Origin of the sequence: Pseudotabrizicola sp. (assembly GCF_030656345.1) — a bacterium.
GTDB lineage: Bacteria > Pseudomonadota > Alphaproteobacteria > Rhodobacterales > Rhodobacteraceae > Pseudotabrizicola.
Genome location: NZ_JAUSNR010000006.1, coordinates 1 through 57,671 on the forward strand (window position 1 = coordinate 1; position 57,671 = coordinate 57,671).

Here is a 57,671-nt window from a genome sequence, read left to right on the forward strand (position 1 = left end):
GTTTGCGTGAAAGCCCACTGGTCAGCGCGATCCGCACCGCATCCTTGCGAAATTCTTCCGTCCTGACTGTGCCCATGGTTCATCTCCTTTGCTGCACATTACGCTATCAAAGGAGCGGCACCAAACCGCGACAAGACCAAACAGGCCGCCTTGGAGCATCCAGCAGGGCATACAGGATCGGTTGGTCGATATGTTATACGCTCAAAGAATGGGGGCCGCATTGAGATACTGTTTGATACGTATGGTAAAGGGCGGGCGAAGCTCTGGATCGCACAACAATATGCCGGCCCGCTGCTCAATGCAGGTATAGAAGTTCACGCCTATCCGGCGTCGCACATTTACAAAACGACAGATGAAGGCACCCGGCTTAGCTATGGACGTCATAGTGCGCTGAAATCGATGCGTGATCTCGCGAATGCTGATCTTGTCCGGTTCACCATTATTAGAGTTGACCAGTTGGAGGTTATTTTAGATCAACTGCTTGATGAAGTGTGACTAGATTTGGAACAGCACTGTAGCACATAGAGGACCGGCGGCTTCGGTCGAGCACCGTAGCCTTTAGAAGGTTTCAGCACCCATTGCTTTTTCGAAACACAAACTCAGGCAAAACGGTCTCCCATTCACTGCGTTTTATATAGGTCTGAAAGGCCTCGTCACTGTCTGCCTTGCGCCATCGGACGATGGCTCCAACCTTGCCGGAAACGAGGTATGTGCCTTCGGGCGGTGCCCAGTTTCCTGCCATGCGGCCAAGCACACGGCCTTGCGCGTCGAGGAGCATCCATTTTCTCTCGCGCCGTTCCAGGTTGATCTTGTCGTCAATCTCGGCGTTGTTGATGGCGGCGAGGGTTTCGCTCGTGTCGGTGACACGCCCGGCATAGGAGAGATCGACCGAACCCATATCTGGCAGTTGGTAAAGGTCAGGCTCGGGCAGGTCGGAAGGTCGGGGGGCCTCGACCTGGCGTAGCAGCTCGCTGTCGCTGTCGGCGTGGACGAACGCGTGGGCACCGCGGGTCACCACAGAAAGGCTGCGGCGCGCGCGGGTCATTGCGACGTAGAAGAGCCGCCGTGGAGCCTCGCCGTCCTCCCCCTTGGAAAGCGCTTGCCAGCCGCCGTTCAGGATCACCACATGGTCGAACTCCAACCCCTTGGACCGATGGGCCGTGAGCAGCAAAAGGCCGCGCTGCGTTCCCCTGACGTCCTGCGCCCATTCGGCAAGCCATTCCAGCGCGTCGGGAACCGGGATGGTCTTGGGTCCGAGCTCGCGTGCCAAATCCGCGACGCCTTCCGCTATCAGGTCGACCCAGCGCGTATGCCGCTGCTGATTGAGGACATCGAGGATGTCCTGGATCGTGAGCATCGCCGCGGGTTTCTGCCGCAAACCCGCCGCCAGCTTTTGCATCTCACGCAGCCGCCAGACGCTTGGGAGCTTTTCGTTTGCCATCTCGACCTGAAGACCCAGCTTTTCGGCATAGGCCCGCACCGGACCCAGCCGCCGCCAGTCACGCGAGATGATCGCCGTGCGCGACCAAGCAAAATCCGGGTCCAATCGGGAAAGCCGCACCAACTCGTCCACCGCGGCGACCCCTTGGGCAACGTCATCGCCGGCCACGTCAAGAAACTGCACACGTCCCCGTCCCACCGGGTCGTAAGTCGCCATCACTCCCCCGCCGGGGTGGAGGCCGCGCAGCTTGTCTACCGTGATCGGGTGGCCGGCCTTCATCCGCCCCCGGGCAGACTCGATCACCTGGTTTGCGGCGTCGATGATGTAGCGGGTCGAGCGGTAGTTCTCGGTCAGGAACTTAGGCTTGGCGCGATAATCCTCCTCGAAGCGGCGGATGAAGGAGACAGAAGCCCCAGTGAAGGCGTAAATGTTTTGATCATCGTCGCCGACTGCAAAGAGGCTGAGGCGTTGGTCGGGATCATCCAGAGAGCGTCCGGCCACGGCTGCAATCAGTGCATATTCTTCAGGGCCGATGTCCTGATATTCGTCGACCAGAATCCAACGATACCCTTGGATCAAGGCCTCGCGCTGCGCCTCGGCCTCGGCGCGGCTGAGCCCTTCACCGGTGATCAGCCGCACAGCATCCCGCAGGAGGGCGTCGAAGTCTCGGGTCTCGGTGGGCCCGCCCGCAAAGCTTGCGCCCACCAGTCGCATGGCGAGGGCATGACAGGTCGAAACGGTGACCCAAGCAGCATCCTCGCCGACAAGATGGCGCAGGCGCGCACGGATTTCGGCCGCGGCATGCCGGTTATAGGTCAGGACCAGAATGCCCTGTGGGTTTTCGCGCCGGACGCGCAGCAAATAGGCGATCCGGTGCACCAGCACCCTTGTTTTGCCCGATCCAGGTCCGGCCAGCACAAGGACGTTGGTCTCCTCGCGATCATCTGCCACGATGTCTTGCTGGGTCGGGTTGCCAAGATCATCGACGATCTGCTTCCAGGCCCGTCCTGTGGTTTGTCGACGGATCTCGACGCCGCGCCCGGGCATCCAGCGGCGCAGGAAACGATCTTGGTCCAGGGTAAAATAATCCCGAGCGAGCGCCTGCGCCTCATCGATCCGGTCCAGCCCCTTTTCGGCGTAGGCTCCCATGACATGGGTTTGCAGCGTCTGCTCGCGGTAATGCTCTTGCAGAGGCAAGAAATCCTTGGCCGAAAATGAGGCCCTGTCGGGTTTCAGATGTATCGTCATCGCCGAGCGGAAGACCGTCAGCCCCTTGCCAAGCGTCAGCACCTGCTGTTCATGCAGCCACAGAAGCGCGCGCTCCATCAGCTTGGTCATGTCCCTGACGCCTGACGTCTTGATGACCGCGTCCCCGTTCAGTTCGGCGATAAGATGTCCAAGTGTCGTCTCGACCTGAATGTCCTTGCCCCTTGTGCCCGTTGGCACCTTGGCGATCAGAAATTCGAGCAGTCGCTCAGCTGCTGTCCATCGCAGAGCCGCCGTCTGATCAACAGCCCGCCATGACCGCTGCAACACAACCTCAAGCGTTTTGGCAGAGAGTTTTCTCAGCCGGATGTTGCCTTGGCCGCCGTCTTCGTCGCGCCCGTCTCTCTCAATACTGCGCAGCAGGCGTTCAAGAATATGGGGTCCAGCACCCGCATTTCCCATCTCTCTCAGCTTCTGACTGGCAACGGTAAGGTCAAGCTGGCCGCCGCCACCCGTATCGGCGTCAGGGGCCATCTCTCGCATTGTGCCGATCAATGCGCCTTCCAGGGACCGCGCCGCCGCGAAACGCTGGCGAGAGGCGTTCTCAATCCCGACATGTATCTGGACTGTGATGGCAATAGCATTCCTAGCCAGTCCCAGCGTTTCGAGGTCTGCCATGGCCTTTGCAAGCGCACGATGCGTAAGACCTGCGACCTCGGTCAATTCATCGGTCGAAACGCCTTGATCCGGGGCGGTGTTCATCAGGTGGCACACGATATCGAGAAGTTGCTTGCGACGCGCGTTGGTGATCTGCGCTTGTTCGAGCCGCGCCGCCGCCTCCTCCAACGTGCGCACCATCAAGGACGACGCGAAGACCTGCACGCGGTTCTCTTCACGCGACACCAAGGTTGCCTCTTCCAGCCAGGAGACCGCCGTTTTGACCCGCGTGTCATCCGTTGCGCTGTCGCGAAGAAATTCGCGATCTTTCTCTTCGCGCACAATTTCGCCAGCAGTTGCGACCACTTTGCCGCCATTTCGGCCGTTCTCGTCGATTCGGCGCAGCGCCTTGTGGATCGCGCCAATCTCGTGCCGTTCAAGCCGCGAACGGGCGGTCAGGGTAAACTGCCGCTCGACGTCATCGGTGTGATACAAGAGCACGCAATCAGCAGGCATCCTGTCTCGACCGGCCCGTCCCGCCTCTTGCAGGTAGTTCTCCAGAGAGCCCGGGATATCGGCATGGACGACCAAACGGATGTCAGGCTTGTCGATCCCCATGCCAAAAGCGTTCGTGGCTGCAATCACACGCAAGTCGCCCACACGTAAAGCCTCCTGCACGAACCGCTTATCATCGACCGTCAGGCCAGCGTGGAAATGTGCCGCCGCCAGGCCCTGGGCCTTGAGAAACGTCGCCACCCGCTCAGTCTCCTTCCGGGTGGCACAATAAACGACCGCGCCAGAGCGCCCCTCAGGAAGGCGCTCCTGGATAGCCGCCAGAATATCCCCAAGCTTGCTCTCTTTGCCTGTCGCCAGCACTGAAAACGACAAGTTGGTCCGCGACGTGCCGCCATCGAAGAGGGCCAGTTCGACGCCGAGTTTCTGTTGGAAATGATCGATTATGTCGCGCACAACCTCGGGCTTGGCGGTGGCAGTCAGACAGAGGATCGGGGCTGGTGGCGTGTCACCCGAGAATTCGCGGATAAAGCGACCGATGTAGCGATAATCGGGACGGAAATCGTGACCCCACTTTGAGACGCAATGCGCCTCGTCCAGCACCCAGAACCCTACCTCGCGCTGCTGAAGAACCGAACGCACAGAGACCGAGCGCAATTGTTCGGGCGATATCAAGAGGATTGCCGCCTGACCAAGCCGGACGCGGTCGAGGGCCTCTTGCCGTTCGGGCATCGACAGCATGCCATTGATCGTCACCGCCGAAGAGATGCCCGACCGTTCCATCCCCTGGACTTGATCGGCCATCAGGGCGACGAGAGGCGAGATGACCACGGTAAGCGCGCCAGTCTTGTCGTAAAGGCTTAGGGCAGGGACTTGGTAGCAGACTGACTTGCCGGTTCCAGTGGGCAGGATGCCAAGGACATGGGAATGGCCCATCGCCTTTTCGACGATGACCTCTTGCAGCGGTCGGCCCTTGGCATCGGCAGGCTCGGGGCGGAAGGCGGGGAAGCCGAACCACTTCTGCAGCGCTCCCTTGGGGTCGTTCATCGCCGCGCACCAGCTACAGGAGGGCTTGCCACAGTTGGTGTCACGCAACTGGCGAACGATCAGTGCCGCCTGTGGAAAGGATGCCCGCACCCAAGGCGGCATGACGGATTCCCCGCCCGAGACCGAGATCCACGCCAAGGCATAGGCCATTGGCCAGGCCATCTGCGCATCCTTCAGCGTATCCAGCGCAGGACCGACCTGTGCGCCACAGGCCTGACCTTCCAGGATCTTGCGGATCGCAGCCAGAGCTGCCTGCCGGTCAGGCGCGCTTGCGGCGCGAATTTCCTGAAAAACCGCATCGAAGCCATCGGAGCGATCCGTCCGCGTTACAAGGTGGTGCCAAGCCAGAAGCATATCGGGCGGCTGCCCTTTAAGTGCCGCAATCTGGTTGGTCAGCACCCCAAATACCAAGCGGGCGTCCAATTCGGGGTCATTCACATGTCCGGCCTGCAAGCGCCCATCGTGATGATGCTTTACGAGATGATGATAAGGATTGCGCGGGAAGGCCAAGGGGTTAAGCCAAAGCGTGTCGATGGGTGCCATCATCTTGCTACGGAGCCTCGGTCGTGAGGCCAGTAACTGCTCTATGTCATGGCGCAGGATATTGTGACCTATGATATAGCTTGTTTTCTCAAGGGCCAATTCCAGCCTGTCCAGCGATTGCTGGAGCCTTCCTTTGCCCGCAACGACTGCCGGGCCAGAACCATAGCGAACCGCGGCCAGATCAAAGATCTTTGCCGACTTCGGATCGACCTCCAGATCAACTGACAGGCACCGCTCCAGCAGGAGCGGTCTGGTCTCGGTTTTGGGACGCAGGAAGCTGAGAAAAGCCATGTAGTCCAGTTACATAATTGACGGTTAACACTTTGGTAAGGCACACGTTAACACACGGCAACACAATTGCCCTCTGCACGTCACAAGAATGCAGATAGCCATCGGACAACTTTTTCATGTCAGGATTGTGGTTGACACTTTAGGTGCGACCAAGAACGGCATGGTCTTACATTGCAGTGTGTGTTTGCACCAACTCGCTAATCAGGCCGGCGGCGTGTCGTTATGGTCGATTAATCCAGGGTTATTTGCGCTGAGATTAAACTCTGGCAGCGCATCAATGACCTTCAGCTTTGCCGCAATCGTGACATCGCCGTAGCCGTCGCTCGCTGCCTTTCCAGGGTGTCACTGGATTGCATCCAGCACCCTGACTGAAGCACCCAGTTCAAGACCCTGCGTCTTGAAACGGTGGCGCATCCCATACGAGGGTTGAACACCATCCGGAACGAGATCCAACTCGTTTAGCCATTGCGACAACTTCCCCGCGGTGCCTCGGGCTCCGGCAAGGTATCGGCCGGGTGCTTCGGCACCGTAAACAAAGGTCCGCCTTTCGCTGACCGCGCGAAGTCAGTGAATCCAGTTACGATGACCTGGCGATGCAGGGGCACATCGCGGTATTGACCAGTTTTTTTACTGAACCCGCTTCGGGAGCTATGCACAATATTATCGTCCACCTTCTTCGCACACGTCCTTTTTTCCAAGCTGAGTTATTTCTGTGACTCAAGAGCCTGTGAAGGCGCATAGCAGGGGAACCCAATGCCTCACCGCTGTTCTGTGAGCACTTTCTCGGCTGGATGGGTTTGAAGGTTCTAAAGGCATGTGGCTGATGCAGGCGCGCAGTGCACTCGAGACTAGAAGGCGGGGCCTCGGCTTCACCCCTTGTCACTTGCTTTAACGCCACGTCATGCTGCACATTTTGGGGGGCGTCACAATGTTACAAAACCATCCATAACTAATTGATTTTATTAAATATACTAGCGGTTCAAATCCGTTATCGCCCACCATCATTGCCGCTTTGCGAAAAGGCGATCCCTGCCGGGATCGCCTTTTTCAATGCTGGCACGCCGCGCGGCCCCAGGCCCATTCCCGCAAGATCACTGCTCAAATCAGGCTTGAAAGCCGCGCGCCAAGGCGTTAGACGGGCGCACAGCGGGTGATTAGCTCAGTTGGTAGAGCGCTTCGTTTACACCGAAGATGTCGGCGGTTCGAGCCCGTCATTACCCACCATCCTCCCCTTCAAGCGTCTCGCTGTGCGATCCAGTCGTGGTCAGGGTGGTTCTGGAACCGCCATTTGCGCAGCGGGCCGGCCATGACGTTCAGGTAATACATCTCATAGCCATAGGGCGCGCCGCAGGGGTGATGGCCCTTTGGCACCAGCACCACATCGCCGTCGGCGACTGCCATTGTCTCGTCCAGCGTGCCGTCCTCGGTGAACACCCGCTGGATGCCGAACCCCTGTGCCGGGTTCAGGCGGTGGTAATAGGTTTCCTCCAGATAGGTCATGTGGGGGAAGCTGTCCTCATCATGCCGGTGCGGCGGATAGCTGGACCAGTGGCCTGCCGGGGTGAACACTTCTGTCACCAGCAGGCTGTCGGCCACGTCGCGCTCTTCCATGGCAATCGCGTTGATGTGGCGGGTGTTGGTGCCTTTGCCGCGGGTCAGCTGCGGCACCTCATCCGGCCCGATGGCGGCTGCGGCGTGGCCGCCCGCGCCGGGGGCGGTGCAAACGGCCAGTGTCAGCCGGGTGGTGGCGGTCACGGCCCAGTCGGACCCGTTGGGCAGGTAAAGGCAATGCGGCGGGGTTTTTTCAAACACATCCATCCGGTCGCCACGCACGCCCCAGTCACGGCCGCCGCCGGAAAACTGGCCCTTGCCTTCGACAAAGACAAAGATCGCCTCGCGGTCGCCAAGCGATCCGCTGGCGGTCTCTCCCGCTTCCAGCCGATACAGCTGGAAGCCGACATAGCCCCAGCCCGCACTGTCGGGGGTGATGTCATGCACCTTGCCGGTTGTGCCCTGCGGCTTGATCAACAGCTTGCTCATATTGCACCTTTCCAAAATACTCCGGGGGGGCCGCAGGCGGGGGCGGAGCCCCCTCCACCGCCGCCTCAGATCAGCCCGGCCTGCTTTGACAGCCGTTTCAGCGTCGCCAGACCCAGCGTCTGATACAGCAGCGGGTTGCGCAGCACCGGGTCCTGCTCGGCCTCGATCACGATCCAGCCATCATAGCCCACATCGGCCAGAACCTGCAAAAGCGGGGCGAAATCCACGCCGCCTTCCTGATCGCCGGGCACGGTGAAGGCCCCGGCCAGCACGCCTTGCAGGAAGGACATCCCCTTGGCCCGCACCTGCGCAGTGATGGCGGGGCGGATGTTCTTGGCGTGGAAATGGCGCACGCGACCGGCGTGGCGGGTTAGCACCGCCACCGGATCACCGCCGCCAAAGGTGCAATGGCCCGCGTCGAACAGCAGGTGCGTGTGCGGGCCGGTGGCGGCCATCAGCGCATCGATGTCCTCGGGCGACTCAACAACAGTGCCCATGTGGTGGTGGTAGACCAGCGTGATCCCTTCACCCGCCAGATAGGCGGCAAACGCCTCCAGCTTTGCCCCGAACGCCACCATGTCATCAGTGCTCAGGCGCGGGCGGTCGTTGACCGGCACGTCCGCGCCATGGACCGCGTTCGAGGTTTCGCAGACGATCATCACGCGGCAACCGTTGTGCAAAAGTTTGGCCAGATGCGCCTGACAGGCCGCAATCTCATCCTCGACCGGCTGCACCAGCAGGTTGGTGGAATACCAGCCCGAGATGAAGGTCAGCCCGTAGTCGGCCAGCAGCACGCGCAAAGCCTCCGGGTCATCCGGCCAGCGGTGGCCGTTTTCGATCCCGTCAAAGCCGATCTGACGACCGGCCTCGTCCAGAATGCGGGCGGTGGGAATGTCGGCCCCGATGCTTTGGTCGTCATCATTGGCCCAGGCGATAGGGTTGGTTCCAAAGCGGATCATGCTTGGTCTTTCCGTTGGGTTTCATACTGTTGGCGGGCGTTGTTCACTTGCGTGCGCGCGCTCACCTCGGGCACCGCCACCTCCCACCAATGGCCGCCATGCGGGGTGCTGGGATAGGGGTCAGTGTCGATGACGATCACATAGGGGCCGGAAATCTGATCGCGCCGGGCGAGGGCCGTTTCAAGCTCGGCAATGCTGGCAACCTTGACCGAGGTGGCCCCCATCGCGCCTGCATGGGCAGCGAAGTCGATGCGCGGCGGGTTGGTGATGTTGGCATGGGCATACAGGTTGTTGAACTCGGCACCGCCGGTGCCCATCTGCAGCCGGTTGATGCAGCCATAGCCCCGGTTGTCGGTGATGACGGTGGTGAAGGAAATGCCCATCATCGCGGCGGTGGCCATTTCGGAATTCATCATCATATAGCTGCCGTCGCCGACCATGCAGATCACGTCGCGGTCGGGCTGGGCCATCTTGATGCCGATGGCCCCGGCAATTTCATAACCCATGGTCGAAAAGCCGTATTCCATGTGATAGGCGCCCGGCTTCGGGGCTTTCCACAGCTTGTGCAGCTCACCCGGCATGGTGCCTGCGGCGCACATCACCACGGTTTCCAGATGGCCCGCGCGCTGCACCGCACCAATGACCTGCTGGTCGGTCGGCAGGGCATTGGCATCTCCGGGCGCATCGGTCAGCGGGTCGACAGCGGCGAACCACGCGGGTTTGAGGTCGCCACGCGGCGCAGGGCAGCGGTGGTCTCCAAGGGCGGCCTGCAATTGCCCAAGCGCCACAAGCGCATCGGCGCACAGCGGTTCGGCCCCGTGTTTCATCGCGTCATAGGCGGCGACGTTGATTGACACCAGCCTGCGGTCCTTGTTCTTGAACAAGGCCCATGATCCGGTGGTGAAGTCCTGAAATCGTGTGCCGACGCCAAGAATCAGGTCGGCGGTTTCACAGACCGTATTGGCAGAACTGGCCCCGGTCACGCCGACCGGGCCGAAGTTCAGCGGGTGATCCCACGGCAAAGCCGATTTCCCGGCCTGCGTCTCGACCACCGGAATGTCAAAGCGCTGCGCGAATGCGGCAAGGGCGGCATCTGCGCCCGCGAAATGCACGCCGCCGCCTGCGATGATCACCGGGCGTTTGGCCGCGCGGATCAGGGCGGTCACGCTTTCCAGCTCCACCGGGTCCGGGTGCGGGCGGCGGATGCGCCACACCTTCGGCGTGAAGAACGCTTCGGGCCAGTCATAGGCTTCGGCCTGCACGTCCTGACAGAAGGACAGCGTGACCGGACCGCATTCTGCCGGGTCGGTCATCGTGCGCATCGCGCGGGGCAGGGCGGTCAGCAACTGTTCGGGCCGGGTGATCCGGTCGAAATAACGGCTGACCGGGCGGAAGCAATCGTTGACCGACAGGCTGCCATCGCTGGGGGTTTCCAGCTGTTGAAGCACCGGGTCGGGACCACGGCCCGCAAACACATCACCGGGGATCAGCAGCACCGGCAGGCGGTTGACATGCGCCAAGGCCGCCGCTGTCACCATGTTCAGCGCCCCCGGCCCGATCGAGGATGTCACCACCATCGCCCGGGTGCGGCGCATCTGCTTGGCATAGGCGATGGCGGAATGGGCCATCGACTGTTCGTTCTGGCCGCGCCATGTGGGCCATGTGTCCTTGATGCCGTGCAGCGCCTCACCGATGCCCGCCACGTTGCCGTGGCCAAAGATCGCCCAGCATCCGGCCAGATAGGTCTCACCGTCTTCATTCTGTTGCACGGACAAATAGCGCATCATCGCCTGTGCGGCGGTCAGTCGGATCGTGGCCATCGGCTATCCTCTCAATGCGCGCTGTGCATCCCACAGGGTGCACAGCCGGGTGTAGGTTGCGGCCATCATCGCGACCGCCTTGTCTGCGGGGATGGTGCCCGCCATGAAGCCCTCGGCGGCCTCGGCAAAGATCGTGCGGCCAACGGCAAAGCCTTTGACCAGATCAAACCTGGCGGCTGCGGCGAAGCTGGCGGCAAGGGCGTCTTCCGACTCGCCCAAGCCCAGCACCACAATACCGCGCGTGTGCGCATCGTTTCGGGTGATGGCGTCAACGGTGGCCTGCCATGCGGCTTGCGTCTGCATCGGTTCCAGCTTCCACCAGTCGGGGAAGATGCCGATGTCATAGAACCGCTGAATGACCTGCGCGGTGGTATCATCGCTGACCGGCCCGGCTTTCGACGGGATCACCTCCAGCAGAAACTCCAGCCGGTTGCGGCGGGCGGCGTGGAACAGGCGGGTGACGGTGGCCTCTTGCTCGGCCTTCATCCCGGCGGTGTCGTCGGGGTGATAAAAGCACAGGACCTTGACCACATGGGCCAGTGGCCATTCAGACAAGCCACCGAAATCGGGGCCAAGCTCGGGTTCCAACGTCAGCGGGCGCGACCCCGGCCATTCCACCGGGCGGCCGATCCACAGCCCGGATTCGGCCGCGGCGTGCAGCTGATCGCGGCCCAGTCGGTTGTCGCACAGGATGCCGTAACCGGGGCGGCCCTGTTGAACCTTTGTCGCAGCTTTGAGGCACAACTGCTTGAACACGCCGATCTTTTTCGCGTCCGCGCCGGGCAGGGATTCCAGCTGCATCCGGTGGTCAAAGGCAAACACCCGCATATCCGGCCAGTCGCCGTTGCGGTTGGTGGACCAGTGGATCTGCTCCAGCGGCTGGTCGTGGCGCAGGGCCGGGTTGACGACGCCGCGCTTGAAGAAGAACTGCAATTCCTCCCAACTTGGATAGGCCGGGGCGCAGCCATGGCGCGACACGGCAAAGGCCCCGCAGGCATTGGCGTATTTCAGCGCGACCGGCCAGGCCTCACCATCCAGCCAGCCCTTCAGCAGGCCCGACATGAAGCCATCGCCCGCGCCCAGCACATTGAACACCTCGATCGGGAAGCCGGGACCGGCCTCGCCTTCGTCCAGCGTGTCGGGCACCGCACCCGTGAAGGCCACCGCGCCCATCGGGCCGCGTTTGCAGATCAGCGTGGCACCGCTCACCGCGCGCACGGCGCGCAAGGCGGTGATGGTGTCGGTGCTGCCACCGGCGATGTGGAACTCTTCTTCGGTGCCGACGATCAGGTCGAACAGGTGCAGGGTGGCCTGCAGCTTGGCGGTCACGGCAGCGGATTCGATGAAGCGGCTTTCGCCATCGCCATGCCCGGCCAGCCCCCAGAGGTTGGGGCGGTAGTCGATATCCAGCGCGGTCTGCGCGCCATTCGCGCGGGCCAGTTGCAGCGCCTTCAGCACCGCCGCAGCGGTGCGCGGGTGCGACAGGTGGGTGCCGGTGGCCACCACAGCGCGCGCGCGGGCGATGAAGGCGGGGTCGACATCATCTTCACACAGCGCCATGTCGGCGCAGTTTTCGCGGTAGAAGATCAGCGGAAAGCGATGCTCATCCCGGATGCCCAGCAGGACCAGAGCGGTCAGCCGCTCGGGGTCGGTTTTCACCCCATCCACACAGACGCCTTCGCGCGCCAGCTGTTCGCGGATGAAACGGCCCATGTGTTCATCGCCGACCCGGGTCAGCAGCGCCGATTTCAGCCCCAGACGCGCGGTGCCCACCGACATGTTGGTGGGGCTGCCGCCGACGTATTTCTGGAAGCTGGCCATATCCTCCAGCCGCCCGCCGACCTGCGCGCCGTAGAGGTCAACCGAAGACCGGCCGATGGTGATCATGTCAAGATCGCGCATCACAACACCTCTGACACCTTGACCATGCGCCCCTCGGCGATGGATTTCAGCGCCGCCTCGGCAAGCGCAAGTGCCATCAGCCCGTCGTGGCCTGTGGTGGGGGTTGGTGCGCCATCCGCAACCGCTGCCACAAAGGCCGCGATTTCATTGGCATAGGCGGCGGTGTAGCGCGACATGAAGAAGTTCAGCAGCGGTGCGGAGTGGAAGCCGCTCTTGTCGGCGAGAGTGATGCGGTTCTCGCCGTGGTTTTCGGCGGCGGCCATGCCCTCCGACCCCAGCACCTCGATCCGCTGGTCGTAGCCATAGGCAGCGCGGCGGGTGTTGGTGATGATGGCCTGCGTGCCAGACGCGGTGCGCAGGATGACGTTGGCGGAATCGAAATCTCCCAGCTCGCCAATGCGCTTGTCCACAAGCACCGAAGCCGAGGCGAAAACCTCCGTCACTTCCTCGCCCAGCAACCAGCGGGCGATGTCGAAATCATGGATCGTCATGTCGCGGAACATGCCGCCCGACCGGGTGATATAGTCTGGCGGCGGTGCGCCGGGGTCGCGGCTGGTAATGGTGACCATCTCGACCTTGCCGACGCGGCCCGCATCAATTGCGGCCTTTACCGCCATGAAATCAGGGTCAAAGCGGCGGTTGAAGCCGACCATCAGGGTGCCCTTGGAAGCCTCAACTGTGGCGATGCAATCCTTGACGCGGGCCAGCGACAGATCGACCGGCTTTTCGCAGAACACGGCCTTTCCCGCGCGCACAAAACGCTCGATCAGGTCGGCGTGGGTGTCAGTGGGGGTGCAGATCACCACGGCGTCGACATCAGCGGAGCCTTCAATCGCATCAATGCTGCGGATGTCGCAGCCGTAAGCATCCTTGATGGCCTGCGCCGCCGCAGGCACCGGGTCGGCGATGGCAACCAGCGTGGCACCGGGGACTGAGGCGACGGCACCTGCGTGTACCTTGCCGATGCGGCCTGCGCCCAGAATTGCGAATCTGACGGTCATGATGGTCCTTTCTACTCGGGCGATGCGCCAGAGACGTTCTGATCAAAATCGACGATGGAGCCCGTCATCACACCGGACTGGGGCCCAAGCATATAGGCGGCAAGCCCGGCCACATGGGCGGGTTTGACCAACATGCCAAAGGGTTGCGCGGCCTCGGCCTTCTCCAGCCAGCCGTCGGTTGATCCGTGATGGCTGCGCTGGATCGCGTCTTCGCCGGGCGTGTCCATCCAGCCGCAATTGATGCCATTGGCGCGGATTCGGTCATGGCGCAGGGCATTGGCGGTGTTTTTGGTGATGTTGGACAAGGCGGCCTTTGACGCGGAATAGGGGGTCAGGAACGATTGCCCGACATGGGCCGACATTGACAGGATGGTGACGATGCTGGCCGGGTGCCCTGCCGCCTTTGCCAGCTGCGCCACACGCTGGATGGCAAAGAACGGCCCCTTGGTGTTGATCGCGAACATGCGGTCGAAGTCTTCGGGCGAGGTATCAAGGATAGAGCCCCGGTCGGTCGAGGCGGCGGACAGGCACAGCGCGTTGATGGCGCCCATCAGGCTGGCGGCCTGATCGACGCAGGCAATGACCGATGCGGCATCGGCCAGATCGCAGCGCAGGAAATGCGCGCCCAAGCGGGCCGCTGCTTCAGCGCCCTTTACGGGGTCGCGGGCGGCCAGCACCATGCGGGTGCAGCCCTCGGCGCGCAGGCGTTCTGCGATGGCAAGGCCAAGGCCCTGCGTGCCGCCGAAGATCAGCGCTGTGGTATCGGTATGTGGGGTCATGTCACGCGCGGCCTCCCTGCTGCGGGTTGCGCGGACCTTGGGTCAGACCGGCCGTCCGGTCAACGGGGCAGGCGGTGCTATGCGTCATTCCTGACGAAAAATGACAGGGTGATCTGACGAAAACCCATCATTTGTGCCAGACCCGCAGGCGTGTGGTCAGGCGGGCACCACCGGCACCCGCCTGCAGTCAAACCCGGGCAGCCATCGCGGCCTTTGCGCCCATCTCCAGCAGATCGGCATAGGCCGCGCGCACAGGCTCGGCCAGCCGGGCCGCCAGATCCTTGGGGAACACTTCGCGCAGCGCCAGCAACGCGCCCACCGGATCATCGCTGGTGGCCGCCGCGCGCAGGCGGGGGGCGAGGGGGTCTTTCACCTCGATCGGCTGACCGGCCAGATCGGTGCCGCGGACATAGATCATCCAGGCGGCGACGGCGAGCATCAGGCCGGGGCAGGGGCGGCCTGCGGCAAGGTTGGTCTCCAGCGTGCCTAGGATGCGCTGCGGCAGCTTCTGGCTGCCATCCATCGCGATCTGCCAGGTGCGGTGGCGGATGCCGGGGTTGGCATAGCGCGCCCGCAAAGCCGCCGCATAGTCGGGCAGGCTGACGCCTTCGGGCGGGGTCAGGGCGGGGATGATCTCCTTTGCCCACAGGTGTTGCACGAACTGGTCCAGCACCGGGTCGGCCATGCAATCGGCAATCGTTTCATGCCCCGACAGATAGCCCAGATAGGCCAGCGACGAATGGGTGCCGTTGAGCATGCGCAGCTTCATATGCTCGAATTCAGTCACATCGCGCACCAGTTGCACCCCGGCGGCACCCAGGTCGGGGCGCAGGCCGCCCACGAAATCATCCTCAACCACCCATTGCCGGAAGGGTTCGTGCATCACCGGGGCCGCGTCATGCGCGCCGGTCAGCGCCTCTACCCGCGCGATATCCTCGGGCTTCGTCGCGGGCACGATGCGGTCGACCATGGTGGAGGGGAATTTGCCCTCGGCCTCGATCCATGCCGCAAGCGCCGGATCAATCGCGCGGGCCAGATCCAGCACCACGCCGCGCACGACATGGCCGTTGTTGGGCAGGTTGTCACAGGTCAGCACGGTAAAGGGCGGCAGGCCACGCTGTTGCCGCAGAGCAAGCGCGCGCACCAGAAAACCGGGGGCCGAGACGGGCAAAGGTGCATCAAGGTCATGCACGATATCGGGGTGTGCTGTGTTCAGCCGCCCCGTAGACGGCTCATGGCAATAGCCCTTTTCCGTCACCGTCAGGCTGACGATCTTTACCCCCGGATCGGCCATAGCCTCCAGCACAGCGCTTGCGTCCTCACGCGCCACCAGCACGCCCTGCACCGATTGCACATGGCGCAGGGTCTCGCCCTGCGGCCCCAGCTCCAGCGCCATATAGGTGCCGCCCTGCGGCGACAGCTGGTCGCGCATGGTGCTCGATTGCAAGGACACGCCAAGGATGCCCCAGTCACCGCCCGAGGCGGACATCGCCTCTTCGATATAAACAGCACCATGGGCACGGAAAAACGCGCCGAGGCCCAGATGGACAATACCGACAGGAACAGCCGCGGCGCTTCGGGTCAGGCGATCAGCGGGCAAGCCAGCCTCCATCAACATTCAGGACTGCGCCGTGGATATAACCGGCAGCGCGAGAGGACAAGAACACCGCCGCCTCGCCGATATCATCGGCGCGGCCCCAGCGACCGGCGGGGATGCGGGCCAGAATGGCGGCGTTGCGGTCGGGGTCGGCGCGCAGGGCTTCGGTATTGTTGGTCTCGATATAGCCGGGTGCGATGGCATTCACGTTGATGCCCTTGGCCGCCCATTCATTGGCCAGCAGCTTGGTGATCCCCGCCACACCATGTTTTGAGGCGGTATAGGACGGCACCCGGATGCCGCCCTGAAACGACAGGAGCGACGCGATGTTGACGATCTTGCCGCCGCCATGTGCAAGGGCCGTCTTGGCAAACGCCTGACAGGTGAAGAACACCGCCTTCAGGTTCACATCCATCACCGCATCCCAGTCCTCCTCGGTGAAGTCGACCGAATCCGCCCGGCGGATGATCCCGGCGTTGTTGACCAGAATGTCGATCCGGCGGCCCGAGAACACATCGCGCGCCGCCATCGGATCGGCGAAATCCAGCGTCAGCTCTTCGCCCCCCGTCATCGCCACAGTCTCGGCGCAAGACGACCGCCCCGCCGCAATCACATGCGCCCCTGCGCGCGCCATCGCGGCAGCAATCGCCTGACCAATGCCGGTATTGGCCCCGGTGACCAGCGCCGTCTGGCCCGATAGTGAAAACGCGCTCACCGCAGATCCTCCATCTTCACCATTTCCACATCGCGGTAATCGACGTTGTCACCCGCCATCGCCCAGATGAAGGTATAGCTGGCCGTGCCCGCGCCGCAGTGGATCGACCATGGCGGCGAAAGCGCCGCCTCTTCATTGGCGATCACCAGATGCCGGGTTTCGGCCGGGTCGCCCATGAAGTGGAACACCCGCTGGCCTTCGGGAATGTCGAAATACAGATAAGCCTCCATCCGGCGGTCGTGCAGGTGGGCGGGCATCGTGTTCCAGACCGAGCCACCATGAAACTGGGTATAGCCCAGCACCAGTTGGCAACTGGTCATCACCTCGGGGTGGATGAACTGGTTGATGGTGCGGTGGTTCACGGTTTCAGCCGCGCCCAGCGTCAGTTTCTTGGCGTCTTCCAGCTTGATCAGCCGCGCCGGATAGGCGTGATGCGCCGGGCAGGAGTTGATGTAGAACCGCCCCTGACCGGAGAACGTCACCGGCCCCGCGCCCATCGGCAGATACAGCACATCGCCCTTGGACAGGGCATAGGTTTCCCCGCCAGCCGAGACCGACCCATCGCCGCCGATGTTCACGATCCCCATTTCGCGCCTGTCCAGAATGCTGGCGGTGCCGCACTCCTTGACCTGATCCAGCACCAGATCCGCACCGCCGGGCACCGCACCACCCACGATCATCCGGTCGTAATGGGTGTAGAGCAGACGGATCTGACCCTCCTGAAACAGCCCCTCGCCATGGAAATTCGCGCGCAGCGCCGTGGTATCCATGCCCTTGGCTTCATTGGCGGAAATCGCCTGACGGGTTTCAACATACAGCATCAGATGGTCCTTTCAGAGAAAATCATCACGGCGGGGCGTAAACCCGTCGATCAACGTGCCGGGTTCAAGGCAGACACAGCCATGAACGGCGTTTGAGGGGATGACAAAGGCATCGCCCGGCCCGACCTCAAACGCGCGGTCGGCGATGGTAAAGCGAAAGCGCCCCGATTGCACAAAGGTCGATTGCACATGGCTGTGGTGGTGCAGCGCGCCCTCCGCCCCCGCGGCGGCAAAACGGAAGGCCACGGTCATCAGCTCAGGCGCGTCGGCCAGCACCTGACGGGTGACGTTTTCGCCGGTTTCAACAACAGGATAGGTCATATCACGCCTCAACGGAACAGGGCGGGCAGCCACAGGGACAGCGCCGGAATATAGGTGACAAGCATCAACGTACCAAAGGCCGCGCCATAGAACGGCCAGATCGTGCGCACCGCCTGCCAGACCGATATCTTGCCGACCGCACAGCCCACGAACAGCACCGCGCCCACCGGCGGTGTGCACAAGCCGATGCCAAGGTTCAGGATCAGGATCACCCCGAAATGCACCGGGTCCACGCCAAAGGCGGCGGCCACCGGCAGAAAGATCGGCGTGGTGATCACGATCAGCGGGCTCATGTCCATGAAGGTGCCCAGCACCAGCAGGATCACGTTGATCAGCAGAAGGATGACGATGGGGTTGTCGCTGACGCTTTGCATCAGTTTGATCATCGCGGTCGGCACCTGCAGATAGGCCAGCAGCCAGCCGAAGGATGCCGCACAGCCGATGACCAGCAGCACCATGGCGGTTGTGCGCACCGCCGCCTTGACCGCGCCGACAAAATCGTTCCAGCCCATCGAGCGATAGGCCAGCGTGGTCACCCCCAGCGCATAGATCGCCGCGATACACGACGATTCCGATGCGGTGAACACGCCCGAGCGCACGCCGCCAAAGATGATCACAATCAGCAAAAGTCCCGGAATCGCCGCGATCAGCAGATGGGCCAGCATGACCCAGCCCGGGAATGCCTCGGTCGGGTAGCCCTTCTTGCGCGCCACCCACCAGGCAGCGGCGGCAAGGCTCAGCGCCAGCAACAGGCCCGGAATGATCCCGGCGGTGAACAGATCGGCAATCGACAGCCGCCCGCCCGCCGAGATCGAGTAAATAATCATGTTGTGGCTTGGCGGCAGCATCAGCGCGATGATCGAGCTGACCACGGTGATATTCACCGCATAATCAACATCATAGCCGCGTTCCTTCATCTGCGGCACCATCAGCCCGCCAATGGCAGAGGCATCCGCCGCAGCCGAACCCGAAATCCCGCCGAACAGCACGGATGAGGCAATGTTGACCTGCCCCAGCCCGCCCCGGAAATGCCCGACAGCGGCCCCCGCCACGGCGATCAGCCGCCGGGCAATGTCGCCGCGCACCATCACCTCACCGGCAAAGATGAAAAACGGAATCGCCATCAGCGCAAACACCGACACGCCCGAATTCAGCCGCTGGAACACCACCACCGGCGGCAGCCCCAGATAGAGCACGGTGGCAATGCTGGCCACGCCAAGGCAGAACGCCACCGGAGTGCCGATCGCCAGCAGCAGCCCGAAGGTGCCGAAAAGAACCCAAAGCTCCATCACGCCACCTCTTCCAGCTCGGTTTCGCCAAAACGCGCCGTGGGCAGCCCCGCCGCCCGCCGTGCCAGCCGTTCAGCCGAAAAAATCACCATCAGCACCCCGCCCACCACCAGCGGCATGAAATCCACCGCGCCGGTGATGCCAAGCGAGGGCAGGGTGATGCCATAGGCCGAGGCCATCAGCTGCCAGCCGAACCAGACCATGCCAAAGCCAAAAGCGGCCACCACGGCATCGGAAATGGAATACAGGATCAGCTTCACCCGGTCGGGCACCAGATACAGCATCACGTCAAACGACAGGTGGTAGCCTTCCCGAATGCCGACAGCGGCCCCCAGAAAGATGAACCAGCCCATCAGGATCACCGCAGCAGGCTCGCTCCAGATGATCGAATCGTTCAACAGATAGCGGAAAAACACCTGCGCGCCGATGATGGCGGTCATCGCCACCAACCCGGCCCCGGCCACCCAAAGGGCACCCTTCGCGACATAGCCCAGCCAGACGGCCAGACGTAACAAACCCGGTTGCATCTAGGCCCCCTGCCGCACGCGGCGCTGCTTCATCTTGATGAAAATACTCCGCGGGGGTCCGGGGGCGCGAAGCCCCCGGTTCCGACGGTTCAGTCTTACTCTGTCGCTTGGATGCGGGTGACCAGATCCTGCAGCTTCGGCGTGCCTGCGTGCTTTTCATAGACCGGGACCATCGCTTCGATGAACGGGGTCTTGTCGATCTCGGAAATCACCTCCACGCCGGCGGCGCGGACCTTTTCTTCCGACTCTTTCTCACGCGCGGCCCAAAGCTCACGGTTGACCGGGATCGAATCCTTGGCCGCTTGCTTGACCAGCGCCTGATCTTCCGCGCTCAGCTTGTCATAGCTGGCTTTCGACATCACCAGAACCTCTGGCACGATCAGGTGTTCGTTCAGCGTGTAATAACCCGCAACCTCGAAATGGCCCGACGATTCAAACGATGGCCAGTTGTTTTCGGCCCCGTCGATCACGCCGGTCTGGATGCCGGAATAGACCTCGCCATAGGGCATCGGGGTGGCATTGGCCCCCAGGGCGGTCATCATATCGACGAACACGTCCGACTGCATGACGCGGATCTTCATGCCTTTCAGGTCTTCCACCGAGGTGATCGGCTTTTGCTTGTTGTAGAAAGACCGCGAGCCGCCGTCGAAATAGGCCAGACCGACAAAGCCATGCGGTTCAAACGCGGCCAGAATCTCATCACCCACAGGCCCGTCCATCACGCGGTGCATGTGGTCGGTGCCCCGGAAGATGAAGGGCAGCGAGACAACCTTGGTTTCCTCGATGATGTTGTTGAACGGTCCCATCGAGACGCGGTTGAAGTCGATCACGCCGAATTTGGTCTGCTCGATCGTGTCCTTTTCCTCGCCCAGCTGGGCCGAGTGGAACACTTCCACACAGATCCGCCCGCCGCTGCGCTCTTTCAGCAGCGTGCCCATGTGGTTGACGGCGGCCACTGTGGGGTAGCCGTCGGGGTGGGTGTCGGATGATTTCAGGGTCAGTTCGCATTCGGCAAATGCGGCCCCGGTACAGGCAACCGATGCCAGAAGGGCAGCGGCCAGTTTGTTGAATTGTTTCATTATAGTCTCCTCCCGTTGAATGGCTTCACAGCCGGTAGGCCTGCTTTGCAAGCCGGTATGCAAGGTCTTGTGCGACCTCGTATGCATCGCCCTCTGCCAGCCTGCCGGTGCGGACCAGCGTGGCAAGAAAGGCGCAATCCACCCGGCGGGCAACATCATGGCGCGCGGGGATCGAAAGGTAAGCGCGGGTGTCATCGTTGAAGCCCACGGTGTTGTAGAATCCGGCGGTTTCCGTGGTCATCTCGCGGAACCGGCGCATGCCTTCGGGGCTGTCATGGAACCACCACGCGGGGCCCAGTTTCAGTGCCGGGTAGACCCCGGCCAGCGGGGCCAGTTCGCGGGCGTAAGCCGTTTCGTCCAGCGTGAAGACAATGACCGACAGCGCCGGGTCCATCCCCACCGCGTTCAGCAGCGGGCGCAAGGCGGCCACGTAATCGGTGCGGCCGGGAATGTCGAAGCCCTTGTCGCGGCCGAACATCGCCAGCACCCCATCCGAATGGTTGCGGCGTGACCCGGGGTGGATCTGCAGCACCAACCCGTCATCCAGGCTCATCCGCGCCATCTCGGTCAGCATCTGGCCACGGAAGGCATCCGCCTCTTCCGCTGTGCAGTCCCCGCGCAAGGCGCGCTCGAACAACAGCGCGGCCTGATCCTGCGGCAGATCCATCGTGCGGGCGGTGGCGTGGCCGTGATCCGATGAGGTGCAGCCAAAGGTCTTGAAAAACGCCCGCCGGCTGCGGTGGGCGTTCAGATAGCCCGCCCATGTGGCGGTATTTTCGCCAGTGATTTCGCCCAGTTGCGCGACATTCTTCGCAAACCCGTCGAACTCCGGATCGACCACGGCGTCGGGGCGGTAGGCAGGGACAACGCGGCCTTGCCAGCCGGACTCGCGGATCTGTCGGTGCCAGCCCAGATCATCCAGCGCGCCATCGGTGGTCGAGATCACCTCGATATTGAACCGCTCATACAGCGCGCGGGGCCGAAAGGCGGGGGTGGCAAGGGCGGCGGCGATGCGGTCGTAGTAGTCATCGGCGGTGGCGGCTGACAGGGGGGTGTCAAAGCCGAACAAAGTTTCAAACGCATGGTCCAGCCACATCCGCGATGGCGTGCCCCGGAACAGGTGGTAATTCTGCGCAAACAGCTGCCAGATCTTGCGGCCATCGGTCTGCGTCGCCCCGCCATCGGCGCGTGGGACACCCAGATCGGCAAGCGCAACCCCTTGGGAACACAGCATGCGGAACACGTAGTGATCCGGCGTCACCAGCAGCTGCGCCGGGTCGGGAAAGGCGTCATCGGTGGCATACCAGCGCGGGTCGGTGTGGCCGTGCGGGCTGATGATCGGCAGGTCGCAAACCGTGTCATACAGCGCGCGGGCAAGGCCGCGTGCGCCCGGGTCGATGGGAAAAAGACGGTCTTTGTCCAGCAGTGCCACGTTTGCTTTTCCTCCCCCAAGGCTTGAACGGCAAAAGACACTGTTCAAAACGCCCTCAAACTAATATGCTAGTATGCGTAACCTGTCAACGGAGGGAAAGATGGACGTGGGCGCGCTTCTGAAATTGCCGGAACCCGTTCAGCGACCCTCGATGACGGATGCCGTGTTTGAAGAACTGCACCGGCAGATTCTGGGGTTGGATCTGCCGCCGGGCACCAAAGTATCCGAGGTGGATGTCGCGCGCAGCATGGGCGTGTCGCGCCAGCCGGTGCGTGATGCGTTCTACCGGCTGTCGACGCTGGGGTTTCTGACCATCCGCCCGCAGCGTGCCACAGTGGTGTCGCCGATATCTGAAGCCGCGGTGATGCAGGCGCGCTTCATCCGCTCCGCGATCGAGGCGGAAACCGTGCGCATGGCCTGCGAACGGCTGGGGCAGGCGGATTACGTCGCATTGGATGCGCTGCTGGATCAGCAGCGCGCGGCCGTTGTAGCCCGCGACGCGGTGGGCTTTCACGCGCTGGATGACCTGTTCCATCGTGAGATCTGCGAGCGCAGCGGCCATGGCTTTGCCTGGGACATCATCCGCGAGAACAAGGCGCATATGGACCGGGTGCGGTTTCTGTCGCTGGCCTTCGCCTCGCAGGATGCGCTCGACGATCATCTGGAGGTGATGGCGGCGCTGCGCGACCGTGACGCCCCGCGCGCCATTGCGGCGATGCATGTCCATTTGTCGCGCATCAAACTGCAGGTGCGCCGGATACGGGGTGAGAACGAGGCGTATTTCGAAGGCGCGCCGGTGCAGGACATCTGAGGGCAGGGCCGGGGCGGCAGGCGCGCCCCGGCGGTCGCCTGTTCAGTCCAGCGATTTCAGCACATCGGCCAGCGTGCCGATCAGCGTGTCGATCTGCGGTTTCGAGATCATCAGCGGCGGCGACATCGCGATGATATCGCCGGTGGTGCGGATCAGGATGTTTTTGTCATATGCCGCCAGAAACGCAGCGAACGCCCGTTTTGTAGGCTCCCCCGCAATCGGGTCCAGTTCCACCGCGCCGATCAGCCCCATGTTGCGCACGTCGGTCACGTGGCGCGAGTCGCGCAAACTGTGCAGCGCGTCTTCCCAATAGGGGGCGATGTCGGCGGCGCGCTCGAACAGCGCCTCTTCCTTGTAGGTTTCCAGCGTGGCGATCCCGGCAGCACTCGCGATGGGGTTGCCGGAATAGGTGTAGCCGTGGAACAGCTCGATCATATGCTCGGGCCCGTCCATGAAGGCATCGTGCACATCTGCCGTGGTCAGCACCGCACCCATGGGGATGACACCATTGGTCAGGCCCTTGGCGGTGGTCATCATGTCGGGCAGCACATCGAAATACTGCGAGGCAAAGGGCGCGCCAAGGCGGCCAAACCCGGTGATCACCTCGTCGAAAATCAGCAGGATGCCGTGCTTTTTGGTAATGGCGCGCAGCTTTTCCAGATAGCCCTTCGGCGGCAGGATCACGCCTGTGGACCCCGCAACCGGCTCCACAATCACTGCCGCGATGGTTTCCGCCCCGTGCAGCGCCACCAGCTTTTCCAGATCATCCGCCAGATAGGCACCATGCTCGGGCTGGCCGCGCGACCAGCGGTTTTCATCCGGCAGATGTGTATGAGGAAGATGGTCCACCCCGTTGAGAAGACTGCCAAAATGACGACGGTTGTTGACGATGCCACCCACCGAGATGCCGCCGAAGTTCACCCCGTGATAGCCGCGTTCGCGCCCGATCAGCCGGGTGCGGGTGCCTTGCCCCTTGGCGCGGTGATAGGCAATCGCCAGTTTCAGCGCCGTATCAACGCTTTCCGAGCCGGAGTTGGTGTAGAACACATGCTCGATGCCCTTGGGCGCAATTTCCACAATGCGGTTGGCCAGCTCGAACGCCACCGGGTGGCCCATCTGGAAGGCGGGGGCATAGTCCAGCTCTGCCGCCTGCTTCTGGATGGCTTCGGTGATCTTTGGCCGGCAATGGCCCGCGTTGCAGCACCACAGGCCCGCCGTGCCATCCAGCACCTGACGGCCATCAGAGGTGGTGTAATGCATGTCCTTGGCCGCCACGAACATCCGCGGGTTCTTCTTGAACTGGCGGTTGGCGGTGAAAGGCATCCAGAAGGCGTTCAGGTCATTTGGGGCTTTGCGGTCCAGCGCCATGGCATCGGGTTCCTGTTGGGGCGGCCTTGCGGCGCGCGGATGGGTTTTGACCGGGTGGTCATAAGTTGCTATCAGCATCGCACGGCCAGTCAAGTCCACGCCCGGATCGGCACGATCCCGGCACAGCCCGCCGCCGTTCTGCCAATTGCCAGAGGGCGCGTTCTGCGCCACGATGGATGTCCGGCCTCAGGATTGACGACACAATGCCCAGACCCAAGACCCGTATTCAGCTGCGCAATTCTGAAACCATTCTTGAGGCGGCGCTTGATGTGTTTTCATCGCAGGGGTTCCGGGGGGCAACGCTGGACCAGATCGCCGAGGTGGCGGGGCTGTCGAAGCCCAATCTGCTGTATTACTTCCCGTCGAAAGAGGCGATCCACCAGACCCTGCTGACCCGGCTGCTGCACACCTGGCTTGATCCCTTGCGCGAGATGGATGCAACCGGCGACCCGGTGGCTGAGGTCATGGGCTATATGCGCCGCAAGCTGGAGCTGAGCCGGAATTACCCGCGAGAAAGCCGGTTGTTCGCGATTGAAATCCTGCAAGGTGCCCCGCGTATGCGGGAGGCGATCGAGGGCGAGCTGACGGCACTGGTGGCCGAAAAGGCGGTGGTGTTGCGGCAATGGATGGATGAGGGGCGCATTGCCCGGCTGGACCCGGTGCATCTGGTGTTCTCGATCTGGGCGCTGACCCAGCATTACGCCGATTTCGACGTGCAGGTCCGCACCGTGCTGGGCGAAGGCCATGACCCCTATGCCGAGGCGGGGGCGTTTCTGGAAACGCTGTATACGCGGCTGCTGGCACCCTAGGCGCAGGGCCGGTTTTCCGGGTATGGCGCGCGTCTGGTTCAGGTATGGCGCACGTATGGCTTGGGTATGGCACCTTGTGCAGGCTTGCAGGTGAGGCGGGAGGCTGGCGCGCGGCGCGGGGGCGGGCGAATTAACAAGCGATTGTAAACTTCACTGGCGGCTGTAAAGATGGCGCTTTCCAGCCAGTGGACCGCCATGCCCAACAGTCAGCCCCCCCCCGCCAGCCTGACCGGCAGCCTGATCCGCGAACGGCGCCTCGCGCTGGGGTTGCGGCAGGGCGATGTGGCGCAGGCGGCGGGGATCTCGGCCAGCTATCTGAACCTGATCGAACACAACCGCCGCCGCGTGGGCACCGAGGTGCTGGCGCGGCTGGCGTCGGTGCTGGGCACCGAAACCGCGATCCTGTCCGAAGGGGCGGGGGGCGCGTTGATCGATGATCTGCGCGCCGCTGCCGCCACCACCCCGATGGTGCAGCCGGAACTGGACCGGATCGAGGATTTTGCCGGGCGCTTTCCCGGCTGGGCGGCGGTGCTGGCCGCACAACACCACCGGGCGGCACAGCTGGAACGCGCGGTCGGCGCGCTGAATGACCGGCTGACCCATGATCCGCATCTGTCGGCGTCGTTGCATGAGGTGCTGTCGGCGCTGGCCTCTGTCCGGTCGACCGCTGCCATTCTGGCCGATACCGATGATATCGACCCCGAATGGCGCACAAGGTTTCACCGCAACCTGCATCAGGACAGCGAACGGCTGGCCACCGGGGCCGAAGCGCTGGTGGCCTATCTCGACGGGCCGGATACGGCGGTGGATGCCGGTCTGGCCGCCCCGCAGGAAGAGGTGGAAACCTGGCTGGCCGCGCGCGGCTGGCACATGACGGAACTGGCGCAGCCTGACGGGGCGGACAGGCTGCTGGAGGAGGTGGGCGGGCTGGCGTCTGCCGCCGCGCGCTCGCTGGGGGCAGCGTTCCTGCGGCAGGCCGAGGCGGATTTCCGGCTGTTGCCGGATGCGATGTTGCAGGCGGCACTGGAGGGCGGCGAGGATGACCCCTGCCTGCTGGCGCAGCGCAGCGGCTTGCCCGTGCTGGCGGTGATGCGGCGGATGGCGCTGCTGCCGGGGTCGCAGGCGGGGCTGGTGATCTGCGATGCGTCGGGCACCTTGCTGTTCCGCAAGCCGGTGGATGGCTTTGCCCTGCCGCGCTTTGGCGCGGCCTGTCCGCTGTGGCCGCTGTTTGCCGCGCTTGCCCGCCCGATGCTGCCGCTGGCGGCGCAGGTCGAACCCGCCGGGCGCAGCCTGCGGCAGTTCCGCACCCTGTCGATCTGCGAAGCGCGGCTGCCACAGGGCTTTGCCGGGCCGGTATTGCGTGAAGCGGCGATGCTGATCCTGCCCGATGAGGCACCGCGTGCCGCTGACCCGGTGCTGGCGATTGGCAGCTCGTGCCGGATCTGCCCGCGCGCGCGCTGTCCGGCCCGGCGGGAGCCGTCGGTGATGGCAGACGCGACCGGGTGAGGGGTTGCAATAGGTCTTTGACATAGCCGCCCATTCGCCGGATAGTTTCACAGGACCCGGTTTCAGGCCGGAGGGGGGATAAAAGACCATATGACGGCGCGTGTGCTGCTCATCGAGGATGAGCCGAACATCACCGAGGCTATCCGGTTCATCCTGTCGCGCGACGGGTGTGAAGTGACGGCGCTTGCCGACGGGGTGGGCGCGGTTGCCGCCGTGCGGGCAGAGATGCCCGATCTGGTGATCCTGGATCTGATGCTGCCGGGTGTCAGCGGGCTGGAGATCCTGGCGCAACTGCGCGCCGACCCGGCCACGAAAGGACTGCCGGTGATGATGCTGACCGCCAAGGGGCAGGGCCGCGACCGCGAGGCGGCTGAACGCGCCGGGGCCAGCCATTTCATGACCAAGCCGTTTTCCAATGATGACATGCGCGCCGCCGTGCGTGCGCTGACCGGGGGCTGAGCCTGTGGCCCCGCCCCCCCGCACCCCACCGCTGTTTCTGCGCCGGGCCAGCTACCGCCAACGCAGGCGGCGCGATGCGGCGCGGCTGTTGCCGGTGATCGGCGTGTTTCTGATGCTGCTGCCGGTGCTCTGGGCCCCGCAGGACACGTTCCGGCGCGACACCGCGCCGGACGGGATTTATCTGTTCGTGGTCTGGGCGGTGCTGATCGCGCTTGCGATGCTGATCTCGCGCAGCCTGAACACCGCTGATGACGGCGATGATCTGGGCGCGTCTGATGATCCGGTGCCGGGTCCGGGCCGGTAGGGGCGCACCGCAATGCCCTTCAACATTCTGGTCCTGTCCTGTCTGGCCTATGTGATCTTTCTGTTTGGCGTCGCCTGGGCGGCGGAGCGGCGGGCAGACCGGGGGCGTTTGGGCTGGCTGCAATCGCCGCTGATCTACACGCTGTCGCTGTCGATCTACTGCACGGCCTGGACGTTTTACGGGGCTGTCGGCTATGCGGCGCGGTCGGGACTGGAGTTCCTGACCATCTATCTGGGGCCGACGATTGTGTTCATCGGCTGGTGGTGGGTCTTGCGCAAGCTGGTGCGGATCGGGCGGCAGCAGCGGGTGACCTCGATTGCCGACCTTATCTCCAGCCGGTTTGGCAAGTCGAACCTGCTGGGCGTGATCGTGACGGTGATCGCGGTGGTGGCGGCCACGCCCTATATCGCGCTGCAATTGCAATCGGTCACCCTGTCGTTCAGCGTCTTTGCCAGCCCTACGGATGACGGCTTTGCCCCACCGGGAACCGAGGCGACGGCGGTCTGGGTGGCGGCGGGGCTGGCGCTGTTCACCATTCTGTTCGGCACCCGCAATCTGGATGCGAAAGAGCAGCACCACGGCATCGTCACCGCCATCGCGGTCGAGGCGGTGGTCAAGCTGATCGCCCTGATCGCGGTGGGGGTGTTTGTGGTCTGGGGCATGGCCGACGGCCCGGCCGACATGATCGCCCGGATTGATGCGTCAGAAATCTCCGACTGGAACCTGCAGCCGGGCCGCTGGGCCGGGCTGTTGTTCGCGGCGGGCGCAGCGGTGATCTGCCTGCCGCGGATGTTTCAGGTGATGGTGGTTGAAAACGCCGACGAGCGGCATCTGGCCACCGCGTCCTGGGCGTTTCCGCTGTATCTGTTCGCGATGAGCCTGTTCATCGTGCCGATTGCGGTGATGGGGCTGGAACGCCTGCCTTCAGGCGCCAACCCCGACATGTTCGTGCTGACCCTGCCTTTGGCCGAAGGGCAGGGGGCGCTTGCGATGCTGGCGTTTCTGGGAGGGTTTTCCTCGGCCACGTCGATGGTGATCGTCGAGTCGATTGCGCTGGCGACCATGGTGTCGAACCATATCGTCATGCCGGTCTGGCTGCGGCTGCGGCCTGCAAAGGCCGTATCGGGCGATGTGCGCAGGCTGGTGCTGCTGTCGCGGCGGATTTCCATCGGGGTCGTGCTGGGGTTGGGCTATGCCTATTACCGGATGTCGGGCGGGTCGACGGCGCTGGCGGCCATCGGGCTGATCGCGTTTGTGGGTGTCGCGCAGTTCCTGCCGGCGATGGTGTTTGGCATCTTCTGGCGCGGGGCCACGCGGATTGGTGCTGCGCTGGGCATGACGGTGGGCTTTGTGGTCTGGGCCTATACGCTGTTCCTGCCGTCATTCGGCCCCGACGCGGTGATCCCGGCCATGGTGTTCATCGACGGGCCGTTCGGCATCGACTGGCTGCGCCCGCGCGCGCTGTTCGGGGTCGCCACGATGGACCCGCTGCTGCATGCGCTGTTCTGGTCGATGACACTAAACACTGCGGCCTTTCTGGCCGGATCGCTGTTCACCTTTCCCGGCCCGGTGGAGCGGATGCAGGGCGCGGCCTTTGTGCGGGTGTTCGACACCACATCGGGCAGCCCGCGCGGCTGGGAACGGGGGCTGGCCGAGCCCGAAGACCTGCTGGTGATGTCGCAGCGCATCATGGGGGATGACGACGCGCTGTCGTTCTTTGAGGCCGAGGCGAAGGGGCAGGGCAAGGCCGGATATCTGCCCGACCCCACGCCGGATTTCATGGCGCGGCTGGAACGGCGGCTTGCGGGGTCGGTGGGGGCGGCGACCGCCCACGCGATGATGAGCCAGCTTGCCGGACGCGCCACGGTGACGGTTGAAGACCTGATGGCGGTGGCCAGCGAGTCGGCGCAGATCATGGAATATTCGGCCCGGCTGGAAAGCCAGCAGGAAGAGGTGACGCGCACCGCACGCGCGCTGCGCGAGGCCAATGAAAAGCTGATGCAGCTGTCGATCCAGAAGGATGCGTTCCTATCCCAGATCAGCCATGAGCTGCGCACGCCGATGACCAGCATCCGCGCGTTTTCCGAGATTCTGACCGAAGGCGATCTGCCCGCCGAACAGGTGGCGCATTATGGCCGCATCATCCATGACGAGGCCAAGCGCCTGACCCGGCTGCTGGATGATCTGCTGGATCTGTCGGTGCTGGAAAACGGCACGGTGCAGCTGAATCTGGGGCTGGCGAACCTGAGCCAGATGATCGACCGCGCCCTTGCCTCGGCCAGCCACACCAAGCCCGAGCGCAGCTTTGTCATTCACCGCGATCTGCCGATGGAGAATATCTTCATCCGCACCGATGCCGACCGGCTGGTGCAGGTGTTCATCAACCTGATCTCGAACGCGCGCAAATATTGCGATGCGACGGCACCCGAGCTGCGGATTTCGGTGCGGCAGCGGGGCGGGCGGGTGACGGTGGATTTTGCCGACAACGGGTCCGGCATCCCCAAGGCCAGTCAGGCGCTGGTGTTCGAGAAATTCGCCCGCCTGACCGACCAGACCCGCGCCGGGGGGGCGGGGCTTGGTCTTGCGATCTGCCGTGAGGTGATGGCCAATCTGGGCGGCACCATCACCTATCTGCCGGGGCAGGGCGGGGCGGCGTTTCGCGTGGCCGTCCCGCTGCGGCTGGAGCGGAAGGCGGATTAGAGCCTGTCGCGTTGAGTGAATGTGAGACGCCCATCAAACGCGACATGCTTTAAACCGGCCTGCGTGAACCCTTTGGTAACGCCGCTGCGCGAGACTGGCGCAAAGCGGATAAGGATCGGGGTCGCCGTGGCGGGTGAGGTGTTGCGCAGAAAACTAAAGGCCAAACAGCAGGCCGCGGCCGAAGGCGGGCCGGGGGCTGACCGGGCATGGCGCATCAGCTTTGCCCGCGCCGCCCGCGATATGATGGACCTGCCGGTCGATTTCGTCAGCCTGTCGACCGACCGGCTGTCACTGGCCGAACTGCTTGACGTGCCGCCGGAACGGGCGCTGATCCTGATGCTGGAAGGGCCGGAAGAGGGCTTGGGCCTGCTGATCCTGTCGCCGGACCTGCTGTCGGCGCTGATTGAAGCGTTGACGATCGGCAAATGTGGCACGCAAACCCCCGATCCGCGCAAACCCACCCGCACCGATGCCGCAATGCTGTCGCCCATGGCAGATCTGGCGCTGTCGCATCTGGAAGAGGCGCTTGCCGAAGACAGTGATCTGGTCTGGGCCAGCGGTTTTCGCTTTGCCAGCTTTATCGAAGAGGCGCGGCCGCTGGGGCTGCTGCTGGAAGATGTGACCTACCGCGTGCTGACCGCCCGGTTGTCGGTGTTCTTTGGCGCCCGTGTGGGCGATATGTGGCTGGTGCTGCCCGCCGCCGGGCGCGGCCGCAAGCCGCGGCTGGCGGCCAATGCCGTGCCATCCTCGGTGTCGCGCCCGGCGTTTTCTGCGGCCCTTGCCAGCCGGGTGGATGCGGCCTCTTGCCAGATCGAGGCGGTTCTGACCCGGCTGTCGATGCCCTTGTCCGAGGTGATGGGCCTGTCCGCCGATATGGTGCTGCCCCTGCCCACGGCCGCGCTGGACCGGATCTGCCTTGACGGGCTGGACGGTCGCCACGTGGGAGAGGGCAGGCTGGGCCAGCATCGCGGTATGCGCGCGCTGCGCCTGACCGCAGAGATCGGGGCATCGGATGCGCCGGTTGCAGGGATGGGTGCAGCGGATGCGGGGCGCACGGCTGCGATGGATGCGGGCGGGATGGAGGATCTGCCGTCGGAAACCGCCGCCGCCTGGGGCGACCCGGCCCCGATGCCAGAGGCCCCGCTGGATTTTGACTTCGGCGGCTTTTCCGCCACGGGAACGGACTGAGGTTGAGTGTGGGCAAAGGGTTTGTCTGCATCCACGCGGCGGCGGTTGCGGGCGCAAACGCCGCGGGTGGACAAAGGGCCGTCACCCGCCGCAGGTGACTGGCCCCGGCTTTCCGGCCCGCCTCAGCCCTTTGCCAAAGCCTCGATCTGCGGGCGCAGACCTTCGAGGTTGTAGCCAAAGCGCGCCGGGATGCCGATCAGCTCTTCCGCCGGCATGTCGCCCGCCTTTGCCAATGCCCAGCAGATTGACGATCGGTTGCCGCTGGCGCAATAGGCCAGCACCGGGCCGGTCGCGGTTGCCATCGCCTCGGCCTGTGCGGTGACATTGGCCATGGTCAGCGCGCCGCCGATCACCGGGTTCACCACATAGTCCAGCCCCGCCGCCGCGGCCGCCGCCTGCATCGCCGTGGCGTGGTGCGACGCCGGGATCTCGGCATCGGGGCGGTTGTTGATCACCCGGGTATAACCGGCGGCCTTGATCGCCGCAAAATCCTGCGGATCGATCTGGGGGGCGACGGCGTAGTCGGGGGTCAGCGGGCGGATGTCCATGGGGTCTCTCCTTTGGAAGTCAGGGCGCGGCGCAGCGCGGGCGTGACGACCATAGCCGCGACCATGGCAACAAGAAAGACCAGACCAGAGCTGCCGTTCACGAATGTCATCGCCAGTGCCGGGCCGGGGCACAGGCCCACCAGCCCCCAGCCCGCGCCGAACAGCACCGAGCCAAGGATCAGGTCGCGGTCCAGCTTTTGTGGCGGCTTCGCAGGAATGGGCGTGCCCAGCACGGCGATCTTGCGCCGCTCTGCCACCCGCCAGGCGATGGCCATCGGCAGGATCGCCCCGCCCATAACAAAGGCCAGTGTCGGGTCCCAGTCGCCGAACACATCCAGCCAGCCCTGCACCTTGACGGTATCGACCATGCCAGACACCAGCAGCCCCGCCCCGAACAGCGCCCCGGACAGGGCGGAAAACACCATGCGCATCATGTCAGATCACCCCCAGCCAATGACGGAACACCAGCACGCTCGCCCCGCCCGCCGCGATATACGCGACGGTGGCCGCCATCCCCCGCCACGACAGGCGCGAGATGCCGCAGACCCCGTGCCCCGAGGTGCAGCCATTGGCCAGCCGGGTGCCAAACCCCACCAGCCCCCCTGCGGCGACCAGCAACCAGATATTGCCGGTCAGCCCGGTATCGACCCCGCCGGACAGCGCCACCAGCAGCGGCGGCACCAGCACCAGCCCCAACAGAAAGGCCAGACGCTCGCCCCGGTTGCTGCGGCCCGACCCGTCGACCAGACCGCCGATGATGCCCGACGCCCCCATGATCCGCCCGTTCATCAGCAAAAACAGCGCCCCGGCACCGCCAATCATCAGGCCGCCGATCAGCCCCCGGACCCAGTCATCTTCCATCATTCGGTATTTCCTGTGGTTCAGATATCAAAGCCGGTTGACCGGCACTTTCAGATAGGAGGTGCCGTTGTCATCGGGTTCGGGCATCTGGCCTGCACGCATGTTCACCTGCAGCGACGGGATGATCAGCCGGGGCATTGCCAGCGTGGCATCGCGGCCTTGGCGCATCGCGACAAATTCCTCGCGGCTTTTGCCCGCGCCCACATGCACATTCAGCGCCTTTTGCGCGCCGACGGTGGTTTCCCAGGCAAAGTCGTCGCGGCCCGGGGCCTTGTAGTCGTGGCCGACAAAGATCCGCGTCTTGTCCGGCAGGGCCATGATCTTTTGCACGGAATCGAACAGCACTTCCGCAGAACCGCCCGGGAAATCGCAGCGCGCGGTGCCGAAATCGGGCATGAACAGCGTGTCGCCGACAAAGGCCGCATCGCCGATCACATAGGTCAGGCAGGCCGGGGTATGGCCGGGCGTGTGCAGCACGTCGCCGCGCAAGCCGCCGATGTGAAAGCTGTCGCCTTCGCGGAACAGCTGGTCGAACTGCGACCCGTCGCGCTGGAACCTTGTGCCTTCGTTGAAGATCTTGCCAAAGGTGTCCTGCACCACGGTGATCTGGTTGCCGATCCCGATCTTGCCGCCCAGCCGTTCCTGAATATAGGGCGCGGCGGACAGGTGGTCGGCATGGACATGGGTTTCCAATATCCATTGCAGATCAAGACCCTTGTCCTGAATGAAGGCGATGACTTGATCGGCCGAGCGGGTGTCGGTGTGGCCCGAGGCATAGTCGAAATCGAGCACCGAGTCGATCACGGCGCAGGCGCTGCCTTCCGCTTCGGTCACCACATAGGTCACCGTATTGGTCGCTTCGTCAAAGAACCCTTGAACTGTGGCTTGCATGGTCGTCCCTCCGTCCGTTGCGTCTGGGGTGATGTAGAGTGCTGGGCATCATATTGCAAGAATGGAATGTGTTTTTCCGACCCGCAGGCATCTTGGCCCGGCCCTGTCCGGTCGCCATTCGCTTGACCTGAATCAAGGCGTTTCGCCCGGCCTGACGCTACACTGTGACAGAACAGGGAGAGGATATCATGGGTAAATCGCTGCAAGACCGCAGAACGGAACTGCTTGAGCGTATGGCCATTCTGGCCGTCCGGATGGAAGAGATCGGGACAGAATTGGAAAGCCACAACAACCCGGACTGGTCTGACCTTGCGACCGAGCGCGAGGCGGATGAGGTTCTGGAAGGCATCGGCCTGTCGGCGCAGGCCGAGATCCGGGCGATAGAGGCCGCCTTGCAACGGGTTGGCGGCGGCAAATATGGCACCTGCACCCGCTGCGGGGCCGACATCGGCGAGGACCGGCTTGATCTCTTGCCCTTCACGCCATTCTGCCGCGACTGCGCCGCACATGTGTGACGACAGGGGACTGAAAACAGGGGGCAGCAATGGCTGACATGACAGATATCGCAACGCGGTGCAGCGGCGAAGACAGCTTTGGCGGGCGGCACCACAGCGGGCGGGCCCCGACGTTGCAGGGCCTGCTGAACGAGATGAAGGCGCTGGGCGCTGTTCTGCCCGGGCATTGCGTGGCAGCGGAAGGGGCCAGTCACGCGCCGGACCGGGGCACTGCGGCCGGATCTGGCCGGTGGCCGGACAGATACAAAGGCTGATCCGCGCACTCCACATTGATCTTTGCGTTCCTCTTTGCGTTAATCATTGTTAACGAGCTGGGAACAAAGCCTTGACCCGCTGCGGCGGAGCAAGGCACGGTAAAGGCCGGGGGTGGGGATCATGGACGGGCCATTGGGACAGTGCGTAGAGGTGACCGCCCTTGGCGGGGTGGCAGAGGTGACCCTGTTGCGCCCGCCCGGCGGCGGCTGGCTGGATGCGGCACAGCGCGCCGAGTTGCTGTCGGCGATCACGGCGGCCGGTACAGAGCCAAAGGCGATCCTGCTGCGCGCCGCAGACCGGATGTTTGCGTCACACGCCGATGCGGGGCCCGATCTGCCCGACCCGGATGATGCGGCCCAGCCGTCACTGGCCAGCCTGTGCCTGGCGATCGAGACCAGCCCGGTGCCGGTTGTGGTGTTTCTCGAAGGTCTGGTCAGCGGGGCTGCGGCGGAAATTGCGCTGGCGGCACAGATGCGGCTGGCAACGCCTGCCGCCCGGCTGGCCTTTCCGGCGGCGCGGCTGGGGCGGATTTCGGGTGCAGGCGGCACCCAGCGGCTGCCGCGCCTGATCGGTGCCGATTATGCCCTGCGTCTGCTGATCAGCGGCAAGCCGGTCGCAGCCCCCGAGGCGCTGATCATCGGGCTGGTCGATCAGGTGATCGAAGACGCCGCGCCCGATGACGCCTTGGCCCGGGCCAAGGCGCTGGCATTGACCCCGCCCGCGCGCCCGCAGCCCGAAGGCAGTGCCTTTCTGGCGGCAGTCAAGAAGGCGCGGGCGGCGGCGGCACCGGGCAGTCTGGCGATGGCGCTTGCCGACTGCGCCGAAGCGGCGCTGCTGTTGCCGGATGAACAGGGCTATGCCTTTGAAGCCGCCCTCGCGCAGGAGCGCGATGCCCTGCCGCAGACTGCCGCTCTGGCGCATCTGCTGCGGGCCGAGCGTCTGGCCTCAGGGGCACCTGAGCCGCTGCGCGATGTGACGACAGACCCGGTCCAGCGCCCGGCGCTGGTGGGCGCGTCGCCGCAACTTTCGGCGCTGGCGCTGATGATGCTGGCGCGTGGTCTGCCGGTGACAGTGCTGGAACCCGACCGCGAAAAACTGGTGCCGATGCTGCAGACCATCGCCTCGCGGCAAGAGGCGGCGGTGCAGGCGGGCACCCTGTCGGCGGCGCAACGCGATGCAGACTGGGCCCGCCTGCGCCCGGTGGCCGATGTGTCGGGGCTGGAGCAGGCCGATCTGGTGGTGATCGCCGCCGAGACGCCGGTGCCAGCCTTGCGCAGACAGGTGCCGGTGCTGGTGATGGGGCGGGGCGATCTGCCGGACGGGGCGTTCCGTCTGGTGCTGTCGGGGCGGGTGGCCGAACTTTGCCTGCCGGTCAGCTGCCCGGCGGAACCGGCGGCCAAAGCGATGGCCTTTCTGCGCCGGATCGGCCAGACCGTGGTGCTGACCGGGCCGCAATCGCCGATGGGCATTGCGGGGCGGCTGGCGGGGGCCAGCGGTGCCGCCCTGCGCGCGCTGATGACATCGGGCGTGCTGCCAGAGGCGATCTATGCCGCGCTGACCGACTTTGGCATGGTCTCGCCTGCGCTGCCGAAGGTCGCCGCTGATGCCGCCCCCCGCGCGATGCCAGGCGATGAGATCATCAACCGCTGGCTGGGCGCGCTTGCCAATGAAGGCGTGCGGGTGGTCGCCTCGGGGTTGGCGATGACGGCGTCGGATGTGGATCTTGTGGCGGTGCATGGCCTTGGCCTGCCCGCCGATTGCGGCGGCCCGCTGCATCATGCGGAACAGCGCGGGCTGATGATATTGCGCCGTGACCTGCGGATCTGGGGGGCAGAGGCGGACGTCTGGGTGCCGGTGCCCGCACTCGATACGCTGGTCTCGGCCGGGCGCGGGTTTCAGGGCAGTGTCAGGACAGGATGACGCCCGCGATCACCACGATCAGCCCAAGGCCAGACACCGCCAGTGCCGCCAGATTAAGGATCACCGCGCGCTGAAGCTGCGCCTTGATCTCGTCCTCCGGCAGGCCGGATTTGCGGGCGCGCATCGCCAGAATGATGCACCAGAACAGCGCCGATACGCCGATCATGGTCAAAACGGCGCCTCCCCAGATCAGCATCTCCATTCGTCGGCATCCTTTGGCTGTCACTGCGGCAATGATGGGGGCCGCCTAGCCCAGCTTTGGCTGCTGCGCAAGCCTTGAACCCGTAGGGTGGCCACGGTAGGGAAGGGGTCAAACCAGCGGAGCACGAGGCCCAGATGAGCGAACCCATAGACAATTATTCCGTGACAGCGGACGAGCTGCGCCAGTTCATTGAACGCGCCGAGCAGCTGGCATCGGAAAAGAAGGACATCGCCGAACAGGAAAAGGAACTGTTCGCCGAGGCCAAGGGCCGGGGCTATGACACCAAGGTCATGCGCAAGGTCATCGCCCTGCGCAAGCGCAAGCCTGATGAGATTGCCGAAGAAGAGGCGGTGCTGGAAATGTACAAAACCGCACTGGGCATGGCCTGACACCACAATGCGAAACGGGCGCATCCGCGCCCGTTTCCCGCCTCAGGCGGAAATAAACGTCACCCCCGGCATCGCCCGGATGCGGGCCACATCCTGATAATAGGCCTCTGTCAAGCGGGCGACCGTGGCTTCGGTCCAGCCCGGCAGATCCACCTCCATCTCGACCCGGTCGGGCAGGGCGAACTTGTCCAGAAACGCCGATACGATCCGGCGGCGCTGCACCGCCGTATGCGCCGGATGGGTCTCCATATAGGCGTTCATACGCGCCAGCCCTTCGGGCGACATGATCGTGCCAAGCAGTTCGGCCGCGTCGGTCAGCACGGTGCCTTCGGAATGGCCGGACACCGCCTGCAGCACCTCGGGCCAGATCAGCGGCGTGTCCTCATCACACCAGACGGTAAACGGCACACCGGGATTGGCGTTCAGCATATCGCCGATCACGTCAGACCAGTGAATATCGGCCGGGTCGATGTCGGCCATGAACTGCTCAAAGCTCTTGTCGCGCTGTTTGGCAAACAGATCGGGCAGAAAGGTCGCCGGGTTGCGGATGGCCAGATGGAATTCGGCCTCGATCTCGGGGAAGATCTGGGTAAAGGCGCTGACCCGTTCCGCCGCCGCCGGGTAGAGCCGGTTTTTCAGCACCCATTGCGGAAACGACAGAAAATTCTCCCATGACAGGATCAGCCGTTCGGCGCGGTCTTCATCCATGATCTGTTCCAGCACCAGCGCCTGCGTGTCGCGGCTGGCGGGCTGGCCCTTCAGCGTCAGCGCGGTGTCACGCAGCAAGGTGCGATAGCGCGCGGGGCCGGGCACCACGATGCCCTGTTCGCCCAAGACCTGACGATTTTTCAGAAGACACCGCACCAGACGCTCTTCATCGGTGCAATGGGCGCCAAGGTGATAGACGATACGCATACAGCTGTTGACCTGTGCCGGTTCTTGATTGACCCCGACTATAGGCGCAATCGGGGCGCAGCACAGGGGGCACGGCAGAAGAAATGCCGAACAGAGTCCTGCGCGCCACGCCCGGACGGCCCCGCCCGATCTGGACAGGGCGGGGCCGCGGGTGCTATCGGGGTGCGCAGGATGACCCAGCAAAACACTCAAGTTCCGCACCCCGCCCGATGGCTGCCGCGCCCCGACCTGTGGTCGGTGGGGGCATTCGCCATTGCCGTCGTGGTGCTGGCACCGATGGCCTCGGTATTGTGGATCGCCTTTCACCCGACTGAAAATATCTGGCCGCATCTGCTGGCCACGGTGCTGCCGCGCTATCTGTCCAACACGCTGATCCTTATGCTGGGGGTGGCGGTGCTGACGGCGGCGGTGGGCACCGGGGCGGCCTGGCTGACCACGATGTACCGCTTTCCGGGCCGGGGCTGGCTCGATTACGTGCTGCTGTTTCCGCTGGCGATCCCGGCCTATGTCGGGGCCTATGCACTGGTGGATTTCCTGCAATATGCGGGGCCGGTGCAGACCAGCCTGCGCGGGCTGATGGGGTATGAGTCGGCGCGCGACTACTGGTTCCCGCAGGTGCGGTCGCGCGGAATGGCGGTGATTGTGCTGTCGGCGGCGCTGTATCCGTATGTCTACCTGCTGGCCCGCGCCGCGTTCCGCGAACAGTCGGGCGGGTCGTATGAGGTGGCGCGCGCGCTTGGCTGCGGCCCGTGGCGGCTGTTCGCCCGCGTCGGCCTGCCGCTGGCCCGGCCCGCGATTGCGACAGGGGTGGCACTGGCGCTGATGGAGACGGTGGCCGATTATGGCACGGTGCAGCACTTCGGAGTGCAGACCCTGACCACCGGCATCTTTTCAACCTGGCTGAACGGCAACAATGCCGGGGGTGCTGCGCAGATTGCCGGGGTGGTGCTGACCTTGATTTTCGTGCTGCTGGGGCTGGAGCGTATCAGCCGCCGGGGCGCGCGCTTTCACCGCGTGGGCCGCTCGGCCCGCCCGGTAGAGCCTGCAACCTTGCCCCGCGCCAGCGGCTGGCTGGCATGCGCGCTGTGCATGGTGCCGGTCAGCGTCGGCTTTATCCTGCCGGTCGCGGTCATGGGCTGGCACGCCCTGCGCCGCCCCGAGGTCTGGCTGTCGCCCGGGCTGGCGCGGGCCTTTGGCAACACGCTGGTCACCGGCGGGCTGGCCGCTTGCCTGACGGTGGGGGCAGCGATCTTTCTGGTCTACGGGCTGCGGATGATCAACCGTTCTGCGGCGCGCTGGATATTGCCTGTCACCACGCTGGGCTATGCGGCCCCCGGCGCGGTGCTGGCGGTGGGCATCCTGATCCCGTTGGCGGCGCTAGATCACAAGCTGGCCGATGCGGTGCTGGCGGTGAGCGGCTGGGACCCGGGCCTGATGCTGACCGGCACGGCGGCGGCGCTGGTGCTGGCCTATGCGGTGCGGTTCTTTGGCGTGGCGCAGGGCGCGGTGGATGCGGCCTTTGGCCGGATCTCGCCCTCGCTGCCGATGGCCGCGCGGTCCCTTGGGCGCTCGCCCGGCGGGGCGCTGCGGGCGGTGCACCTGCCGCTGATGCGCGGGTCGGTTGCGACTGCGCTGCTGGTGGTCTTCGTCGATTGCGTCAAGGAACTGCCCGCGACCTTGCTGCTGCGCCCGTTCAACTACAACACGCTGGCGACGCGGGTGTTTGAACTGGCCAGTCTGGAACGCCTGGAAGAAGCCGCCCCCGCCGCGCTGGTGGTCATGACCGTCGGCCTGCTCGCCGTGGCCCTTATGGCCAGAACCCATCGCTGAGGGGCTTGCACCCGCGCGCCTGCGCGGTTATTTCAGGGACATGCCTCTATAGCTCAGCTGGTAGAGCACCTGATTTGTAATCAGGGGGTCGCGGGTTCAAATCCTGCTGGGGGCACCATTTTCCATTTCAGAATCAACGATCTGCTGCACGGTTTTCCGTGCTTTCCTGAATGATCCTGCGCCGCGGCACCAGTCAGCCCGCCGCCGACGGCACTGTCCAGACGTGATCCTGCGACAGGATATCCCCCATCGCCCGTGCCGCGAGGCTTGCGTCGCCTGCGGTGATTCCGTCGGCCAGGGCCTTGTAGTGCGACGCCTTTTCCGCAGCGAAATCCGACACACCTGCGCGCATCCGGGCGAGGGTGGTTTGCACCACGCCGAATTCCACCAGACCGGAGGTGGCGCGCAGGAACGGGTTCTGGCTGGCTTCGCACAGGGTGCGGTGGAACTCGAACTCGGCCAGGGCGAAGGGTTCGGCGAATGTGGTCATCGCGGCGCGCTGGTTCAGCCAGTAGTGCAGCATCCGCACCTGTTCGGCGGTGCGGCGGCTGGCGGCGAGGGTGGCGGTCTGCATCTCGATGCTGTCGCGCAGCTCGGTAAAGCTGGCCAGAAAGGCGGCGTCCGGGCCGGCGTCCTGTATCCACCCCAGAACCGAGCGGTCAAACAGGTTCCAGCGGCTGCGCGGCAGCACGCGGGTGCCGACCTTGGCCCGCGCCTCGACCAGCCCCTTGGCCTCCAGCGTTTTCAGGGCCTCGCGCAGCACGGTGCGCGACACGCCGTAGCTGTCCATCATCTCGGCGTCATTGGGCAGGATGGTGCCCACCGCAAAACGCCCCGATGCGATGCCCAGACCCACCTCGGCAATCACATAGGAATGGTAATTCCGCGCCGTCTGCCGCCCGGAGAGTGCGCGCACAAGGCTCCCCGGTTCGCTCATGTCAGGATTTCCTAAACGCCTTTTTTCGGGGGGCAGATGCCGAGAACACCAGCCTTTGCAACAGAATGAACAGAAAGAGAAGCCCGCCGATGACGATTTTGGTCCACCAGCTGGACAGGGTGCCGTCAAACACGATGTAGGTCTGCACCAGCCCCTGCAGCATCACCCCGATGAAGGTGCCGGCGACAAAGCCATACCCCCCGGTCAGCAGCGTGCCGCCGATCACCACGGCGGCGATGGCGTCGAGTTCGACCCCAAGCGCTGACAGGGAATACCCCGCCGAGGTATACAGCGAAAATACGATGCCCGCGATCCCGGCAAGGGTGGAGGACAGGGTGTAGACCAGAATGGTGGTGCGCGCGACCGGCACCCCCATCAGCGCGGCAGAGGTTTCATTGCCGCCAAGCGCATAGACATAAGACCCGAACCGCGTGCGGTGCGCCAGAATGATGCCAAAAACGAACACCGCCAGCATGATCATGCCAATCACCGTCAGCCGCCCGCCACCGGGCAGCAGGATATAGCTGCGCGAGATGGCGGTATAAACCTCATGCTTGATGCCGATACTGTCGGGCGACAGCACCGAAGCCCCGCCGCGCGCCAGAAACATCCCCGCCAGCGTGACGATGAAGGACGGCACCTTGAGGTAATGAATTGCCGCCCCCATCACCGCGCCAAACCCCGCTGACACCGCCAGCGTGATGGCAAAGGCGGCAAAGGGGTGCAGCCCGGCCCACATGATCAGCGTGGCGATCAGCACGGTGGAAAACCCGATCACAGCGCCGACCGACAGATCAATCCCGCCCGAGATGATCACGAAGGTCATCCCCACCGCCGCAATGCCCAGAAAGGCGTTGTCGGTCAGGAAGTTGCCCAGCACGCGGGTCGACAACATCGACGGGTATTGCAGCACGGCCGCCAGATAGGCGAGCAGGAAGATCACGGTCGTGGCCAGCAAAGGCCGCAGCGCGCGGTTCATTTGGCGCTCCTTTTCGGCGGCGGGGTCAGGGGGGTAAAGCGTCGGCTGATCCATTGCCCGGCCTGCGGCGATTGCAGCACAAGGATCAGGATGATCACCGCCGATTTGACGACCAGATTGAACTGCGGCGAGAAGCCTGAAATCAGGATGCCGGTGTTCATCGCCTGAATGATCAGCGCGCCGACGACTGACATCGGGATCGAGAACCGCCCGCCTAGCAGCGATGTGCCACCCAGAACCACGGCCAGAATGGCATCCAGCTCCAGCCACAGGCCCGCGTTGTTGGCATCCGCCCCGCGAATGTCACCCGCCACCACCAGCCCGGCGATGGCGGCGCAGAACCCGGCAAAGCTGTAGACCAGCAGCAAGAGCAACCGGCTGGAAATCCCGGCAAAACGCGCGGCAGAGCGGTTGACCCCCACCGCCTCGATCAGCAGGCCAAGGGCGGTGCGGCGCACGGCCAGTGTGGTGACGATCATCAGGACCAGCGCAATGATTACCGGCATTGGCAGACCCAACAGCGATCCGGTGCCGATATAGCTGAGCAGCGGGTCCGAGAAGGTGACGATCGAACCTTCGGTGATCAGCTGCGCCAAACCCCGCCCGGCCACCATCAGCACCAGCGTGGCGATGATCGGCTGAATGTCGAGATAGGTCACCAGAACCCCGTTCCAGAACCCGCAGACAAGGCCAGCCAGCAATGCGACCGGAATCGCAATCGTGGCGGGCGTGCCGGTCGAGACCATCACGGCGGCCACAGCCCCCGAAATCGCCATCACCGCGCCGACCGACAGGTCAACCCCCTTGGTCGCGATCACTGCCGTGACGCCAATGGCCAGAATGGCCACCGGGGCACCGCGGTTCAGCACGTCGATCAGGCTGCCGAAGAACCTTCCATCCTGCCATGTCACGGTAAAGAACCCCGGAAACAGCAGCCAGTTGATGAACAATACGGCGGCAAGCGCTGCAAATTGCGGGCGCAGCAGCGCCGATTTCAGGGCCTGCCGTTTCATGTCACGGGCTCCGTTGTCAGGGTGTTATCGGCGATGGCGGCGACGATGACCGCAGGGGTGATATCGGCACCATGCAGTTCGGCGACCATCTGCCGGTCGCGCATCACCACCACTCGGTTGGAATAGGCCACCACCTCGTCGAGTTCTGATGAGATCACCAGCAGCGCCAGCCCCTCTTCGCGCAAGCGGTTGATGGTGCGCACAATTTCCGCATGGGCGCCGACGTCGATGCCGCGTGTGGGTTCGTCCAGGATCAGGAATGTCGGGTCATTGGCCAGCCAGCGGGCCAGGATGACCTTTTGCTGATTGCCGCCCGACAGCAGTTTCACCGGCATGTCATGGTTGGCGGCGCGGATATCCAGATCATCGGCATAGCGTCCGGCGATTTCATCCTGCTCATCACGCTGCAGGGCGCGGAACCAGCCCAGCTTGGCCTGCAGCGCGATGATGATGTTCTCGCGCACCGACAGCTCGCCGAAAATGCCGTCCAGCTTGCGGTCTTCGGGGCAAAAGCCAAAGCCTGCCGCCACCGCCTGCGCCGGGTTGCGGATGCGCACGGGTTTGCCGTCTACTTCGGTTGTGCCTTCATCAGCGGTGTCTACCCCAAACATCAGTCGCGCCATTTCGGTGCGGCCAGACCCCAGCAGCCCCGCCACGCCCACCACTTCGCCCGCATGCAGCGACAGGGTGAAGGGGGCGACACGACCTGCGCGGCCAAGCCCGGTAAAGGTCACCTTGACCGGGCCCTTCGCCGCCTCATCCGCCGGGGGGGCGGCGTGGGCATAGGCCAGATCCTTGCCCAGCATCATCCGCACCACTTCGGTGGCGGTAACCTGCGAAAGATCGCGGGTGCCGATCAGCTGGCCGTTGCGCAGGATGGTCACGCGGTCAGACACCGCAAAGACCTGATCCAGAAAATGGGTGATGAAGATGATGCCAAGGCCGCGCGCCTTGAGCTTGGCCACCACCTCGAACAGCTTGTCCACCTCGTTGCGGTCAAGGCTGGCGGTGGGTTCGTCCAGCACCAGCACCTTGCCCGACAGTTCGACCGCGCGGGCGATGGCCACGATCTGCTGCACGGCAACCGAAAAGCTGCCCAGCTCGGCCCGCACGTCGATATCCAGCCCGTAAGTCGCCATCAGCGCAGTGGCCTGCGCGGCAATACTGCGGCGCTGCACAAGGCCAAAGCGCGTGGGCTGGCGGCCCAGAAACAGGTTTTCCGCCACCGAACGATTGGGCAGCAGGTTCACCTCCTGATACACGGTTCCAATGCCGGACCCTTGCGCATTCAGCGGATCGGTGAAGCGCACGGCTGCGCCTTCCAGCAGGATTTCCCCGCCGTCGGGCTGATAGGCCCCGGTCAGGATCTTGATCAGCGTGGATTTTCCGGCACCGTTCTCGCCCAGCAGGGCGTGCACTTCGCCCGCGCGCACCGCGAAATCCACCCCCTCCAGCGCCCTGTGCTGGCCGAATATCTTGACGATCCCGCGTGCCTCCAGCACCGGATTTGCCGCATCGGCCATATCCTGCCCCCCGTATTGCCTGCCACTGTTCTTGTTTTGCGCAATCAAAGCAATGCTGCCGGCGGGATCTCCCCCGCCGACAGCTGCCCTTGCGGGTGATCAGTAACCCAGACCCTTGCGGCTGTCGTATTCGCCCTGTGGGTCATCAGCCGGGGTGTAGAGCTTGGATTCGGTGATGATGAACTTCTCTGGCATGGTGCCTGCATTCAGGAACGCATCCAGCGCCTCGAACGCTGGGCCTGCCATGTTTGGCGTCAGCTCGACCGTGGCATTGGCCTCACCTGCGGCCATGGCGGCGAAAATGTCTGGCACAGCGTCGATCGACACCACCAGAATATCACTGCCCGGCTTGAGCCCCGCATCCTTGATCGCCTGAATGGCCCCCACGGCCATGTCGTCATTGTGGGCATAGACCGCGCAGATATCCGCGCCGCCGCCTTCGGCTTTCAGGAAGCCTTCCATCACTTCCTTACCCTTCGACCGGGTGAAATCGCCGGTCTGGCTGCGGATGATCGAGATATTTGCGGTGCTTGCGATGCCTTCTTCAAACCCCTGCTTGCGGTTGATCGCAGGCGAGGACCCGACGGTGCCCTGCAGTTCCACGACCTTGCAATCGCGGTCGCCCACTTCGCCGACCAGCCATTCACCGGCCACGCGACCCTCTTTCACCTGATCGGAGGCCACCGATGTCAGATACAGATCTTCCGGCGCGTCGATGCCACGGTCCAGCAGCACGACCGGAATTTCAGCCTCTTTCGCCTCGGTCAGCACTTCTTCCCAACCCGTCGCCACGACCGGGGCGATCAGGATGGCGTCAACGCCCTGCGCGATGAAGCCGCGCAGCGCCTTGATCTGGTTTTCCTGCTTTTGCTGGGCATCGGCGAATTTCAGATCTACACCAAGCCGTTCAGCCTCGGCGCGTGTCACCGAGGTTTCCGCCGCGCGCCAGCCGGATTCGGACCCGATCTGCGAAAAGCCGATCACCTTGCCGGACAAACCGTCGGCATAGGCTGTCGACGACATAAGTGCGCCAATACCCGCGACCAGCGCGAGTTTCTTGATAATGGACATGGAATCCCTCCCTAGGATTGAGCGGCAGACGTCTCCTCCCGTCGACCTCAGATGAGGCTAGCAAAAGTAATACTATATGTAAAATTTAATCTGCGGGGGGTGTTTTGTGCCGTCGGAAGCTGGGTTCTGTCATGGGGACGCAGCGCGGAAGGGGCGGGCGGGTGACGGAACATTGCTTTTCAACCGTTTGCAGATAAAAGGTTTTCAGCGTCGGAAGCCCGGCGCTTTCCTCGTGCGTAAAGCTGCAGCGGTGGTGCAGGGCGAAAGCTGACTGCGGTCATGTCCCATCCTGGCGCGACAGGCACTGACAGACCGGCCCGCCATCTGCCGCTCGCGCAACAGTGGCCCCGCAGCCTGCCATCCCATTGCCAGCCGAATCACAGACCCGTGATCTGCGGCCCGCATCCCCGCACCACCCCCCGGCGCAAAACCATGCGTGCCCGGATCGCAACATCTTGTAACATTCCGCCCTGTCCGCCACATCATACCCGTCCCCGGCTGGACTTGGCCCGGCCAAAGCCGGAATGTGCTGCTGTGGCCGGAACGGGCGGGCCGTCCGGGGGATGGAGTGTGGCTTTGAAGATCCTTGCCTTCACCTGTATCCGCAACGAAGGCCCGTTTCTGCTGGAATGGATCGCCTATCACCGGCTGATCGGTGTGACCGATTTCCTGTTCTTTTCCAACGATTGCGAAGACCGAAGCGATGATCTGCTGACGCAGCTGGCGCAGCACGGCGTGGTGCAGCACATCCCCCACCGCGCGCGCCCCGGCAAAAGCGTGCAGTGGCAGGCGCTGCAACAGGTGGCGCGCGACCGCACCCTGGCGGGCTATGACTGGGCGCTGTTTGCCGATGTCGACGAATTTCCCCTGATCCACGCGCAAGGCCACCGGCTTGCCGATGCCATCGCCACCATGCCGCCTGAAACCGATGCCATCGCAATGCCATGGCGGTTGTTCGGGGCCAGCGGCCATGTGCGCTTTGCCGATCAGCCGGTCACCGCGCAGTTTCTGCGCTCGGCCCCCGAAGATTTGTTCCACCCGATTGCCGGGCGCTACATCAAGACCCTGTTCCGCCCGGCACGGTTCCTCAAACCCGGCGTGCACCGGCCAAAGCGCGTGCCGGATGGCCCTGTGCCCAACTGGGTCGATGGCGCGGGCCAGCCTCTGCCGGATGATTTTGCGACGCGTGAGGCCCAGATCGCGCTGCCTACGCTGACGCCCGGCCGCCGGATCATCGAGCTGAACCACTATTCGCTGCGCTCGGTCGAAAGCTTTCTGGTCAAGACCGCGCGGGGTCTGGCCAACCGCACCGGCAAGGGCATTGATCTGAGCTATTGGGTGGAGCGGAATTTCAACACCGTCCCCAACACCGCCATCACCCAGTGGTCGGAGGCGCTGAGCGCTGAGATCACGGCCCTGCGCCAGCTGCCGGGGGTAGAGGCGCTGCACCAGCACAGTTGCGACTGGCACCGCCAAAGCAGTGCCGCCATGCTGCGCACGGAAGAGGGCTACCGGCTGTATTGTGATTGCCTGCACGCCGCCGACTCGGCCCCGTTGCCGCGCAACCTTGCCCTGCACCTTTACCGCACCTTTGCAGAATTGCGCGGGGCAAAGGGCTGACGGCGATGCATTTCCATATCGGCCTGAATGCCCGCCGGACCAATGCCGAAAGCTGGGGCGATCTGGCCTTTGCCCGCAGTCTTGCCGCCGGTTTTGTGCAGACCGGGCACGCGGCCAGCCTGTTTTTTCGTGATGAGCAGCCGGACCTGACCGGGCAGCGCGATGTGGTCCTGCGTCTGATCGGCCCGCATCTGGATGAGCCTGTGCCGGGGGTGCCCAACCTTTTGTGGATGATCAGCCCGCCCAATCTGGCCCCGCTGGCCTGTCTGGCGCGCTATCAGGCGCTGTTTCTCGCCTCACCCTTGCTGGTCAGCCGGTGTTTGGCTCAGGGGCTGCACGCCACATATCTGCCGCAGGCCACCGACAGCGGTCTGTTCAACCCCGCGGCAAGGGGCGATCAGCCCGTGGATTTCCCTGCGGATCTTCCTGCGGATCTGCCGATCAGTTTCGTCGGCAACCACGCCCCGCGCGCGCCGCGCCTGACGGTGCGCGCGGCGCTTGATCTGGGGTTCGATGTCAGGATCTGGGGGCAGGGGTGGGACGGCGTGGTGCCCGCCCGCCATCTGTGCGGCACACGGCTGGACAGTGCGGAACTGGCGCAGGTCTATGCCCGCTCACGCATCGTGCTGAACACCCACATGCCCTATATGGCCGAGCTGGGATTCATGAACAACCGCAGCTTTGACGCCCTGGCCTGCGGCGCGCAGGTGGTGTCAGACCCGGTGGCGGGGTTTGCCGACCCGCGCCTGCCAGCCCTGCACCAGACCGATGCCGGGGCGGGCCTTGGCCCGCTGCTGAACCGCCTGCTGGCGCGCGCGCCGACCGCACAAGACCGCGCCCGCATCGCCGAAAGCGTGACCGCAGGCTACAGCTTTATCGACCGCGCCCTCACATTTGCCCAGACTGCAGAGCAGTTGTTGCAGCAAAACGCCCGCGCCCGCCCGGCCTTTGCCCCGCTGCCGCCCCAGCCCCGGCGGGGCGCGGGGCCTGCGATCACCCTGTCCGACGTGGCAGAGGGGGGCGAGGACAGCGCCGGTTTTGAGGCCATGCTCGATGCCCTGCTTGCGCAGGCGCAACCCGATGTCACACTGCAACTGTCAGACCCCACCACAACCCCGCCGGGCCTGAGCGTCGAACAGGCCATGCGCCGGGCGGCGCTGGCGGTGTGGCGTATCGGCGCGGTGGTGGCGCGCGAAGCCGGCTTCACGCGGCTGGCGGTGGTGCCCCCGCCGCGCCATGCCCATCAGGGCACCATCCATGCGGTGATGCACGATCACCGCAGCGCTCAGGCCGCCGCGATCAACCGCAAATGCCCCGCCGCACACGACACGCTGGGCCATCTGTGCAGCCGCGCGCGGCGGCTGCTGGAAAGCCCGGCCGGGCAGTGGCTGGAGCTTGCGCATGGCGAAGACGGCATAGATCCGGTGCAGACCCAGATCCGCCTGCTGACCAACCGGCCGCTTTATGCCCATACCCCCGCGGGGTTTTCGCGCGACCGGCAGAAACAGCATCTGCGGCTGTGGCCACGCAGGACGCTGGCGCGCAGCGATGTGTCGGTCGGGGTCTTCGTGCATCTGTACTACCCCGACCTTGCGCCGGTGTTCCGCGACCGTTTCGCGGCGCTGGATCTGCCGCACCGGCTCTATGTCTCGACCGACACAACGGCCAAGGCTGACCAGATCCGGGCCTGCCTGCCGATGGCTGAGGTGCGGGTGCTGCCGAACCGGGGGCGCGATGTGTTCGGCAAGCTGTTCGGCTTTGCCGATGCCCATGCCGCGCATGATATTGTCCTGCACCTGCACGGCAAGAAATCACCGCATTTCAGCGGCTTTGATCAATGGCTGGACCATTGCCTGACCTGCCTGCTGCCGAACCGCGAAGAGGTGTTCCGCATCCTGTCGCTGTTTCAGTCACTGCCCGACCTTGGCGTGGTCGCGCCCTTGACCTATCGCTCGGTGCTGGCGGCGGCGCATTGGGGCGATAATCTTGATATCGCGCGCGAAATTGCGGCACGCGCCCTGCCGGATCTGGCCCTGCCGCCCGATGGTCAGCTGGACTTTCCGGTGGGGTCAATGTTCTGGGCGCGGCGCGCGGCCTTGCAACCGCTGCTGGACCTCGGGCTGACGGCCGGGCATTTCCCGCCCGAATCCGGTCAGGTCGATGCCACCCCCGCCCATGCCATCGAACGGCTGTTCGGGGTGATCTGTCAGGCGGGCGGCTACCGGCTGATCCGGGTGGCCCCGGCAGCCAGTGTGCAGCACAAGGGGCAGCAGATTATCGCCAGGCGCAATGAAGACGTGCGCCGCGCCCTTCAATCCGGAAGGTTCGACCCATGACCACCGCTGAACCGCCTGTCTGTCAGGGCTTTTTCGACGCGGCCTATTACCAGAGTCAGCTTGCCGCCCCGGTGCCCGATCCGCTGGCACATTTCCGCGCGCAGGGTGACCGGATGGGCCTTGATCCTTCGCCCTATTTCTCGACCCGCCATTACAAGGCGCTTTACCCCGACTGGCGGGCCGCAGGGGCGCAGACCGCCCTGGATGATTTTCTGATCTTCGAGACGCAAGGCCAGTGGCACAGCCCGCATCCGCTGTTCGACTTTGCCACCTATCTGCGGCGCAATCCGGATGTGGCGGCGGCGCGGGTGTCCCCCGCAGGCCATTTCGCCCGCCATGGCGACAGCGAAGGGCGCAGCCCGTCGGATGGGTTCGATGCCACGTATTACCGCCGCCGCTATCTGCGCCTGACCGACACCTGCGCTTTCGCGCATTATATCGCGCATGGGCAGGCGGCAGGCCATCAGCCGCGCCCGCAGTCGCGCAGTGCCGCGCAATCCGCCGCCGCTGCGGCACAGGCCATCGCGGGGCTGCCGCGCCCGGTACTGCTCGGCGTGCATGACGCGCAAGAGGCGGGCACGCCGCTTCTGGTGCGCGACATGGCGCGCGAACTGCGCGCGCGCGGGCATAGCCCGGTGTTCGTGCTGCGCGACGGGGGGCCGCTGGTGGCGGAGCTGGAGCGGTTGGGGCCGGTGTTTGTGCTGGCCGATGGCTGGGACGGGGCGGGGCTGCTGTCCGGCGTGGGGCCGGATATCCCTATATTTGTGCACAGTGCCGAGGCCGCAGGCATCGCCCGCGCCGCCGCACACTCCGGTCTGCCGGTCATGCTGCTGATCCACGAGATGCGCGGCTATCTCGATGCGCGCGGGTTGCTGCCAGAGCTGATCGCGGCGCATCGTGCGGGCGCGCGGCTGGTCGCATCCTTTCCCCGCATGGCGGCGGCGTTGCGGTCTGATCTGGGCCCGCTGCCGGTGATCCAGCCCGGCGCTGCCCTGCCACCCGCCACCCTGTCCGCTTTCCGCCACTGGCGGCAGACAGGGCAGGGGCGTGCCCTGTTCGTCGGGGCCGGGCAGGCCGACGCGCGCAAGGGGTTCGACCTGTTTCTGGATGCCGCACAGGCCATTCACGCTGAACGCCGCGATGCCATCTTTGTCTGGCTGGGGGCCATGACCGCATGGGCACAGCCGCTGGCCGATCAGGCGCGAAGACAGGGCCTCCGCCTTCTGCTTCCCGGCTTTATAGCCGACTCGCTGGCCTGCTACGCGGCGGCTTCGGCCTATCTTCTGACCTCCCGCGAAGATCCCGGCCCGATGACGCTGATCCATGCCGCCGCCACCGGCACTCCCTTTGTCGGTTACGCCGCCGATATCGGCTTGCGCGGCGTGGCCGATCCGCTGGGCCAGTTCGTGGCCGATGGTGACAGGACCGCATTCGTCACCGCAGCCCTTGGATACGCCCGCAGCGAGACACCCGCTACCCGCCGCGCCCGCCGCGCCCTGCTGCGTCCGCACCTTGGCATGGCCCGCTATTGCGATGCGCTCCTTAGCCTTTTCCCCTGACCATCGCCTGCAGCCTGACCCATTCGCGCACCGTCATCGCCGGGTTGCCCATCATCCGCGCGCCCTGCGGCACATCGCGCATGATCACCGCCCCCACCCCGATCACCGCGCCCGCGCCGATCTGCAACGGGCGGCCCGGCCTGCCATTGCAGATGATGGCCCCCGACCCGATGCTGGCGAATGCCCCCACCGCGATATGCCCGTTCAGGATCGACCCCACGGCAAGCGTTGCAAAATCGCCGACCGTCACATCATGCCCGATCACCCGGGCCAGAACCTGCACCCCGGTGCCCAGCACCACATTGGGGCTGACCGGGGCGGCCGGATCGACAATGCAGCCCGGCCCGACCCGCAGATTGGCCGCCACATGCCCCGGCCTGCGGTGCAGCGCCGTGGCCAGCACCGCGCCCTCATCCGCCAGCCGCGCTGCGATCCGGGCGCGCACCCGGCCATCGCCCATCGAGACCAGCACCGGCACCTGCGCAAAGCGCGCCAGCCGCTCGGCCCCCGAAATGACCGGCACGTTCAGTGTCGGGTGGATGAAGCCGTGGTCCAGATCATCCACCACCGCGCGCAGCTGCACCCGGTCCTGCCACAGCCCCTGCAGCACCATCACGATCATCTCGCTGTGGCCGCGCCCGCCATACAGAACCACCTCGTCAAAATCCTCGACGCCCTGCACAGCCATCAGCCGATCCCCCGCAGCACCGCCTGCACCACCCGCGCCACCCCGTCGCGCCCCACATCGCCGTGCAGCGGCAACGACAGGTACTGGCCCGCCACATCCCCGGCAACCGCGTGGTGCCGCGTGGTGTGAACCACCGCCCCCGCGTAGACCGTGCCCGGCCCGCACAGGATTGGAAACGGCGTGCGCGGCAGGATGTCGGCGGCATGCAGGCTGGCAATGACCCCGGCGCGCAGATCCGGCGGCAGGATCAGCGTGTAATACAGATGGCTGGCACTCGTGCCGGGGCGGGGCTGCAGGGTGCGGATCTGCGGCACATCTTCAAAGGCGGCGTCATACCACCCCCGGATCTGCTGCCGCGCCGCCATTTCCGCGGCCACCCGGGGCCGCACCGCCAGCCCGAAGGCGGCATGCAGTTCTGACATCTTGCCGTTGATCCCGGGGCCGGTCATCTGCCCGCCTTCCAGCCCGAAATTGCGCATCCGGGCCAAAGCCTGCGCCTGCGCCGCGTCACCCACCACCACCGCGCCGCCCTCTGCCGTGCTCAGCAATTTGGTGCCGTGCAGCGACAGCGCACTGGCATCGCCCGAAAGGCAGATATTGCGGCCCGACACCTGAATATCCGGGGCCTGCGCCGCATCAAACACCAGCCACAGTTTATGACGGCGCGCGATATCCTCCAGCGCCGCGATATCACAGGCAATGCCCTGAAAATGCACCGCCAGGATCGCCACTGTTTGTGGCGTGATCGCCCGCTCGACGGCCTTTGGGCACAGCGTGGCAAACGCGGGCTCCACATCGGCAAACACCGGCACCAGCCCGCACCAGTCAATCGCCTGCACGGATGCCGCAAAGCTCAGCGGCGTGGTGATCACCTCGCCGCCGCGCGCCACACCCCCCAGCCGCAACGCCAGCATCAAGGCCATCGTGCCCGACGACACCAGCACCACATGGCCGCCGGTCTCCTGCCCCAGCACCGATTCCAGCCGGTCATGCAAGGTGCCGCCGTTGGTCAGCTGACAGGACCGGAACACCGGGTCCAGCAACCGCTCAAAATCCTGCTGACGCGGCATCAGGGGCCTGCCAAAGACAATCCGGTCGCGGCGTTCCGACATAAAACCCTGCTCTCCCCAAGACTTACCCTGCGCGCACCCGTGGTGCAGACCTTCGCAGAAAGAAAGCCACCCGGGACACCCGCCCCACCCACACCAGACCCGGTTTTGCCCACAGGTTCAACAGCCCACTGCATCCGCAAGGATCGGGCGATGTGGGGCTGCGTGAGGGAGCGGGGGGATAATCTGTGTGGAGGCGGGTATCGGAATCGAACCGATCTTCACGGATTTGCAATCCGGTGCATAGCCTGCCTGCCCACCCGCCTTCGAGGGGTGAAGTAGCGCAGCTTGGCCGGGCTTGCAAGACCCCAGTTGCGGGTCTGTCAGCCGGATCGCGCCCGTGGTACCAAGCCCAAAACGGGGGGCCGCGATGATTTACGGGTATGCAGAGCACGACGGGCGGCTGGTGGCGCTGGCGCAGGGCGTGCCGCAGACGGCGCTCTGGCTGGATCTGGTGTCGCCGGACCATGGCGACGAACAGACGCTGGAAAAGCATCTGGGTCTGGACCTGCCGACGCGCGAGGATATGGAGGAGATCGAGCAATCCTCGCGGCTCTATGCCGAGGATGGCGCGCTGTTCATGACCGTGATGCTGCCGGCGCACAGTGAAGGCGATACGCCGGTGGTGGCCCCGGTCACGCTGGTGCTGACGCAACGCCAGCTGGTGACCATCCGCTATCATCAGCCGAAAGCCTTTGAGATGTTCGTGCAGCGCGCGGCCAGGGGCGGGATGCATTGTCGCGGGGCTGATCAGCTGATGCTGTCCCTTCTCGATGTGATGGTGGACCGGTTGGCCGATGTGCTGGAGCGGGTGGCGCGTGACATTGAAACCATCTCGCGCAGTGTCTTTGCCAAGGATGGCGCAAAGGCGCGCAGGGGCACGGGCTGGCGCTCGGTTCTGGAAGAGATCGGGCGCAAGGGCGATATGGTGTCGATCATCCGCGACAGTCTGGGCACGCTGGACCGGCTGACCGTGTTCTGGGGCCAGCGTCTGCGGGATGAGCCTGACACCAAGGATCTGCGCGCCCGGCTGAAGGATCTGACATCGGATGTGCGCGGGCTGGAGGATCATTCCACCTTCATGGCGCAGAAGATCAGCTTTCTGATGGATGCGACCCTTGGTCTGATCAGCATTGAACAGAACGGCATCATCAAGATCTTTTCCGTCGCCGCGGTGGCCTTTCTGCCCCCGACCCTGATCGCGTCGATCTATGGGATGAACTTTGAGGTGATGCCGGAACTCAGCTGGCCCTATGGCTATCCGACAGCACTTGGCGTGATGGTGCTGTCGGCGGTGCTGCCCTATGTCTATTTCCGGCGGCGCGGCTGGTTGTGACCGGGTCTCGCGGCAGGTTCTGCCCGAAAATGCAGCAACACGCTTGAAATCAATAAAGCATTGTTCGTATTTGCAGGGGTCAACTCGCCCTCAGGATGTGCATGCTGACTTGATCTTGTTGCCCTCAGGCTGCACTAAGGGCCGGAAAATCCCGCGCCGGACCGTCCTTGGCGAGCCTGCGCTTTCGTTGGAAGCGAGACTGCATCAATGGCAAAACGTCTTATCATCGCGTTCATCCTGCTTGGCCTGATTGTCGGCGGGATCGTGTGGTTCAATTATTTCCGGGCCGCCATGATTGCGCAATTCATGGCCGGTCGCGTGCCGCCGCCGGTTCCGGTGACAGTGCAGATGGTCGAACCCGTGACCTGGACGCCGGGGATCGATGCCATCGGCACCGCCATTTCGGCGCGCGGCGTCGATCTGGCGATTGAATCGGGCGGGCTGGTGCGGTTGGTGAGCTTTGCCTCGAACGACCGGGTGACCGAAGGTCAGGTGCTTCTGCAGATCGACGATGACAGCGAACGTGCGTCCCTTGCCGCCGCCGAAGCGGCGCTTGGCGTCACACAGACGGAATCGCAACGGGCCGCAACGCTGACCGAACGCGGCGTCGGCACCGCCAATTCGGTGGAAACCGCGCTGGCGCAGGTGGAAAGTGCGCGGGCGCAGGTGGCGCAGGTGCGCACCGCGCTGGATGCAAAGACGCTGACCGCCCCCTTTGACGGGGTGATCGGCATTCCGCGGGTTGAGATGGGGCAATATGTGACCCCCGGCACGGTCTACGCGACCTTGCAGGATCTGGACCGCATGTTCGTCGATTTCACCGTGCCCGAACAACAGATCGGCGCGCTGGATCTGGGCCGTGCGATTTCGGTCAGCACAGATGTGGGCGATTTCAGCGCCGAGGGCCGCATCACCGGCATCGAGCCGCAGGTCGATCCGCGCACCCGTCTGGTCTCGGTCCGCGCGGCGGTGGACAACACCGACGGCAGCCTTCTTCCCGGCCAGTTCCTGCGCGTGCGCGTGGCCCTGCCGCAAGAGGATGGCGTGATCACCGTGCCGCAGACGGCGGTGATTTCAAGCCTGTACGGCGATTCCATCTATGTGGTGGTGCCTGATGGCGACGGGCTGCGGGTGGATCAGGCCTTTGTCACGCTGGGCCGCCGTGCGGGCAACCGGATCGAGGTGGTGGATGGCATTGCCGCCGGTGCGCAGATCGTCACCTCCGGCCAGAACCGCCTGTCGAACGCCGCAGCGGTGGTGATCGACGACAGTGTAGAGCTGTCGCCCCCCGCCGACGCCTCCACCGCAACCGCCGTGAGCGAACCCGCAGCACCCGTTGCGGCCAGCGAATAGGACCGCGCAGATGCATTTTTCAGAAATCTTCATCCGCCGCCCGGTCCTGTCCACGGTGCTGGCCGCGCTGATCCTGTTCCTTGGGCTGGCCTCGATGGTCAATCTGCCGGTGCGCCAGTACCCCGAGGTTGAGGAAAGCGTGATCACCATCACCACGATCTACCCCGGTGCCGCGCCAGAGCTTATTCAGGGTTTCGTCACCTCGCCGATTGCGGCGGCGGTGTCGACCACGGAAAACCTGGATTACGTGACCAGCGAATCCCGGCCCTCGGCCTCGGTGGTGACGGTGCAGATGAAACTGGGTGCCGACCCCGATATCGCGCTGACCGAAGTGATGTCCAAGGTGCAGCAGGTGACCGGCGAGCTGCCGCAGGATACCGAAGATCCGGTGATCTCAAAAGGCACCGGCCAGACCTTCGCGCTGATGTATCTGGCCGCACAAAACCCCAACATGACTCCGGAACAGCTGACGGAATATCTCGAACGCGTCGTGCGCCCCCGGGTGACCAACATCGCCGGCGTCGCACAGATGGAGATTCTGGGCGCGCAGAATTACGCCATGCGGATCTGGCTTGACCCGCTGCTTTTGTCCGCGCGCGGCGTCACCGCATCAGAAGTGCTTGCGGCGATCCGGTCGTCGAACTTCCTGTCGGCCCCCGGCAAGACCGAGAATGAATATTTCAGCTATTCGCTGACTCTCGATTCCACCATCCAGAGCCCCGATGCCTTTGGGGCTCTGCCCCTGGGGCAGGGGGACAGCGGCGTGGTGCGCCTGCGCGACGTGGCACGGATCGAACTGGCTTCGGGGGCCAATGATGCCATCGTGACCTTTGCCGGTCAGCCGGGCATCTTCATCGGCATCATCCCGGCACCGGGCGAAAACCAGCTTGATGTGGCCAGCAACGTGATCGAGGCGCTGCCGGGGCTGGTCCGGACTCTGCCAAGCGGCATGACGGTCGATCTGGTTTACGATTCCACCGAAACCATCTCCGCCTCGATTTCCGAAGTGTTCACCACCATCGCCGAAGCGGTTGCAATCGTTGTCGTGGTGATCCTGCTGTTCCTCGGTTCGTTCCGGTCAGTCCTGATGCCCATCGTCACCATTCCGCTGTCGCTGATCGGGGTCTGTTCGGTGATGCTGATGCTGGGCTATTCGATCAACCTGCTGACGCTTCTGGCGATGGTTCTGGCCATCGGTCTGGTGGTCGACGATGCCATCGTGGTGGTGGAAAACATCCACCGCCACATTGATGACGGCATGACCCCGCCCGCGGCGGCGATCAAGGGGATGAAGGAAATCACCGGCCCGGTGGTGGCCATGACTATCACGCTGGCCGCCGTTCTGACGCCTCTGGCCTTTACCGGCGGGCTGACCGGCGCGCTGTTCGCCGAATTCGCGCTGACCCTTGCCGGGTCGGTTATCATCTCGGGCATTGTCGCCCTCACCATCACCCCCGCCATGTCGGCCCGCCTGCTCAGCCATGGCGAGCCGGGGCGGTTCCAGCGCATCGTGGACCGCACGCTGGGGGGCCTGGCCAACTGGTATGAACGCCGGGTGTCGTCCTCGCTCGATTACCGGCCGGTCACCATTCTGATGGTGATCTCGCTGCTGGGCGCGACCGCGTTCATGTTCGTGAACACCTCGTCCGAGCTGGCCCCGGAAGAAGACAGCGGGGCACTGTTCGCCATCATGAACGGCCCGCGCTACGCCACGTTGGAATACACCGACGCCTTCACGCAAGAGGTCAGCAAGCGCACATCCACGATCGAAGAGGTGCAGACCTCGTTCTCGGTCGCCGGAATGGGCGGGGCCGGCAACACCGGCTTCTACATCTGGGCGCTGAAAGACTGGGCCAGCCGCACACGCGGTCAGGCCGAGATTCAGGCGCAGCTGCAGGGCATTCTGGATGGCACACCGGGCCTGCAAAGCTATGTCTTTGCGCCGCCATCCTTGCCCGGTACGGGGGGCGGTCTGCCGATCTCGATGGTGATCCAGTCGATCTATGCGCCCGAACGGGTGGTCGAGGTTGCGGAAGAAGTCCGCATCCGCGCCATGCAATCGGGCATGTTCATCGTGGTGCAGAACAGCCTGTCTTTTGACGCGCCGCAGATCAAGGTCATTATTGACCGGGACCGCGCCGCACAGCTTGGTGTCGCGGTCAGCGACATCGGCTCCACCCTCGGGCTGCTGGTCGGTGGCGGGGCCATCGCGCAGTTTGACCGCGATTCCAACAGCTATGACATCATCACCCAGGTGCCGCGCGAATGGCGCGACAACCCTGAACGTCTGGGCGAGTTTTTCGTGCGCTCGGGCAGCGGCGTGATGGTGCCACTGTCGTCGGTGGTCACCATTCTGCCCACCGTGTCTGCGGCGTCGATCTCGCAGTTCAACCAGCTCAACTCGGCCACCTTGTCCGCCATGCCGATGATCGGCCTGTCGACCGGGGTTGCCCTGGCAGAGCTGGAACGGATCGCGGCCGAAGTGCTGCCGGATGGCTTCTTCCTCGAATACGCCGGCCAGTCACGGCTGGAGAAATCCGAAGGCAGCACCATCATTCTGGCCTTCGCGGCGGCGATTGTGGTGATCTATCTGGTGCTGGCGGCGCAGTTCGAAAGCTTCCGCGATCCGCTGATCATTCTGATGTCGGTGCCGATGTGTATCTTCGGTGCGATCCTGCCGCTGTATCTGGGGGCAG

Annotated in this window: 48 protein-coding genes and 3 tRNA genes (1 of these 51 running past the window's edge); 21 read left to right on the forward strand and 30 right to left on the reverse strand. The window is 64.4% G+C overall.

Annotation, left to right across the window (positions count from 1 at the left end):
• Positions 1–150: 150 nt before the first annotated feature.
• The gene (locus Q7J44_RS01970; RefSeq protein WP_304876485.1) at positions 151–495 is read left to right on the forward strand and encodes a hypothetical protein; all 345 of its coding nucleotides are present in this window, start codon (positions 151–153) and stop codon (positions 493–495) included.
• A 73-nt stretch (positions 496–568) separates the two neighbouring features.
• Here Q7J44_RS01970 and Q7J44_RS01975 read toward each other — a convergent pair whose 3' ends face one another.
• Positions 569–5,587, reverse strand: coding sequence for a RecQ family ATP-dependent DNA helicase (locus tag Q7J44_RS01975; RefSeq protein WP_304876878.1), 5,019 nt, complete (start codon positions 5,585–5,587; stop codon positions 569–571).
• Positions 5,588–6,846: 1,259 nt separating this feature from the next.
• Between Q7J44_RS01975 and Q7J44_RS01980 the strand changes: the two genes are divergently transcribed.
• Positions 6,847–6,922, forward strand: a tRNA-Val gene (locus tag Q7J44_RS01980).
• A 9-nt stretch (positions 6,923–6,931) separates the two neighbouring features.
• Here Q7J44_RS01980 and iolB read toward each other — a convergent pair.
• From iolB to uxaC, 14 genes are all read right to left on the reverse strand, one after another.
• Complete coding sequence (iolB, locus tag Q7J44_RS01985) at positions 6,932–7,738, reverse strand: 5-deoxy-glucuronate isomerase (protein ID WP_304876487.1); 807 nt, start codon at positions 7,736–7,738, stop codon at positions 6,932–6,934.
• A gap of 65 nt (positions 7,739–7,803) precedes the next feature.
• A complete protein-coding gene (iolE, locus tag Q7J44_RS01990; protein WP_304876489.1) occupies positions 7,804–8,697 on the reverse strand; it encodes a myo-inosose-2 dehydratase in 894 nt (297 codons plus the stop codon).
• The gene (iolD, locus tag Q7J44_RS01995; protein ID WP_304876491.1) at positions 8,694–10,517 is read right to left on the reverse strand and encodes a 3D-(3,5/4)-trihydroxycyclohexane-1,2-dione acylhydrolase (decyclizing); all 1,824 of its coding nucleotides are present in this window, start codon (positions 10,515–10,517) and stop codon (positions 8,694–8,696) included. Before iolD ends, iolE begins: the two co-directional genes overlap by 4 nt.
• 3 nt (positions 10,518–10,520) lie before the next feature.
• Positions 10,521–12,419, reverse strand: coding sequence for a 5-dehydro-2-deoxygluconokinase (iolC, locus tag Q7J44_RS02000; RefSeq protein ID WP_304876493.1), 1,899 nt, complete (start codon positions 12,417–12,419; stop codon positions 10,521–10,523).
• Positions 12,419–13,420, reverse strand: a complete 1,002-nt coding sequence (gene iolG, locus Q7J44_RS02005; RefSeq protein WP_304876495.1) for an inositol 2-dehydrogenase — start codon at positions 13,418–13,420, stop codon at positions 12,419–12,421. The genes iolC and iolG overlap by 1 nt, the downstream gene beginning before the upstream one ends.
• Positions 13,421–13,431: 11 nt before the next feature.
• The gene (locus tag Q7J44_RS02010; RefSeq protein WP_304876497.1) at positions 13,432–14,199 is read right to left on the reverse strand and encodes an SDR family oxidoreductase; all 768 of its coding nucleotides are present in this window, start codon (positions 14,197–14,199) and stop codon (positions 13,432–13,434) included.
• Positions 14,200–14,386: 187 nt separating this feature from the next.
• Positions 14,387–15,799, reverse strand: a complete 1,413-nt coding sequence (locus Q7J44_RS02015) for a mannitol dehydrogenase family protein (protein ID WP_370692939.1) — start codon at positions 15,797–15,799, stop codon at positions 14,387–14,389.
• Positions 15,789–16,511: a 2-dehydro-3-deoxy-D-gluconate 5-dehydrogenase KduD gene (gene kduD / locus Q7J44_RS02020; RefSeq protein ID WP_304876499.1), complete on the reverse strand. Its 723-nt coding sequence runs from the start codon at positions 16,509–16,511 to the stop codon at positions 15,789–15,791. The genes Q7J44_RS02015 and kduD overlap by 11 nt, the downstream gene beginning before the upstream one ends.
• Positions 16,508–17,332 carry a 5-dehydro-4-deoxy-D-glucuronate isomerase gene (gene kduI, locus Q7J44_RS02025; protein WP_304876501.1) on the reverse strand — a complete coding sequence of 275 codons (825 nt, stop codon included), beginning with the start codon at positions 17,330–17,332 and terminating at the stop codon, positions 16,508–16,510. Before kduI ends, kduD begins: the two co-directional genes overlap by 4 nt.
• Positions 17,333–17,344: 12 nt before the next feature.
• Positions 17,345–17,653 (reverse strand): cupin domain-containing protein, encoded by a 309-nt coding sequence (locus Q7J44_RS02030; RefSeq protein WP_304876503.1) that lies wholly within the window; start codon positions 17,651–17,653, stop codon positions 17,345–17,347.
• An 8-nt stretch (positions 17,654–17,661) separates the two neighbouring features.
• Positions 17,662–18,942 carry a TRAP transporter large permease gene (locus tag Q7J44_RS02035; protein WP_304876505.1) on the reverse strand — a complete coding sequence of 427 codons (1,281 nt, stop codon included), beginning with the start codon at positions 18,940–18,942 and terminating at the stop codon, positions 17,662–17,664.
• Positions 18,942–19,469 carry a TRAP transporter small permease gene (locus Q7J44_RS02040; protein ID WP_304876507.1) on the reverse strand — a complete coding sequence of 176 codons (528 nt, stop codon included), beginning with the start codon at positions 19,467–19,469 and terminating at the stop codon, positions 18,942–18,944. The genes Q7J44_RS02035 and Q7J44_RS02040 overlap by 1 nt, the downstream gene beginning before the upstream one ends.
• A 95-nt stretch (positions 19,470–19,564) precedes the next feature.
• Positions 19,565–20,548: a TRAP transporter substrate-binding protein gene (locus tag Q7J44_RS02045; protein WP_304876509.1), complete on the reverse strand. Its 984-nt coding sequence runs from the start codon at positions 20,546–20,548 to the stop codon at positions 19,565–19,567.
• 25 nt (positions 20,549–20,573) lie between these two features.
• Positions 20,574–21,980 (reverse strand): glucuronate isomerase, encoded by a 1,407-nt coding sequence (uxaC, locus tag Q7J44_RS02050; protein WP_304876511.1) that lies wholly within the window; start codon positions 21,978–21,980, stop codon positions 20,574–20,576.
• 100 nt (positions 21,981–22,080) lie between these two features.
• Here uxaC and Q7J44_RS02055 point away from each other — a divergent pair, with 100 nt between their 5' ends.
• Positions 22,081–22,791 (forward strand): GntR family transcriptional regulator, encoded by a 711-nt coding sequence (locus Q7J44_RS02055; protein WP_304876512.1) that lies wholly within the window; start codon positions 22,081–22,083, stop codon positions 22,789–22,791.
• A 42-nt stretch (positions 22,792–22,833) separates the two neighbouring features.
• On the opposite strand, the gene Q7J44_RS02060 is transcribed toward Q7J44_RS02055, so the two are convergent.
• Entirely contained in the window at positions 22,834–24,159 is a 1,326-nt protein-coding gene (locus tag Q7J44_RS02060) for an aspartate aminotransferase family protein (protein WP_304876882.1), read from the reverse strand.
• Between the two features lie 203 nt (positions 24,160–24,362).
• On the opposite strand from Q7J44_RS02060, the gene Q7J44_RS02065 reads away from it, so the two are divergent.
• The 6 genes from Q7J44_RS02065 (at position 24,363) to Q7J44_RS02090 (ending at position 31,125) form a co-directional block, all read left to right on the forward strand.
• A complete protein-coding gene (locus tag Q7J44_RS02065) occupies positions 24,363–24,968 on the forward strand; it encodes a TetR family transcriptional regulator C-terminal domain-containing protein (protein ID WP_304876514.1) in 606 nt (201 codons plus the stop codon).
• 168 nt (positions 24,969–25,136) lie between these two features.
• The gene (locus Q7J44_RS02070; RefSeq protein ID WP_304876516.1) at positions 25,137–26,474 is read left to right on the forward strand and encodes an XRE family transcriptional regulator; all 1,338 of its coding nucleotides are present in this window, start codon (positions 25,137–25,139) and stop codon (positions 26,472–26,474) included.
• A 90-nt stretch (positions 26,475–26,564) separates the two neighbouring features.
• Complete coding sequence (locus Q7J44_RS02075) at positions 26,565–26,933, forward strand: response regulator transcription factor (RefSeq protein ID WP_304876518.1); 369 nt, start codon at positions 26,565–26,567, stop codon at positions 26,931–26,933.
• A 4-nt stretch (positions 26,934–26,937) separates the two neighbouring features.
• Positions 26,938–27,237 carry a hypothetical protein gene (locus tag Q7J44_RS02080; RefSeq protein ID WP_304876520.1) on the forward strand — a complete coding sequence of 100 codons (300 nt, stop codon included), beginning with the start codon at positions 26,938–26,940 and terminating at the stop codon, positions 27,235–27,237.
• A gap of 12 nt (positions 27,238–27,249) precedes the next feature.
• A complete protein-coding gene (locus Q7J44_RS02085) occupies positions 27,250–29,937 on the forward strand; it encodes an ATP-binding protein (protein WP_304876522.1) in 2,688 nt (895 codons plus the stop codon).
• Between the two features lie 63 nt (positions 29,938–30,000).
• Positions 30,001–31,125 carry a FliM/FliN family flagellar motor switch protein gene (locus Q7J44_RS02090; RefSeq protein WP_304876524.1) on the forward strand — a complete coding sequence of 375 codons (1,125 nt, stop codon included), beginning with the start codon at positions 30,001–30,003 and terminating at the stop codon, positions 31,123–31,125.
• Positions 31,126–31,247: 122 nt separating this feature from the next.
• Here Q7J44_RS02090 and Q7J44_RS02095 read toward each other — a convergent pair whose 3' ends face one another.
• Genes Q7J44_RS02095 through Q7J44_RS02110 form a run of 4 tightly spaced genes read right to left on the reverse strand, consistent with a single transcriptional unit; the run spans position 31,248 to position 33,425 of the window.
• Positions 31,248–31,673: a protein tyrosine phosphatase family protein gene (locus tag Q7J44_RS02095; protein WP_304876526.1), complete on the reverse strand. Its 426-nt coding sequence runs from the start codon at positions 31,671–31,673 to the stop codon at positions 31,248–31,250.
• Positions 31,655–32,104 (reverse strand): DUF6691 family protein, encoded by a 450-nt coding sequence (locus Q7J44_RS02100; RefSeq protein WP_304876884.1) that lies wholly within the window; start codon positions 32,102–32,104, stop codon positions 31,655–31,657. The genes Q7J44_RS02095 and Q7J44_RS02100 overlap by 19 nt, the downstream gene beginning before the upstream one ends.
• A 4-nt stretch (positions 32,105–32,108) precedes the next feature.
• Complete coding sequence (locus tag Q7J44_RS02105) at positions 32,109–32,534, reverse strand: YeeE/YedE family protein (protein WP_304876886.1); 426 nt, start codon at positions 32,532–32,534, stop codon at positions 32,109–32,111.
• A gap of 27 nt (positions 32,535–32,561) precedes the next feature.
• Positions 32,562–33,425: an MBL fold metallo-hydrolase gene (locus Q7J44_RS02110; protein ID WP_304876528.1), complete on the reverse strand. Its 864-nt coding sequence runs from the start codon at positions 33,423–33,425 to the stop codon at positions 32,562–32,564.
• Positions 33,426–33,613: 188 nt separating this feature from the next.
• On the opposite strand from Q7J44_RS02110, the gene Q7J44_RS02115 reads away from it, so the two are divergent.
• The 3 genes from Q7J44_RS02115 to Q7J44_RS02125 all read left to right on the forward strand — a co-directional run bounded on the left by Q7J44_RS02115 (position 33,614) and on the right by Q7J44_RS02125 (position 36,115).
• The gene (locus Q7J44_RS02115) at positions 33,614–33,940 is read left to right on the forward strand and encodes a TraR/DksA C4-type zinc finger protein (protein ID WP_304876530.1); all 327 of its coding nucleotides are present in this window, start codon (positions 33,614–33,616) and stop codon (positions 33,938–33,940) included.
• 29 nt (positions 33,941–33,969) lie between these two features.
• Positions 33,970–34,194, forward strand: a complete 225-nt coding sequence (locus Q7J44_RS02120; protein ID WP_304876532.1) for a hypothetical protein — start codon at positions 33,970–33,972, stop codon at positions 34,192–34,194.
• A gap of 121 nt (positions 34,195–34,315) precedes the next feature.
• Positions 34,316–36,115 carry an enoyl-CoA hydratase-related protein gene (locus Q7J44_RS02125; RefSeq protein WP_304876534.1) on the forward strand — a complete coding sequence of 600 codons (1,800 nt, stop codon included), beginning with the start codon at positions 34,316–34,318 and terminating at the stop codon, positions 36,113–36,115.
• On the opposite strand, the gene Q7J44_RS02130 is transcribed toward Q7J44_RS02125, so the two are convergent.
• Positions 36,102–36,317 carry a hypothetical protein gene (locus tag Q7J44_RS02130; RefSeq protein ID WP_304876536.1) on the reverse strand — a complete coding sequence of 72 codons (216 nt, stop codon included), beginning with the start codon at positions 36,315–36,317 and terminating at the stop codon, positions 36,102–36,104. The genes Q7J44_RS02125 and Q7J44_RS02130 overlap by 14 nt on opposite strands.
• Before the next feature lie 134 nt (positions 36,318–36,451).
• Between Q7J44_RS02130 and Q7J44_RS02135 the strand changes: the two genes are divergently transcribed.
• Positions 36,452–36,706, forward strand: coding sequence for a DUF2312 domain-containing protein (locus tag Q7J44_RS02135; RefSeq protein WP_304876538.1), 255 nt, complete (start codon positions 36,452–36,454; stop codon positions 36,704–36,706).
• A 42-nt stretch (positions 36,707–36,748) separates the two neighbouring features.
• On the opposite strand, the gene Q7J44_RS02140 is transcribed toward Q7J44_RS02135, so the two are convergent.
• Positions 36,749–37,621, reverse strand: a complete 873-nt coding sequence (locus Q7J44_RS02140; protein WP_304876540.1) for a hypothetical protein — start codon at positions 37,619–37,621, stop codon at positions 36,749–36,751.
• Between the two features lie 171 nt (positions 37,622–37,792).
• On the opposite strand from Q7J44_RS02140, the gene Q7J44_RS02145 reads away from it, so the two are divergent.
• Complete coding sequence (locus tag Q7J44_RS02145) at positions 37,793–39,451, forward strand: iron ABC transporter permease (protein WP_304876541.1); 1,659 nt, start codon at positions 37,793–37,795, stop codon at positions 39,449–39,451.
• Positions 39,452–39,493: 42 nt separating this feature from the next.
• Positions 39,494–39,569, forward strand: a tRNA-Thr gene (locus tag Q7J44_RS02150).
• A 75-nt stretch (positions 39,570–39,644) separates the two neighbouring features.
• On the opposite strand, the gene Q7J44_RS02155 is transcribed toward Q7J44_RS02150, so the two are convergent.
• The 5 genes from Q7J44_RS02155 to ytfQ all read right to left on the reverse strand — a co-directional run bounded on the left by Q7J44_RS02155 (position 39,645) and on the right by ytfQ (position 44,974).
• The gene (locus Q7J44_RS02155) at positions 39,645–40,388 is read right to left on the reverse strand and encodes a FadR/GntR family transcriptional regulator (RefSeq protein ID WP_304876543.1); all 744 of its coding nucleotides are present in this window, start codon (positions 40,386–40,388) and stop codon (positions 39,645–39,647) included.
• A gap of 1 nt (position 40,389) precedes the next feature.
• A complete protein-coding gene (gene yjfF / locus Q7J44_RS02160; protein WP_304876545.1) occupies positions 40,390–41,367 on the reverse strand; it encodes a galactofuranose ABC transporter, permease protein YjfF in 978 nt (325 codons plus the stop codon).
• Entirely contained in the window at positions 41,364–42,380 is a 1,017-nt protein-coding gene (locus tag Q7J44_RS02165) for an ABC transporter permease (RefSeq protein ID WP_304876547.1), read from the reverse strand. The genes yjfF and Q7J44_RS02165 overlap by 4 nt, the downstream gene beginning before the upstream one ends.
• Positions 42,377–43,903 carry a sugar ABC transporter ATP-binding protein gene (locus Q7J44_RS02170; protein WP_304876549.1) on the reverse strand — a complete coding sequence of 509 codons (1,527 nt, stop codon included), beginning with the start codon at positions 43,901–43,903 and terminating at the stop codon, positions 42,377–42,379. The genes Q7J44_RS02165 and Q7J44_RS02170 overlap by 4 nt, the downstream gene beginning before the upstream one ends.
• A 99-nt stretch (positions 43,904–44,002) precedes the next feature.
• Entirely contained in the window at positions 44,003–44,974 is a 972-nt protein-coding gene (gene ytfQ / locus Q7J44_RS02175; protein WP_304876551.1) for a galactofuranose ABC transporter, galactofuranose-binding protein YtfQ, read from the reverse strand.
• Between the two features lie 576 nt (positions 44,975–45,550).
• Here ytfQ and Q7J44_RS02180 point away from each other — a divergent pair.
• The 3 genes from Q7J44_RS02180 to Q7J44_RS02190 are packed head-to-tail and all read left to right on the forward strand — an operon-like array spanning position 45,551 to position 50,489.
• Positions 45,551–46,594 (forward strand): glycosyltransferase family 2 protein, encoded by a 1,044-nt coding sequence (locus Q7J44_RS02180; RefSeq protein ID WP_304876553.1) that lies wholly within the window; start codon positions 45,551–45,553, stop codon positions 46,592–46,594.
• A 5-nt stretch (positions 46,595–46,599) separates the two neighbouring features.
• Entirely contained in the window at positions 46,600–48,930 is a 2,331-nt protein-coding gene (locus Q7J44_RS02185) for a rhamnan synthesis F family protein (protein ID WP_304876555.1), read from the forward strand.
• Positions 48,927–50,489, forward strand: coding sequence for a glycosyltransferase family 4 protein (locus Q7J44_RS02190; protein WP_304876557.1), 1,563 nt, complete (start codon positions 48,927–48,929; stop codon positions 50,487–50,489). Before Q7J44_RS02185 ends, Q7J44_RS02190 begins: the two co-directional genes overlap by 4 nt.
• Here Q7J44_RS02190 and Q7J44_RS02195 read toward each other — a convergent pair.
• The 3 genes from Q7J44_RS02195 to Q7J44_RS02205 form a co-directional block, all read right to left on the reverse strand.
• Positions 50,473–51,177 (reverse strand): acetyltransferase, encoded by a 705-nt coding sequence (locus Q7J44_RS02195; RefSeq protein ID WP_304876559.1) that lies wholly within the window; start codon positions 51,175–51,177, stop codon positions 50,473–50,475. The genes Q7J44_RS02190 and Q7J44_RS02195 overlap by 17 nt on opposite strands.
• A complete protein-coding gene (locus tag Q7J44_RS02200) occupies positions 51,177–52,289 on the reverse strand; it encodes a DegT/DnrJ/EryC1/StrS aminotransferase family protein (protein ID WP_304876561.1) in 1,113 nt (370 codons plus the stop codon). The genes Q7J44_RS02195 and Q7J44_RS02200 overlap by 1 nt, the downstream gene beginning before the upstream one ends.
• A 188-nt stretch (positions 52,290–52,477) precedes the next feature.
• Positions 52,478–52,551 (reverse strand) — tRNA-Cys (locus Q7J44_RS02205).
• 105 nt (positions 52,552–52,656) lie between these two features.
• Between Q7J44_RS02205 and corA the strand changes: the two genes are divergently transcribed.
• The 3 genes from corA to Q7J44_RS02220 form a co-directional block, all read left to right on the forward strand.
• A complete protein-coding gene (gene corA / locus Q7J44_RS02210) occupies positions 52,657–53,622 on the forward strand; it encodes a magnesium/cobalt transporter CorA (protein ID WP_304876563.1) in 966 nt (321 codons plus the stop codon).
• A 207-nt stretch (positions 53,623–53,829) separates the two neighbouring features.
• Positions 53,830–54,975, forward strand: a complete 1,146-nt coding sequence (locus Q7J44_RS02215) for an efflux RND transporter periplasmic adaptor subunit (protein ID WP_304876565.1) — start codon at positions 53,830–53,832, stop codon at positions 54,973–54,975.
• 10 nt (positions 54,976–54,985) lie between these two features.
• A protein-coding gene (locus Q7J44_RS02220; RefSeq protein ID WP_304876567.1) for an efflux RND transporter permease subunit crosses the window boundary here: on the forward strand, positions 54,986–57,671 show its 5' portion. Its footprint extends 410 nt past the window's final position; only the first 2,686 of its 3,096 coding nucleotides appear in the window; its start codon is at positions 54,986–54,988; its stop codon lies off the right edge, out of view.

Excerpts from the sequence above, each read along its gene's own strand:
- iolB (WP_304876487.1), bottom strand. The coding sequence starts at position 7,738 with ATGAGCAAGCTGTTGATCAAGCCGCAGGGCACAACCGGCAAGGTGCAT.
- iolE (WP_304876489.1), bottom strand. The coding sequence starts at position 8,697 with ATGATCCGCTTTGGAACCAACCCTATCGCCTGGGCCAATGATGACGAC.
- iolD (WP_304876491.1), bottom strand. The coding sequence starts at position 10,517 with ATGGCCACGATCCGACTGACCGCCGCACAGGCGATGATGCGCTATTTG.
- iolC (WP_304876493.1), bottom strand. The coding sequence starts at position 12,419 with ATGCGCGATCTTGACATGATCACCATCGGCCGGTCTTCGGTTGACCTC.
- iolG (WP_304876495.1), bottom strand. The coding sequence starts at position 13,420 with ATGACCGTCAGATTCGCAATTCTGGGCGCAGGCCGCATCGGCAAGGTA.
- Q7J44_RS02010 (WP_304876497.1), bottom strand. The coding sequence starts at position 14,199 with ATGACCCCACATACCGATACCACAGCGCTGATCTTCGGCGGCACGCAG.
- kduI (WP_304876501.1), bottom strand. The coding sequence starts at position 17,332 with ATGCTGTATGTTGAAACCCGTCAGGCGATTTCCGCCAATGAAGCCAAG.
- Q7J44_RS02030 (WP_304876503.1), bottom strand. The coding sequence starts at position 17,653 with ATGACCTATCCTGTTGTTGAAACCGGCGAAAACGTCACCCGTCAGGTG.
- Q7J44_RS02035 (WP_304876505.1), bottom strand. The coding sequence starts at position 18,942 with ATGGAGCTTTGGGTTCTTTTCGGCACCTTCGGGCTGCTGCTGGCGATC.
- Q7J44_RS02040 (WP_304876507.1), bottom strand. The coding sequence starts at position 19,469 with ATGCAACCGGGTTTGTTACGTCTGGCCGTCTGGCTGGGCTATGTCGCG.
- Q7J44_RS02045 (WP_304876509.1), bottom strand. The coding sequence starts at position 20,548 with ATGAAACAATTCAACAAACTGGCCGCTGCCCTTCTGGCATCGGTTGCC.
- Q7J44_RS02055 (WP_304876512.1), top strand. The coding sequence starts at position 22,081 with ATGGACGTGGGCGCGCTTCTGAAATTGCCGGAACCCGTTCAGCGACCC.
- Q7J44_RS02060 (WP_304876882.1), bottom strand. The coding sequence starts at position 24,159 with ATGGCGCTGGACCGCAAAGCCCCAAATGACCTGAACGCCTTCTGGATG.
- Q7J44_RS02065 (WP_304876514.1), top strand. The coding sequence starts at position 24,363 with ATGCCCAGACCCAAGACCCGTATTCAGCTGCGCAATTCTGAAACCATT.
- Q7J44_RS02070 (WP_304876516.1), top strand. The coding sequence starts at position 25,137 with ATGGCGCTTTCCAGCCAGTGGACCGCCATGCCCAACAGTCAGCCCCCC.
- Q7J44_RS02075 (WP_304876518.1), top strand. The coding sequence starts at position 26,565 with ATGACGGCGCGTGTGCTGCTCATCGAGGATGAGCCGAACATCACCGAG.
- Q7J44_RS02085 (WP_304876522.1), top strand. The coding sequence starts at position 27,250 with ATGCCCTTCAACATTCTGGTCCTGTCCTGTCTGGCCTATGTGATCTTT.
- Q7J44_RS02095 (WP_304876526.1), bottom strand. The coding sequence starts at position 31,673 with ATGGACATCCGCCCGCTGACCCCCGACTACGCCGTCGCCCCCCAGATC.
- Q7J44_RS02100 (WP_304876884.1), bottom strand. The coding sequence starts at position 32,104 with ATGCGCATGGTGTTTTCCGCCCTGTCCGGGGCGCTGTTCGGGGCGGGG.
- Q7J44_RS02105 (WP_304876886.1), bottom strand. The coding sequence starts at position 32,534 with ATGGAAGATGACTGGGTCCGGGGGCTGATCGGCGGCCTGATGATTGGC.
- Q7J44_RS02110 (WP_304876528.1), bottom strand. The coding sequence starts at position 33,425 with ATGCAAGCCACAGTTCAAGGGTTCTTTGACGAAGCGACCAATACGGTG.
- Q7J44_RS02115 (WP_304876530.1), top strand. The coding sequence starts at position 33,614 with ATGGGTAAATCGCTGCAAGACCGCAGAACGGAACTGCTTGAGCGTATG.
- Q7J44_RS02120 (WP_304876532.1), top strand. The coding sequence starts at position 33,970 with ATGGCTGACATGACAGATATCGCAACGCGGTGCAGCGGCGAAGACAGC.
- Q7J44_RS02125 (WP_304876534.1), top strand. The coding sequence starts at position 34,316 with ATGGACGGGCCATTGGGACAGTGCGTAGAGGTGACCGCCCTTGGCGGG.
- Q7J44_RS02130 (WP_304876536.1), bottom strand. The coding sequence starts at position 36,317 with ATGGAGATGCTGATCTGGGGAGGCGCCGTTTTGACCATGATCGGCGTA.
- Q7J44_RS02135 (WP_304876538.1), top strand. The coding sequence starts at position 36,452 with ATGAGCGAACCCATAGACAATTATTCCGTGACAGCGGACGAGCTGCGC.
- Q7J44_RS02140 (WP_304876540.1), bottom strand. The coding sequence starts at position 37,621 with ATGCGTATCGTCTATCACCTTGGCGCCCATTGCACCGATGAAGAGCGT.
- Q7J44_RS02145 (WP_304876541.1), top strand. The coding sequence starts at position 37,793 with ATGACCCAGCAAAACACTCAAGTTCCGCACCCCGCCCGATGGCTGCCG.
- Q7J44_RS02155 (WP_304876543.1), bottom strand. The coding sequence starts at position 40,388 with ATGAGCGAACCGGGGAGCCTTGTGCGCGCACTCTCCGGGCGGCAGACG.
- yjfF (WP_304876545.1), bottom strand. The coding sequence starts at position 41,367 with ATGAACCGCGCGCTGCGGCCTTTGCTGGCCACGACCGTGATCTTCCTG.
- Q7J44_RS02165 (WP_304876547.1), bottom strand. The coding sequence starts at position 42,380 with ATGAAACGGCAGGCCCTGAAATCGGCGCTGCTGCGCCCGCAATTTGCA.
- Q7J44_RS02170 (WP_304876549.1), bottom strand. The coding sequence starts at position 43,903 with ATGGCCGATGCGGCAAATCCGGTGCTGGAGGCACGCGGGATCGTCAAG.
- ytfQ (WP_304876551.1), bottom strand. The coding sequence starts at position 44,974 with ATGTCCATTATCAAGAAACTCGCGCTGGTCGCGGGTATTGGCGCACTT.
- Q7J44_RS02185 (WP_304876555.1), top strand. The coding sequence starts at position 46,600 with ATGCATTTCCATATCGGCCTGAATGCCCGCCGGACCAATGCCGAAAGC.
- Q7J44_RS02190 (WP_304876557.1), top strand. The coding sequence starts at position 48,927 with ATGACCACCGCTGAACCGCCTGTCTGTCAGGGCTTTTTCGACGCGGCC.
- Q7J44_RS02195 (WP_304876559.1), bottom strand. The coding sequence starts at position 51,177 with ATGGCTGTGCAGGGCGTCGAGGATTTTGACGAGGTGGTTCTGTATGGC.
- Q7J44_RS02200 (WP_304876561.1), bottom strand. The coding sequence starts at position 52,289 with ATGTCGGAACGCCGCGACCGGATTGTCTTTGGCAGGCCCCTGATGCCG.
- corA (WP_304876563.1), top strand. The coding sequence starts at position 52,657 with ATGATTTACGGGTATGCAGAGCACGACGGGCGGCTGGTGGCGCTGGCG.
- Q7J44_RS02215 (WP_304876565.1), top strand. The coding sequence starts at position 53,830 with ATGGCAAAACGTCTTATCATCGCGTTCATCCTGCTTGGCCTGATTGTC.